We start from the raw sequence: 41359 nt of genomic DNA on the forward strand, positions 1-41359 counted from the left end.
GTTATCTGGGTCTGTTGAAGCATTCCAATCAAAATCTAATACATTATCTATACACAACAAATTATTTGTTGGATAGACCAATGTTGGAACTGTTGGGGCATTGTTTACAGCTGGTGGAGGTGTATCTCCACCTCCGCCTCCGCAAGACCATATCAATGAACTTAATGCTAGGGTATATATTATTTTTTTCATCGTATTATTGTTTTAATATTTTCAAAGTTACAGGACTATTTAGCTGTACTTTTACAATATAAATTCCTGCTGGCTGATTTTCAAGATTTAATTGAACTTTACCATATAAAATTGGATATGTTTTTATTGAAATTAATTGAGATTGTATACTATATAATTCAATAATTACTTCTTTTTGTAATACGGGTAATGAAATTTCAAAAGCCCCATTACTCGGATTCGGGTAAGCTATTATTCCATCTAACAATTCTATTGCTTTTGAATAAACTCCTTCACAAGATTTAGCTGTTTTTACTTCAATTAAATCTCCATGTTTTATAGCAACATTAAATAGTGGAGAACTTGTTATAAAACTCTTTTCTCCATTTACATAAACAGTATAAGGAGCCGTTCCTGTTTTAATATTTATAGAAGCTTTGTTAAATACTATAGTTGCATCTGCTACAATTACTTCACCTGCTATAACCTCTACATCAAAACATTGTACAAATGTTTCTCCCGTAATAGAAATACAAACCGTATAAATAGCTGGAGGTAAATCTGTAGCTAAAACACCATTCGTATTGTTAAAGGTATAATTAACACCATTAATTGTTGTTGTATATGTATAAGATGCTGCTGCAGAAATTGAAATTTGTCCGTTATTTTTATTTGGACAAGTTTCACTGGTAACTTCTATACTAAAATTATTTGGCAGTAAGGTAAAACAACCTGAGGCATTTACCATTGCACCAGCTGTTGTTCCAGAACAAAGATCAACCGCATTGTCAACCCCATCATTATCTTCATCTCCAGTTGGTGTTGCATCACAAACATCTCCTTCTCCATCATTATCTGTATCTAATTGGTCTGAGTTTGCAGTATTTATACAGTTATCAATTGCATTATCAACTCCATCATTATCATTATCTCCTGTTGGTGTTGTATCACACACATCTCCTTCGCCATCATTATCTGTATCTAATTGATCTGGATTTGCTATAGTCAAACAATTGTCACAAACATCTCCAATGCCATCACCATCTGTATCTAATTGGTCTAAATTTGCTGTAGTTGGACAATTATCGCATCCATCAGGAATACCATCACCATCTGTATCTATTGCATCATCTGAACCTGGACAAACATCACAGCCATCTGGAATTCCATCGTTATCAGCATCAATTGCATCATCTGAACCTGGACAAACATCACAAACATCTCCAATACCATCACCATCTGTATCTAATTGATCTAAATTTGCTGTAGTTGGACAATTATCACATCCATCAGGAATTCCATCACCATCGGTATCTATTGTATCATCTGAACTCGGACAAACATCACATCCATCAGGAATTCCATCGTTATCAGCATCAATTGCATCATCTGAACCTGGACAAAGATCACATAAATCTCCTACACCATCTCCATCAGCATCAGCTTGATCTGCGTTTGCGAAAGTTGGACAATTATCAACACTATCAAGAATACCATCTCCATCGGTATCTGTATTTGACAAATCAATAGTTGAATATAATCTATATTCACCAGGGTTTAATGCAATTGACTCTGAAATATTTGTTACATTTTTAACGGTTCCAGTATAAAACTCATACCAAATTCCTGTTTGTGTAAATGGAGTAGTTATAGATTTATTGGTTACATCAAAATTTCCAATAATTACAACATCCATAGTTGCATCTCTTAAGACGATTGATTTTGTTAAACCACCAACGTTTAAGCTGTAATTATTTGTGTTAAAAACAGGCTGTTCTTTTTTAAATTGAATAAGTTTAGCCCAAGTGTCGTATATTTTTTTTCTGTTAGCATCATCAAAATATTCCCAATGAATTGGCTTTCTATCAACTCTTCCTGGATCATTAATACTAACATCATAACCAAGTTCTCCAAATTGCCATATCATTTTTGGTCCAGGAATAGTAAAGAAAAACACACCTGCTAATTCTTGTCTAGATAGTGCAATATTTAAATCTTTAACATCATAAGCAGGATTAGTACTATTACCATATGTTAGGTTTTTGTACATTAAGCGTTCTTCATCATGGCTTTCCATATAACCAACTACATTTGGGTTGTTCCAACTTCTATTTTGGTAGGAAATCCAAGAGATATCTGAGCCAGTGCTAAAACCCATCGTATTTTGATTGTAATTATAATTCATATTTCCCCAAAGCATAATACCATAGTTTGCTAAAACGGTTTCTTCTGAATTATCAGCTAAATGTTCAAAAATAACATATGGTTTGTTGGCTGGATTATTGCTCCAAACATGGTCTGCATAAGCTTCTAAAATATCAATTCTAGATTGATCATAGATCCCCCCCCAGCTATCAGTATCAACATAATGAGGAGTGTTTGAAAAACCTTTCGTAAAATCGAATCTAAAACCATCAATTTTATATTCATTCATCCAATAGGATAAAACATCATTAAAGAAAGAAGTTGTATAAGATGATTCATGGTTGAAATCATAACCCCATTGTGCATCGGGGTTTTCAAAGTTACTTTGTTCATTATACCATGGATTATCCGCAGCAGGTTTATTATCTATACTATTCCAATACATTTGAACCATTGGTGATTGACCAAATGAGTGATTAAAAACCACATCTGCCAATACTGCAATTCCTCTTTCGTGACAAGCATCAACAAAAGTTTTGAAAGCGTTTTTTGTTCCATAAGCTTTATCTAAAGCCATATATAGTGCAGGATTATAACCCCAACTATCAGCACCTTCAAACTCATTAATTGGCATTAATTCAATTGCATTTACACCTAAAGTTTCTAAATAATCTAAATGTGTTAATGCTTCTGTATATGAATCAGATTCCGTAAAATCTCTTAGGTGTAATTCGTAAATTATTAAATTATCCTGAGCTGGTTTTACAAAATCAGCTACATTCCAATTATAAGTAGGTTCGTTAATTAAGAAAGTTGATACATATCCTGTTGTTAAATTTGTAGGATAATCTTTAAGATTTGGGTAATTTGCATTACTAATGTATTGATCTGTCCAAGGGTCTAATATTTTTTCAGAATAAGGATCAGCAACTTTAATATCATAATCTATTAAATACTGGTAAGCATATTCAGTGTCAATATCTAAACCTGGAACCGTAAGCCAAAAATCTTCGCCATCTTTAAATAGTTGGTATGCTGCATTTAATGTCCAGTTGTTAAAATCACCTAAAATAAGCACATCTGTTTTTAGAGGTGCTTTTAATAGAAAAGTAACTGAATTGTCAGGATTTTTATTAATACCATATTTTAATCCTGTAGGTTGTGTAGCTGTTTGTGTAGCTGTTTTTACATAAACAGATATTGTTGTTTCTTTTGTTTCACCATTAGCAGTTGCAATGGCTTTTAAAGTTTGTGTTCCTGAAGCAGTTAAGGTATATGAAGTTGAAATTGTTGTATTGTTTATAGCTGTTTGTTGTGAAATATCGTTTACTAGAATTTGCAAATCAGCAATTATAGAAGATTCTGCAGTAATTGTTATTTCGTCGTTTAAGCTATAAGCACTTTGATCTGCAGGGCTTGTAAATGCTACATTTAAACCTGCTGCATAAATTGGCACAAAAATATCAGCTGATTGAGGAGATCCTGCAGAAGCTCTAAAAACTAAATTTAACTCACTTACAGTACCTGAAGTGACACCATAAAATGTTAAAACATCAGGAGTTATTAGTAATGTATATATATTAGAATTTGAACCATCTCTTGTAAGTTGTGGTTGTGTAGTATTAACACCCCAAGTTCCTATTACATTTTGCCATGGAACCCCATTTAAAGTGACACCAGTATGGGCATAAATAGTACCTGTGTAATTAAATAATGGAGTATTAGTAGCATCAAATGTTATTGTAATAGCATCATTAGCTGTTGGTATTGATGGGCTTGTTGTAACTTGCGAAAAAGCAAGTATAGGAAGCAAAAAAAGTAATATAAGTAGTTTTGTTTTCATGGGTATGTTTATTAAAGTACTAAATGCAATGAACCGGAATCATTAAATAAACCGGTTCATAGCAAAAAGTTAAAGTATTAAAATACTGGCTAGTTTATAGCTCTATTTTAATTAATTTTAAGAATTTGGAGTTATACTATAAGTATATGCTCTAGGGTTACTTAAATCTAGCACAACATGGTAGTTTCCATCCACTCCGTCAAAAGTAAGATCTCCTCCATTTTGTAGGTATCCATTACTATCAACATTTCCAAGGTCAAAACCATTATCCCATTCATTATTACCTCTAAATTTAAATGCACCTCCTCCAATTAAATCCATGTCTGCTGTAAGCGTTTTTGTTGCAGGATCATAAATTAAATCTGTATCTGTTGTCCAATCTCCTGGAGTAGCACTTCCAATAATTCCCCATAGAACTTCAGTTTCTGAATAAGTAAGTGCATCTGTATCTGCTTGTATAAAATAGTAACCAGCTGTTGCAGTACAGTTCACTTCATCTTGTTCTTTTAAAATACCAGTAAAAGAACTATCATCACCATAGTCAGGTCCAGCATTCCAATCGAAAATTCCTTCAGCATCTGGTCCAACAAATTTATGTTCACCATCTAGCCATACATACCCTTCATAATCTGTTGTAGAAAGTGTAGAAGCAGATAATTGTGGTGCAGTGCTAGGCGACCATCCTTGGTGATTTCCAGGGACTGCAAGTCTTGGCATATCTAAAATTTCTTCAAGAGTAAAAATAAATGTATTTAAATTCACATATATTTTATAGGTACCAGCTGCATAACCAGCAAGGTTTTGTTCACCATCTTCAATTAAATTACCGGCATTATCAGGATCTTCACCGAAATCTCCAGTATAATCAATATTGGTAGGTAAGAATTTAAATTCAGCTCCATCTGCAAGATCAAGCGTTAATTCGAATTCATTAAATCCAATGTTTGTCATAGCTAAAGCGTCAGCAGGAGACCATTGCGGATCTGTAATATTACCAACGATATAAAATTCTGTAAATTCTACTTTGTAAGGTGTTAATAATACAGAAATTGTTTGTGAAACTACACCGTTTGAAGATACTCTAATATCTATACCAGCTTCTGTATCACCTACTATTTCTAGTACATCTAACGCTAATGTATTTAATTCTTCAACTGTGAAATTAATAGAAGTAGCTTCTGTAGTTCCAATTACAAATGGTACTTCAAAATCGGTACCTAAAATGGCTGTTTCAACAGTATAGATAGCTCCAGTACCTTCTAGATCATTTGATGTCCAACTTATTGTTAAAGCTGGATTAGCAACATTTGTATCAATTAGAGAAATAGAAGAGCCATCAATTGGGCTGTTAATTGTGATACCTCCTTGTGGAGCTAATATCTCAAAGTTCTCATTTTCATCACAGGAAGTAATTCCTATGATAAAAAATGAAAGCATTAATAATTTATATATATATTTCATGGTTATAAGTTTAATTGTTTTTAACTAATGAATACGTATATTCTCTAGGATTACTTAAATCTAAAGTTACAGTATAGTTACCATCTGAAGGCACTCCAATATTTGCTCCACTTTTTTCTAAGGTTCCATCTGCCCCATTATCACCTAAATTTAGATCCCAACTATCATTTGCTCTAAATTTTATTCCATTATCAGGAGCATCTTGTTGTGTTAAGTCTATTGTAAGTTTAAGTGTTCTGGTTTCTGGATCGTAAATCATATCAGTGTCAGAATCCCATCCCGTTGGAGTTGCATTTCCAATAAGTCCCCAGCTAATAGGAGTCAAAGAATACGTTAATAAATCAGTATCAGCTTCTACAAAATAATAACCAGCAGGATCTGCAAGACAGTTAACTTCACCATCAGCAACGTCTTCAAGGTCTCCAGATATTACTCCAGTTTCCTCATCAGCAGTTGGTATAGCTCCTGCATTACCCCAATCTGTATTCCCCCAGAAAAAACCTCCAGTTTCATTAGGTGCTAAAAACTTAAATTCACCATCTAACCAAACATAGCCTTCATAATCAGTTTCTCCAAAACCTGAAGAAGCTAATAATTGAGCTGTTCCAGGATCCCAACCTTGGTGGTTTCCAGGAACTGCAATTTTTGGTAAATCTGTTGTAAAAGGTGTTACAAATATGATAACAACATCTGATATTTGAACTAAACTACCAGTTGTTCCAACAGTTGAAACTATTCTTATATCCATTTCACCTTCAACAAAAGGAGACAAGCCTGCACTTACTGCAATACTGTTTAATTCTCCAATATTCCAAGTTACATATCTGTTTACTGTTGAAGCAGCTAAAAAAGGTTCTGCAAAATCAGTTCCTGTAAGTGCTACTTCTACATTGTAAGTAATTTCTGTAGGTGTACCATAACTAGATGAAGTCCAATTAATGGTTAATGCAGGATTTAATTGACTTTCTTCAGGGTTTAGTACAATTGTTGTACCCTGAGCAGGTTCTGTTATTACCCCACTTCCCTGTGGAGCTAAGGTTAATTGCACTGTATCTTCATTATCACAAGAGGCTATTGTAACCAAAAGGATTGATAGAAACAGTACTTTAAATATATTTTTCATAATCTTATATAATTAAATGTTGATTAATATCCAGTGTTTTGAGTTAAGTTAGGATTTGCTGCTAAGCTTTCGCTTGGCATAGGGTAAACTGCCATATGATTAGATATTGCTATTCCATTTGAACCATTTCCTTTCCAAGCCCAATTATAATTTCCACCAGTATAAAGTCCAAAACGAACTAAATCTTGTCTCCTGTGAGCTTCCCAATGTAATTCTCTAGAACGTTCATCTATTAAAAATGACAATGTTAAATCATTTAAAGAAATAAGAGAAGCATGTGCTCTATCTCTAACGTCATTTACATAATTTAAAGCATCACCATTAGCTACACCATCTCTTCTTATAATTGCTTCAGCATACATTAAATATACATCTGCTAACCTAAATAAAGGAAAGTCTGTATCAACATATGTAGGATCAGAACCTGCAGCACCAGTTGAGGTTCTATTGCTAAATTTAGTAAGAATATAACCTGAATCTTTATCTGCTATCTCTACAACTTCAATATCTCTACCTGCAGTAATTAGCGTATTTCTATCATCATTGCCTTGGTCAATAAATTTTTCAGCAAATTGTTTACGCACTCTTAATGCACCACCCCAGCCTTGAGCTCCTAAATCATCTTGATTTTTTTCAATACTTCCAACTTCACCATTAATAATTACAGTTGTTGGACCGTAGTTTTGAGTTACAACACCATCAGAAACTAAAGGAAATATAATTTCATTTAATCCAGCTTCATTGGAATTATTATCTGCCATAAAATTTAAAAGATAATTTGATGCTAATTCATAACCGCCACCAAAAATTTTGTTACAGTTATCAATACATTTCGTATAATAATTTTCACCATCTACAGGATCGTTTTCAACTCCAATATAAACTTTAGCATTTAAGTATATTTTTGCTAAAATCATCCAAGCAACAGCTTTATCAGCTCTTGCATATTGGTTTGTTCTTGGAGCTTTTAAATCACCTTCAATGTCTGTTAATTCAGATTTAATAAAATTGAATAATTGTGCTCTGTCATATTGTGGAGCTTGGAATGTTCCTACAGGATCCGCTTCAGTAACAAATGCCGCTTTTCCAAATAAATCCATTAAGTGATAGTAAGATAAAGCTCTTAACAATCTTGCTTCTGCTCTATAAGCAACTATTTCGCTTCCAACAGTACTTGTGTGACCTCTTTCAGCTAATTTCTCATCAGTTGATTCTCTTAAGAAGTCATTTGCTAGTGCTACAGAAAACATAGCTCTACCATACATACCTCTAAAAATTGGGTTAGCAGGAGTCCAAATATTACGTTGAATTTCTTTAGTTCCTGGGTCATTTTCATAAGACCATAAAGCTTCATCAGCTGCTAAATCTTGTAAGTACCAAAGTACACGTCCATATTGACTAGTACCAGCATCAATACCAGCAATATTAGATGAGCCAGATCCACTTGTTCCAGTAAGTGATAAGTTACCATAAACACCTGCTAATGCTTGTTCGTATGAACCTGCATTGTTGTAGAAATCCTCAGAAAGGAATTCATCGTCATCCGTTGGAAGTACATTTAAATCATCAGTACAAGCACTAAAGAAAAATATAATTCCTAACAGAAAATAAATTTTATTTAAATATTTTGTTATCATTTTCGTTTCGTTTAAAATTTAATATTAGCACCTACTAAAAATGTTCTAGGTCTTGGATATGTTGTGTTATCTATTCCTCCAAAAACTTCAGGGTCTAAACCACTATAATTTGTAATAGTAAATACATTTTGTACACCAGTCCACAAACGAATACTTGAAGTATCGTGGTTGTTAAAACCATTAAAGGTATACCCTAATGTTACATTGTCCATTTTTAAGAATGAAGCATTTTCAATGTAAATATCAGAAATAATAACATCTGAAGTATTGTAAAAATTAGTTTCTAATACAGAACTAGGAACATTTGTTAATACTGCAGCTTGTTGTAAACCATTGTATTGTGCTCTTGAAGAGTTCACGTTGTTGTACATGTAGTTTCCAATACTTGCTCTTAAATTGAAAGAAAAATCAAAATCTTTATAATTTAAATTAGATTGGAATCCCATATTTATATCTGCATCTCTTTTCTTATAAATATAACGGTCACTATCGTTGATAATACCATCTTGATTTAAATCAGCGTATGCTCCTTCAATTGGGCTACCATTAACATCATATAATTGTTTGTAAACATAAAATGAATATGGTGCATACCCTTGGCTGTGTAATTGAACAGTACCTCCAGTTCCACCACCAATACCACCAACACGAATATCTTGCTCTAAAGCTAATTCGTCAATTTTAGTTTGGTTAAATGACATATTGTAATTAACATCTAATTTTAAGTCTTCTTTATCAATAATGTCTGTTCCAATAGAGAATTCAATACCTTTTGAGGTGAATTTTCCAATATTTTGAAAACCCGAGTTACTAAAATTCGATCCATCTGAAATGGCAACTTCAGCTAAAAGATCATTAGATTCTTTTAAATAAACTTCAAGTGTACCAGATACTTTATTATTGAAAAGACCATAATCTAAACCAACATTATATGTTGTAGTTTCTTCCCATTTTAAATCTTCAATTCTAGTTTGTGGAATAGCTACGTTAATAGGTGAGTTTCCAAAAATGTATTGAGAAACAGATGATCCTATCACAGTTCTACCAAGATATAAGTAACTTGGTCCAATATCTTGCTGTCCAGTAATACCCCAGCCTAATCTTAATTTAAGATTGGAAATAGTATTAGAATCTTTTAAGAAATCTTCTTCACTTACTTTCCAAGCTAAAGCTGCAGCAGGGAAATTACCCCATCTATTATCTTTACTAAATCTTGATGTTCCGTCCCTTCTGTAAGATAATGTAAGTAAATATTTATCCATAAATGAAACATTTGTTCTTCCGAATAAACCTATTAATACAATATCAGCTAGTGTATTTATATCAGATTCTCTATCTGGATCCATTAAATTACCAGTATTAAAATCTACTCCTTCAAATTTTTGATAAGAATAACCTGCAGTAACTTCAATATTTACATTTTCTAATTCTTTATTATAGGTTAAATAACCATCTAATAAAGAATTTACTCTTTCACTTGTATATTCTGATCTTGAACCTAAAAATGGACTACCTACTGAAAGTCTAAAACCATTAATACTTTCATCAGAAAGTTGGTTAAATCCTTCACCTTCAGATCTGTCATATCCAATATTTAATACGGCTCTTAAATCAGGAAAGAAATGTAACTTGTAATCTAATTCTACATTTCCATAAAAACGTTGTACTTCTCCTTTGTTTTCTCTTTGTAATAAACTAGCTAATGGATTTCTTGTTCCATTTACAGGTTCTCCATTATTATGATGTTCAAAGAAACCTCCAAAAGGAGAATCGGCATCATATACTGGTTGTGTTGGGTCAAATTCTAAAGCTGCACCTTCTACACCATCCGCAAAACGATTAAACTCATAGTTTAAACTTGCATTTACGTTCACTTTTAAATGATCATCAAAAAATTTAGGATTTAAAGCCAATGATGAAGAAATTCTTTCAAATTTAGAAGTTTTTCTAATACCAGGTTGTTGTGTATGTCCAAAAGAGAAACGGGTAGGTATTTTTTTAAAAATCTGACCGCTTAAAGATATAGATTGATCAATGGAAATTGCCTCTTGGTAAATTTCATCTTGCCAATTTGTATTTGCAGTTCCTAACTGATCAACATCATTAGGTCTAATATCCGCAATTAAAGCACGATATTCATCACCCGAGAAAACATCAATTTTATTAGAAAGTGTGCTTAAAGCAGCTTTCACATTGTATTCAGCTTTAAAAGTTGATTTTCCCTTTTTAGTTGAAATAATAATTACCCCATTTGATGCTCTAGAACCATAAATAGCAGTTGCAGATGCATCTTTTAAAATAGAGAATGATTCAATATCATTTGGATTTATAGAAGCTAAAATACCTCTAGACCCTCCACTACTTGCAGCAAGTGGCATACCATCTAATACAATTAAAGGATCATTTGAAGCTCCTAAAGAAGATCCTCCACGAATTCTTATCGCAGAACCACCACCTGGAGTACCATCAGTAGTCACGCTAACACCTGCAACACGACCTGTAATTAGGTTTGCAGGAGAAACAATGTTACCTTCATTAAAATCCTTTTCGGTAATTGCGGCTACTGAACCAGTAGCATCTTTAATTGTTGTTGTACCATAACCAATTAGCACAATTTCATCTAATGTTTCTGTATCTTGATCCAATGCTACATTAATAGTAGCTTTAGCACCTACAGTTACTTCCAGGGTAGTAAACCCAATATAAGAAAATACAAGCACATCGCCCTGTTTTAAGTTTTCAAGGATATAATTCCCATCAAAATCAGTTGCGGTACCTTTTGCAGTTCCTTTAATAATAATACCAACTCCCGGTAATTCACTTCCGGTGGCTTTTTCTGTTACCTTACCAGTTACGGTTTGTTGCGCGAACAAACTAAGTGGTAAAAATACGATAACAGTCAATAGAAAAAGTTTGAAATTTTTCATCTATTTTAAGTTAATTAATAATTAAGTTTTTAAATAATTTGTACTATTTTTATTACATTTCACAGTGTGAAGTTAAGAAGTTAACACAGATTTAACACTATTTCAAATGTTACGCAAACGTTTTCGTGTTTATAACTTTTTCACTCTAACGTTAGAGTTGATTCATTTTTTTTCTCACTAAATTGTTAATTTTTATTAAAATAGCACTTTTTAAGGTTAAATTTGAATAAGAAGCAAATAATCTTACACTTTAAAATAGTGTATAGTTTCCTTATTAATTTTATATTTGTACCTAATCGATTAACAAATCTATATGAAACCAAGAATAACTCTTAAAAATATTGCTAAAGAATTTGGAGTATCTATTTCAACGGTTTCAAAAGCGTTAAAAGACAGCCACGAGATTAGTGAGGAAACAAGAGGAAAAATAAAAGCTTTTGCCGATTATTATAATTATAAACCAAATAGTTTAGCGTTACAACTGCGCAATCAAAAAACATCTGTAATTGGTGTTATAATTCCTGAGATTGTTCATCACTTTTTTTCAACAGTTATTAATGGGATTGAACAATATGCAAATGAAAAAGGCTATAACGTAATGGTTTGTTTGTCTAATGAATCATATGAAAAAGAAGTATCAAACTTTACGGTTCTTACAAATGGAAGTGTTGATGGTTTAATTGTTTCAGTTGCCAGAGAGACTCAAGAAAATCAAATATATAAGCACTTTGATGCACTTATTAAAGATGATTTTCCTTTGGTGTTATTTGATAGAATAATTGATGAAATTGATTGTGATAAAGTTATAATTGATGACATTGGAGGGGCTTTTAAAGCAACAAATCATTTAGTTGAAATAGGAGCAAAACGTATAGCATTAATAACTACACAAGACTATATTACTGTAGGATCATTAAGAAAAGAAGGATATTTAAAAGCCTTAGTAAGTAATGGTATTGGTATTGATGAGAGTTTGATTTACAAAATTGACGACACTAAGGATTTACACGAACAAATAGGCAAAATTATTAATGTTAAAAATCCACCAGATGCTATTTTAGCTGTAAATGAAATTTATGCAGCAATTGCTTTAAAAGCTTCTAAAGCTAAAGGGCTTTCAATACCAGATGATATTGCAATTATTGGTTTTACTAGTGGGTTAATTTCTGAATTTACGTATCCTCCTTTAACTTCTGTAGAACAACATGGTGATTTAATGGGTAGGCAAGCTGCAGAATTATTAATTAATAGAATTGAGAGTAAAGGACCTAACGATTTTCAAAAGGTTGTAATTTCTACAGGTTTAAAAATTAGAAAGTCTACTTTATCAGTTAATTAAGTTTTTTTAAATAATGTAGAGTAAATTTTAATTTCAATATTATTTAGCAGTAAATTTTTTTTATTAGAACTCAAAGGTTGTAGTCGTATATTTATTATATTTAACCTTAAATCTTCTTCTTAAAAAACTTAAAACTAAAAATTAAATTATATATTTGCTTCGTAAAAGAAATTTTACAGTACTATTTTCACACACTTCACACCAAACAATTAAAGCAATAAAGCTTTGTATTGTTAATTATTAATTTTTACATATATGGAAAAACGGAAACTAGGTTTCTGGGATATCTGGAACATGAGTTTTGGTTTCTTGGGAATTCAATTTGGATTTGCCTTGCAAGGTGGATTTATGTCTAGAATATTTCAAACACTTGGAGCTGAAAAAGATGCAATTCCAATGTTATGGATTGCAGCACCTTTAACGGGGTTATTAGTACAACCTATTATTGGTTATATGAGTGACAAAACTTGGAGTCCAAAATGGGGTAGACGTAGGCCTTATTTTTTAATTGGAGCCATATTAAGTTCAATAGCACTTTTTATAGTTCCGCATTCTCCAATATTATGGGTAGCAGCAGGCTTACTATGGATTTTAGACGCTTCTATTAATATTTCAATGGAACCTTTTAGAGCTTTAGTTGCAGATAAATTGCCGCAATCTCAAAGGTCTTATGGATTTGTTGTTCAAACTTTAATTATTGGTATTGGTACCTGGATAGCTAGTAATTTACCTTGGATGGTATCTCAGCTAGGTGTTAGTAATTCAGCAGAATCTGGAGTGATACCAATGTCTGTAAAAGTTGCTTTTGGTATTGGTGCATTTGTTTTTTTAACGAGTGTTTTATTTACAGTTTTTACAACTAAAGAGTATCCTCCTGAAGATATGGAGGAGTTTGAGAAAGAAAAACTAAAAAAGAATCGATTTGTAAAAGATATTTTAGAAAATATTGGAAACATGCCTTCTACTATGAAAAAATTGGGAGTAATTCAGTTTTTTAGTTGGTTCGCTTTTTTCACCATGTGGAGTTTAGCAAACCCTGCATTAACTGAACACGTTTTTAAAACACCTGCACCTATTGAATCTTCTTATGATATGGCTAATTCAGAACAAGCTTTAGCTTTTGATATTGCAAATACATCATTTCAAGAATCATCAAATTCTGTAGGTTCTGCAATGGGTGTTTATGGCTTATCTTCAATGGTTTTTGCATTGTTACTTACGTTTTATACCTCAAAAAGAAATATCAACAGAAAGTTTGTGCATATGGGATCACTATTTTTAGGTGGACTAGGATTTTTATTAATGTATTACTCAAGTCCCGAGAATTTAAAGTATTGTTTTGTACTTATTGGTTTTGCCTGGGGTAGTATTTTATCTATGCCTTATGCTATGTTGTCGAGCGCTGTAGATCCAAAGAAAATGGGTGTTATTATGGGGATTTTTAACATGTTTATTGTAATTCCTCAAATTATAGCATCAGTTGGTGGTATTAATTTTATCTCAGGATTATTAGGTAATGAAGCGATTAATGCAATGACAGTAGCAGGGATTAGTTTAATTATTGCAGGTTTATGTAATTTTTTAATTACAGACAAAAATGCAATTTCATATCAATCAGAGAAAGTATAAAGAATGAAAAAAGAGATAGGTTTTATATTTGATTTAGATGGTGTTATAGTTGACACAGCAAAATATCATTTTTTGGCTTGGAGAAATTTAGCAAACTCTTTAGGATTTGATTTTACGGAAGAGCAAAATGAATTGTTAAAAGGTGTTAGCCGTGTAAAATCACTAGAAATTTTATTAAACATAGGGAAGGTTGAAATTTCTGAAGAAGAAAAACAAAAATATTTACTTCAAAAAAATACAGAGTATTTGGGCTATGTAAATAAAATGACTGATGAAGAAATTTTGCCTGGAATTAATGAGTTATTAAATTATTTAGATTCCAAGGGTATAAAATATGCTTTGGGATCCGCAAGTAAAAATGCACCATTAATTTTAGAGAAAGTTGGGTTGATAAAGAGGTTTGCAGCTATTGTTGATGGGAATGATGTTTCAAAAGCTAAACCAGATCCAGAAGTATTTTTAATTGGTGCACAAAAACTTCAGATGAAACCAGAAAACTGTATTGTGGTTGAAGATGCTATTGCTGGTGTTGAAGCTGCAAATGCTGCAAAAATGATAAGTATAGGAATTGGTGATGCCGAATTACTAAAGGAAGCTACGTATGTATTAAAAGATACTAGCGGCTTTACAGTTGATTTTTTAAAAAATCTAATTAATTAGAAAAAGATGAATAAGAATTATATAGTTCCAAATGAATGGTCAATTATTGAAGAAGTTTTTGAAGCTGAAAATGTAAAAGCCTCTGAAAGTCTATTTAGCATTGGAAATGGAGCAATGGGCCAACGTGCCAATTTTGAAGAAGATTATTCTGGTGAAACATTGCAAGGTAGTTATATTGGAGGTGTTTATTACCCAGATAAAACAAGAGTTGGATGGTGGAAAAATGGATATCCCGAGTATTTTGCGAAGGTTTTGAATGCACCAAATTGGATTGGTATTCATGTACAAATTAACAACACTAATTTAGATTTAAACTTGTGTAAAGTATCTAACTTTAGAAGAGAGTTAAACATGAAAGAAGGGTGGTTAAGTCGCTCTTTTAACGCTACACTTCAAACAGGAGAAGAAATTCAAGTTACAGCCCAACGATTTATTAGTGTTGAATTGAATGAGATTGGAGCTATAAAATATACTGTGAAAGCAGTAAATTTCTCAGGAGAAATTACTTTTTCACCATATTTAGATGCTGGTATTGTAAATGAAGATTCTAACTATGATGAATATTTTTGGGAAACATTAAAATTAGTTGAAGCTGAAAAGAATGGCTGTATTTATGCTAAAACGTTAAAAACAGAATTCCATGTGGCAACAGCTATGGAAATTTTATTAGAGTTAAACAATAAAAAAATTAAGGTATCACAGGAAACTAAAGTTGAAGAAAAATCCATAACATATACTTATAAAATCAATGTATTAGAAGGTGATACCGCTACAATTTATAAGTTTGGAAGTTACGTAAGTTCCTTAAATTATAATAATGATGAATTGATTGATGCTTCTCTTCAAAATGTAAAAGAGGCTAGTTTAATGGGGTTTAATGATTTGTTAAAACTTCAAAAACAATCTTGGGAAGAAATTTGGAGTACATCAGATATTATTATTGAAGGCGATGTAAAAGCACAACAAGGAATCAGATTTAATATTTTTCAACTGAATCAAACCTATATGGGAACGGATGCTCGTTTAAATATTGGGCCAAAAGGTTTTACTGGTGAAAAATATGGAGGAAGTACCTATTGGGATACTGAAGCTTATTGTATTCCTTTTTATATGGGAACAAAAGATTCAGATGTTGCTAAAAACTTGTTATTATATCGTTACAATCAGTTAGATAAAGCTATTGAAAATGCCGAGAAATTAGGGTTTAAAAACGGCGCTGCTTTGTATCCAATGGTAACTATGAATGGTGAAGAATGCCATAACGAATGGGAAATTACTTTTGAAGAAATTCATAGAAATGGAGCTATGATTTATGGAATTTATAACTACGTAAATTATACCCAAGATTTTGAATACATTCCAAAATATGGATTAGAAGTTATAATTGCTGTTGCTCGTTTTTGGCATCAAAGAGCTAATTTTTCAAAAGCAAAAAACCAATATGTAATTCTAGGAGTTACAGGGCCAAATGAATATGAAAATAATGTAAATAATAATTTTTATACAAATTATTTGGCAAAATGGTGTATAGAATATGCGGTTGATTGTATAAATAAAGTAAAAGAGCAGTTTGAAGATGATTTTAACCGAGTTATGGTTAAAACAAAATTGACTAAAACAGAAACTGATAAATGGATGAATGTTGCAGATAATATGTATTTTCCATTTAGTGAAGAACACAAGGTTTATTTACAACAAGATAACTTTTTAGATAAAGAATTAATTCCAGTAAGTGAATTACCAAAATCTGAAAGACCAATTAATCAAAAATGGTCTTGGGATCGTATTTTACGTTCTTGTTATATAAAACAAGCTGATGTTTTACAAGGAATGTATTTATTTGAAAGTAAATTCAGTAAAGAAGAATTAGAACGTCATTTCGATTTTTATGAGCCATTAACAGTTCATGAATCCTCATTGTCACCTTGTGTGCATTCAATTTTAGCAGCTTCTATTGATAGAATACCTAAAGCTTATGAACAATATGTGCGTACATCTCGTTTAGATTTAGATGATTACAATCATGAAGTTGATGAAGGTTGTCATATTACAAGTATGGCAGGAACTTGGATGTCTATTGTACAAGGTTTTGGAGGTATGCGTGTGAATGAAAGTGGAAATTTATCTTTCAACCCACAAATACCTGAGCAATGGAAATCGTATTCATTTACAATCAATTTTAGAGGAAGTACTATTAAGGTTTACAAGAGTCAAACTGAATGTAAATTCTTTAATGAATCTGAAAAAGAGATTAAAATGTTTGTTAATAGTCAAGAAGTTTTAATACCTTCAAATGAATCAGTTGTAATTTAATTCAAAAATATATATATAATGAAAATTAATCGCTTACTTCTACTTTTGTTTTTTGTTTGCTTAACAACCTATGCTCAAAAAATTGATAGAGTTGAACCACCAAACTGGTGGGTTGGAATGAATAATAATGAAGTTGAATTATTAATTCATGGGGCAAATATTTCAAGTTATTCCCCTTCAATAAATAATGAAGCTATTGATTTAAAGCTAGTTAAAAGAACAGAAAACAAGAACTATCTTTTTTTAACAGTAGATATTTCAAAAGCTGAAGAGGGAAAATTTAAAATTGATTTTTCAAAAAAAGGGAAGCGAAATAGTTTTAGTGTAGATTATGAATTAAAAGCACGAAAAAAAGACTCCAAACATCGTGAAGGTTTTAATAGTTCTGATGCTATTTATTTAATTACTCCAGATCGTTTTGCAAATGCAGATACTTCAAACGACATTGTTAAAGGTTTAAAAGAGCAAGGCATCAATAGAAAAGATGATTATGCGCGTCATGGTGGGGATATCAAAGGAATTACCAATCATTTAGATTATATTTCTGACATGGGGTTTACCGCAATTTGGCCAACTCCTGTTTTAACCAATGATATGAAACAAAGTTCGTATCACGGATATGCAATGACAGATTTATATAAGACAGATCCAAGATTTGGAACTTTGGATGAATATATTGAATTAGCTACAAAATCAAAAGAAAAAGGCATTAAGTTGGTAATGGATATGGTTGAAAATCATATTGGAAGCGGGCATTGGTGGATGCAAGATTTACCAACAAATGATTGGGTGAATTATCAGAAAGAGTTTTTAGAAGGTAATATTATTACAACAAACCATAGAAGAACTACAAATCAAGATAGCTATGCTTCAAAAAAAGATAAAGCTTTAATGAGCGAAGGTTGGTTTGTTTCTTCAATGCCAGATTTAAATCAGCGTAATCCATTATTAGCAACCTATTTAATTCAAAATAGCATTTGGTGGATTGAGACATTGGACTTAGGTGGTGTTCGTCAAGATACATATCCTTATCCAGATAAAGAATTTATGGCTAATTGGGCAGGAGCAATTATGAGCGAATATCCAAATATGAGTATTGTAGGAGAGGAATGGAGTTTGAATCCACTATTAGTTGGTTATTGGCAAGATGGTAAAAAAAATAAAGATGGCTATAAATCAAATTTAAGTTCAACCATGGATTTTCCAATGCAAAAGAATATTGTTGACGCTTTAAATGAAGAAGAAAGTTGGGATAAAGGATTGGTAAAAATATATGAAGGTTTAGCTAATGATTTTTCATATGCAAATCCGAGTAAAATTATGATTTTTCCAGACAATCATGATATGAGTAGAATTTTTACGCAATTAAATGAAGATGTTGTAAAAACTAAAATGGCTTTAGGGTATTTGTTAGCATTGCCAAGAATTTCACAAGTGTATTATGGAACTGAAATTTTAATTAGCGATGCCGCTAAACCTGGAGATCACGGTTTAATTAGAACCGATTTCCCTGGAGGATGGGCTAATGATAAAGTAAATGCATTTACTGGAGAAGGACTGGGAAAAGATCAATTAGATATGCAATCATTTTTGAAGAAAGTATTAAATTATCGTAAAAATAGTGATGCTATACATTCAGGGAAAACAATTCATTTTGCGCCTGAAAAAGGTGTCTATGTTTTATTCAGAATTTTAAATGAAGAAGTTGTAACTATTATTTTAAATAAAAATGAATTTCCAATTAATTTAGATTTAAATAGATTTGAAGAAATTGGTTTGAATGGAAAACAAGTTAGAAATATTATTTCAAATGATGAGTTTACTTGGCAAGAATCTATAAAATTAAATTCAAAAGGAGTTGTGATTTTAACCACTAAAAAGTAAATAATGAAAGCCTTCAAAAGTATCTTAGCTATTACATTTGTTTTAGTTTTTATTTCTTGTAAAGAGAAACAACAAGTTGTAAATGACGTTATTAATATAGAAATTTCAGATTACTCAGGAAATTTATCTTTAGGAACTATAAAACGAATTGATAGTTTTCCTTCAAAATATGTAAGACCTAGAACTGTTGATATTTGGCTGCCAAATAATTATTCCAAAAACGAAAAATATGCAGTTTTGTATATGCACGATGGGCAAATGCTATTTGATGCTGAAAGCACATGGAATAAACAAGAATGGAAAGTAGATGAAATTGTTGGTGGTTTAATTGATTCAGCTAAAATTAAAGACTGTATCGTTGTTGCAATGTGGAATCATTCAGATATCAGACATACTGAATATTATCCTCAAAAGCCATTTGATTTACTACCTAAAAAATTTAAAGATTCAATTTTTGAAACTGCAACAAAACAATTTGGAACAGCATTTAAAGGGATTCAATCAGATAACTATTTAAAGTTTATAGTTGAAGAAGTAAAACCATTTATTGATGCTAATTTTTCAACACTTACAACTCCTGAAGATACTTTTATAGCAGGATCAAGTATGGGTGGATTAATATCCATGTATGCATTGTGTGAATATCCGGAAATATTTGGTGGTGCAGCCTGTTTATCAACGCATTGGGTTGGGTTTATGCCACAAGAAAACAGTCCAGTTCCAGCAACATTTTTTAGTTATTTAGCACAAAATTTACCTTCGCCTAAAAACCATAAAATATATTTTGATTATGGTACAAACACGTTAGATGAATATTATTTACCATTTCAGCAAGGGTTAGAAGAGGTTTTAAAATTAAAAGGTTACAACGAATTAAATTCAAAAAACTTAAAATTTGAAGGTCACGACCATTCTGAAAATTCTTGGAATCTACGATTTCAAATTCCTGTTCAATTTTTATTAAATAATTAATAAATGAAATTTTTTAAACTACAAATATTATTTTTTGTTTTACTGGGCTCGTTTTTAAATGCTCAAAATACAGATAGAATTTACCAAAGCATAAGTGCTAAAAATACATATATTGAAATAAAAACGAATGATGGTCTATACCAAATAAAACCATATTCTACTACAATTGTGGAAACGTCTTTTATTCCAAACGACGAAGTTTTTAATGCAAATTCTCACGCTGTTGTTTTAAAACCTACTGAAGCTAAATTTAAAGTTTTAGAAAACGAAAATGAAATCAAATTAAACACTTTAGGAATTTCAGTTACTATTACCAAAGCACCATTTCAAATTTCATATTCGTATAAAAACAAGTTCTTAATTTCTGAGCGAAAAGGATATATTAAAAATGAAGATAATGAGGTGTTAGATTTTAACTTAACTTCTGAAGAGGTTTTATATGGTGGGGGTGCTCGTGCTTTAGGGATGAACAGAAGAGGGAACAGATTACAATTGTACAATAAAGCGCATTATGGTTATGAAACGCATTCAGAATTAATGAATTTTACCATTCCATTAGTGTATTCTTCAAATTTATATGCTGTTCATTTTGATAACGCACCAATTGGTTACTTAGATTTAGATAGTAAAAAAGACAATTCATTGCAATACGAAACTATTTCAGGTAGAAAAACATATCAGGTTGTTGCTGGAGATTCTTGGAAAGATTTAGTTTCACAATACACAAATTTAACAGGAAAACAACCAATGATTCCTCGTTGGGCTTTGGGTAATTTTTCAAGTAGATTTGGATATCATTCTCAAAAAGAAGTTATAAATACCATTGATAAATTTTTGGAGGAAGAAATTCCAGTTGATGCCATAATTTTAGATTTATTTTGGTTTGGAAAAGAAATGAAAGGAACTATGGGAAATTTCGAATTTGAGAAAGATTCGTTCCCAAATCCTAAAAAAATGATTTCAGATTTAAAGGAGAAAGGAGTTAAAACCATTTTAATTTCGGAACCTTTTATTTTAACAACTTCAAAAAGATGGGATGAAGCTGTTGAAAAAGATGTTTTAGGGAAAACCAACCAAGGAGCGCCTTATAAATATGATTTTTATTTTGGAAATACGGGAATTGTAGATATTTTTAAACCAGAAGGAAAACAATGGTTTTGGGATATTTATAAAAAGTTTAATAATTATGGAGTTGCAGGTTGGTGGGGAGATTTAGGTGAGCCAGAAGTTCATCCTTCTGATTTATTACACGCAACAGGAACGGCTGATGAGGTTCATAATATTTATGGACATAATTGGGCTAAATTAGTTTTTGAAGGTTACCAAAAAGACTTTCCAAATCAGCGTCCGTTTATTTTAATGCGTGCAGGTTATTCAGGATCACAATATTATGGGTTAATTCCGTGGTCGGGAGATGTGAATAGAACTTGGGGAGGATTACAATCTCAAATGGAAATAGCTTTGCAAATGGGAATGCAAGGTTTAGGGTATATGCATTCCGATTTAGGTGGTTTTGCTGGTGATAATTTAGATAATGAATTATATACGCGTTGGTTACAATACGGAGTTTTTCAACCAATTTTTAGACCTCACGCACAGGAAGAAGTTCCTTCTGAACCTGTTTTTAGAGAACCTAAAACAAAAGCTTTAGCCAAAAAATCTATAGAATTACGTTACAGTTTGTTGCCATATAATTATACACTTTCTTTTGAAAACAGCCAAAAAGGAATAGCATTAATGCGCCCATTATTTTTTGAACAACCTTCAAATTCAATGTTGTTAAATTATGATAAAACCTATTTATGGGGAGAACATTTTTTAATAAGTCCCGTTGTAGAACAAGGAACTAATGAACAAGAAGTTTACTTCCCGTCAAATTCTAATTGGTTTAATTTTTATACGGATGAAAAAGTTGAAGGAGGACAAACAAAAGTGATTCAATTAAATGAAGAAAGTATTCCTACATATGTTCGTGGTGGTGCTTTTATTCCTATGATTCAGTCAATTCAAAATACTTCAACTTATAATTTAAAAGAGTTTGATTTACATTTTTATTTTGATAAAAGTGTAGCGGGAGGTAAAGATAAATTGTACAATGATGACGGTGAAACTCCAAATGCTTTTGAAAAAGGAATGTATGAGATTTTCAATTTTGAAAGTGAATTTAAAAAGAACTGTTTAACTATTGAAATTGAAACAGAATTAGGGAATAATTTTAATTTTTCTTCAAAAGAAATTAATTTAATAGTTCATAATATTTCAAAAAAGCCTAAAAAAGTGAAAGGTTATAAATTTACTTGGAATGCTGAAAATAACACGTTGGTAATTCCAGTTTTAATTAATAATTCAAAAGAAAAATCAATAAAAATTAAATTCTAAATAGTAATGAGAAAATTTATTTATATCATAATTTTATTTCTTGTAGTACTAAGTTGTAAAGATAAAAATCAGGATAAAAAGGAAATAGCAAAAAAACAAGATGTACCTTTTGTTTGGGAAAATGCAAATGTATATTTTATGTTAACTGATAGATTTAAGAATGGAGATACTTCAAACGATGTTAATTTTAATAGAACACTAGAAGTTTCAAAATTAAGAGGTTTTGAGGGAGGAGATTTAAAAGGTGTTATTCAAAAAATTGAAGAAGGTTATTTTAACGAATTAGGAATTAATGCTATTTGGATGACTCCAATTGTTGAACAAATTCACGGAGCTGTTGATGAAGGAACTGGTGCAACTTATGGTTTTCATGGTTATTGGACAAAAGACTGGACAAGCTTAGATCCTAATTTTGGAACAAAAGAAGATTTAAAAGAATTAGTTGAAGTAGCACATAAAAATGGAATTAGAATTGTATTGGATGCTGTTATTAATCATACGGGTCCAGTTACAGAAATCGACCCAGTTTATGGTGATGATTGGGTGAGAACGGGTCCGCAGTGTAATTATCAGGACTATGAATCAACTGTTACCTGCACATTAGTTAAAAACTTACCTGATGTAAAAACTGAAAGTGTAGAAAATGTTGAATTGCCAAAACAGCTAATTGAAAAATGGAAAGCAGAAGGACGTTATGAGCAAGAAGTGAAAGAATTGGATGAATTCTTCGCAAGAACGGGATATCCAAGAGCTCCAAAATATTATATAATGAAATGGTTAACCGATTATATTACTGAATTTGGAATTGATGGTTACCGAGCAGATACTGTAAAGCATACTGAAGAGGATGTTTGGCAAGATTTCCGTACAGAATGTGATTATGCGTTTACCGAGTTTAAAAAAGTAAATCCAGATAAAGTTTTGGATACCAACGATTTTTATTTAGTTGGTGAAATTTATAATTATGGAATCTCAGGAGGAAAATTCTTTGATTTTGGAGATAGAAAAGTGAATTATTTTGACAACTCATTTAGAAGTTTAATCAATTTTGAATTTAAATGGAATGCTGCTCAAAACTCCTATGAAGAATTATTTTCGAGGTATTCTAGTATTTTAAATGACCAATTAAAAGGGTATGGAACTATGAATTATGTAAGCTCACATGATGATGGCGAACCATTTGATAAAGAAAGAACAAAACCATTTGAATCTGCTACAAAATTACTATTGTGCCCGGGGACTTCTCAAGTTTATTATGGTGATGAATCTGCACGAACTTTAATTGTTGAAGGAGCCGTTGGAGATGCTAATTTACGTTCAAATATGAATTGGGATGAGATTGAGAATAATGATAAAACAAAGGAAATTTTAACACATTGGCAAAAATTAGGGAAATTCAGAAGTAACCACCCAAGTGTTGGGGCAGGAGTTCATAAAATGATAAGTGAGGCGCCTTATGTTTTTGAAAGAACTTTTTTGCAAAATAATTTTAGCGATTCAGTTGTTGTTGGTTTAGAATTAAATGAAGGTGAAAGAGAGTTAAATGTAAGTTCAGTTTTTTCAGATGGAACCGTTTTAAATGAATTCTATTCAGGAGTTGAGGTAAAAGTTAAAGATGGAATGGTGACTGTAAATTCTCCATTTTCAATTGTATTATTAGAAAAGAAAAATTAAGATGAAATTAGTTAAGTTTAGTTTAATTATTGTTTGTTTTTTAGCAATTTCTTGTTCAAAGAAAGAAGAAAATCAAACAATTTTAAGTTCACCAGATTCGAATATTAAAGTTGAATTTAGTTTGAACTTAAATGGAGAACCAATATATCAAGTGGCGTATAAAAATGAGGAAGTTATAAAAACATCAACATTAGGTTTTGATTTAAAAGATGCTCCTTCATTAAAAGGAAATTTTGAAATTATAAGTGCCGTACCAAGTAGTTTTAACGAAACTTGGGAAATGCCTTGGGGAGAACAAATTGAAGTTGTAAATAATTACAATGAACTGAAGGTTGAACTTCAAGAAGCTTCAGAATTAAAAAGAAAACTAACTATAGTTTTTAAAGTATATAATGATGGTATTGGTTTTAGATATGAATTTCCAGAACAAGAAAATTTAAAAGAAGTTTTTATTACTGATGAAAACACACAGTTTAATTTAACAGGAGATCATAAAGTATGGTGGATTCCTGGAGATTGGGATATTTATGAACATTTGTACAATACAACAAAGTTTAGTGAAATTGATGCAAAGTCAAAAGCTGGACATAAAAATTTAGCACAAACTTCAATTCCAGAAAACGCTGTAAATACACCTGTTACAATGAAAACAAAAAGTGGTTTGCACTTGAGTTTTCATGAAGCAAGTTTGGTTGATTATTCAGGTATGACTTTAAAGGTAGATACCAATAATTTATCCATGACAAGTGAGTTGGTTGGTTCTGATAACACAGATTATAAAGTGAAAAGAACTGTGCCTTTTGAAACTCCTTGGAGAACAATTCAAATATCAGAAAAAGCAGGAGATTTGATAGCATCTAAGTTGATTGTTAACTTAAACGAACCAAATAAATTAGAAGATATATCTTGGTTTAAACCAACAAAATATACAGGTATTTGGTGGGAAATGCATTTAGGAAAATCTTCCTGGGATATGGCTTCTGGCAAACATGGAGCAACTACTGAAAATGCAAAAGCATTTATAGACTTTTCAGCAAAAAATAATATTGGAGCTGTTTTGGTTGAAGGTTGGAATACCGGTTGGGAACATTGGATTGGTTTTGAAGATAGAGAAGGCGTGTTTGATTTTGTAACTCCATATTCAGATTACGATTTAAAAGAAGTGGTGCGTTATGGAAAAGAAAAAGGAGTGGAAATTATTATGCACCATGAAACATCAGCAGCAACACAAACTTATGAAAAACAACAAGATACTGCTTATGCGTTAATGCAAAGTTTGGGAATTCACGCTGTAAAAACAGGTTATGTTGGAAAAATTTTACCTAAAGGAGAATATCATCACGGACAATATATGGTAAATCAATATAACAATGCGGTCATAAAAGCGGCGAAATATCAAGTGGCAATTAATGCGCATGAACCTATTAAAGCAACTGGATTGCGAAGAACGTATCCTAATACTATTTCTAGAGAAGGATTAAGGGGGCAAGAATTCAATGCTTGGTCTTCTGATGGAGGAAATCCACCAGAACATTTACCAATTGTTGCATTTACTAGAATGTTGGCGGGTCCAATAGATTATACACCGGGAATTTTTGATATTAAATTTGATAAATGGAAAAAAGACAATCAGGTAAATACAACCATTGCTCAACAATTAGCTTTATATGTAGTTATTTATAGCCCGGTTCAAATGGCTGCAGATTTAATTGAAAATTATGAAGGAAATCCTGCGCTTCAGTTTATAAAAGATGTAGGTGTAGATTGGCAACAAACAAAAGTTTTGAATGGAGAAATTGGAGATTTTGTAACAATTGCTAGAAAAGAAAAAAATTCAGAGAATTGGTTTATTGGTGGAATCACAGATGAAAATGAAAGAGAAATGGAGTTAGCATTCGATTTTTTAAATGCCGATGATGTTTATGAAGCAATTATTTATGAAGATGCAGAAGATGCAGATTGGGATAAAAATCCGACAAGTTTAAATATTAGAAAATTGGAAATTACAAATACATCAAAAGAGTTGTTAAAATTAGCGAAAGGTGGTGGTTTTGCAATTAGCTTAATTAAAAAATAAATAAAATGAAAAAAACACTTATTGGCAGTTTTGTAAGTCTATTTATTATTTTTGCCGCTTGTAATCAAAATAAAAAAGTAGCGAAAGAGACTATGGAAATTAAAAAAAATCATAAAGAAGTTGTATATCAGGTTTTTACACGTTTATTTGGAAATACAAATACCACAAATAAACCTTGGGGAACTATTGAAGAAAATGGCGTTGGAAAATTCAATGATTTTACTGATAAGGCGCTTCAAGAAATAAAAGATTTAGGTGTTACTTATATTTGGTATACAGGTGTGCCGCATCATGATGTGATTAGAGATTATACCGAATTTGGTATTTCAAACGATGATCCCGATGTAGTGAAGGGCCGAGCAGGTTCTCCATACGCTGTGAAAGATTATTACAATGTAAATCCTGATTTAGCTGTTGACCCTTCAAAAAGATTGGAAGAGTTTGAAGCTTTGATTGCAAGAACACATAAGATAGGAATGAAAGTAATTATTGATATTGTGCCCAATCACGTAGCAAGGAATTACCAAGGAAAAACAAATCCAGAAGGTGTTGAAGATTTTGGTGCAAATGACAATAAAAATGTAGAATACGATAAAAATAATAACTTCTATTATATTCCAGGTCAGGATTTTGTAGTCCCTAACTGGCAAAATAATTACCAACCTTTAGGTGGAGAAGTAAATGTGCTTTCAGATAGTAAATTTGAAGAAAAACCTGCAAAATGGACAGGTAATGGATCTCGTTTAGCACAACCAAATGTTAATGATTGGTATGAAACTGTTAAAATTAATTATGGGGTTAGTCCTGATGGAAGAAAAGATTTTTCTGATTTGCCTGAAGGTTTTGAAAATGAAGATTACAAAGCTCATTATGAGTTTTGGAAAGATAAAACAGTTCCAAGTTCATGGAAAAAATTTAGAGATATTGCATTGTATTGGATAGACAAAGGTGTTGACGGTTTTCGTTATGATATGGCTGAAATGGTGCCCGTAGAATTTTGGAGCTATATGAATTCAGCTATTAAAATGAAAAATCCGGATGCTTTTCTTTTAGCAGAAGTTTACAATCCAGCTTTATACCGTGATTATATTTTTAAAGGAAAAATGGATTATTTGTATGATAAAGTTGCATTATACGATTCTATAAAACACATTATGCAAGGTCACGGTTGGACAGATCATTTAGTTGGAGTTCAAAATGAAATGGCTGATATTGAGCACAACATGTTACATTTTTTGGAAAACCATGACGAACAACGTATTGCAAGTGCTGAATTTGCAAATTCAGCAGAAAAAGGAAAACCAGCAATGGTAGTTTCAGCAACTATAAGTACTTCACCTACCATGATATATTTTGGTCAGGAAGTTGGTGAACCTGGTAATGAAAATGCAGGTTTTGGATCTTCAACGCGTACTTCAATTTTTGATTATGTAGGTGTGCCACATCATCAACGTTGGATGAATGAAGGAAAGTTTGATGGAGGTCAGTTATCTGAAAATGAAAGTAGTTTACGAGACTTCTACAAACGCTTACTTAATTTTAGCATTCATAGCAGTGCTTTAATGGGAGATTATAAGGAGATCCATTATTATAATAAAGAAAATACAGAAAATTATAATCATCGTGTTTTTTCATTTGTAAGATGGTCAGCTGAAGAAAAACTAATTATTATTTCTAATTTTGATGATAATAGAGCGTATGATTTTGATTTAAAAATTCCTGAAGATATTATTTCTACTTGGAATTTAACAGATGGTACTTATCAGTTGACAGAACAATTATATGGAGAATTGTCTTCAAATTTAACAGTTGAAAATGGAAAAGGTATTATAAAATTAAAATTAGAACCATTAGCTTCTCTTATTTTAAAAGTGGTCAATTAGAAATAATTTTATAAACGCTTTAATTGTATTTGTAAATGAATTAATAGTAAAGAATCAATTTTCTTCATTATAAAATATTTATTCATTAAATTTGTTTTAATAAATTGATAATAGGTTATTTAATTAAAAAAAAGAGTTCTTATTTTGAACTCTTTTTTAAAGACCGATAGCGAAATCGTTATAGTTAATATTGGCTAATTTTATAGGAAAAAAATTGATTTAAGAGTAATTTTGAGCAATATTTTTACCCTATGAATGAACCAATTGAAAAGATAGCAGTTTTAACATCTGGAGGTGATGCTCCTGGAATGAATGCAGCAATAAGAGCTGTTGTTAGAGCTTGTGCTTATTATAATGTTGAATGTGTAGGTGTTTATAGAGGATATCAAGGATTAATTGAAGGAGATTTTGAAACTTTAAATGCTCGTCACGTAAGTAATATTATAAATAAAGGAGGAACGATTTTGAAATCGGCTCGTTCTTTAGAGTTTAAAACTGAAGAAGGTAGAGCAAAAGCCTATAAAAATCTAAAGAAACATGGTATTGGAGCACTGGTTCTTATTGGAGGAGATGGTACATTTACAGGTGGACTAAAATTTATTGAAGAGTATAACTTTCCCCTTGTAGGTATTCCTGGAACTATTGATAATGATATTTACGGTACAGATAATACCATAGGATATGATACGGCTTTAAATACTGTAGTTGAGGTTATTGATAAAATACGTGACACAGCAAGTTCTCATAACCGATTGTTTTTTATTGAAGTAATGGGGCGTGATGCAGGCTTTATTGCATTAAATTCAGGGATTGGAGCAGGAGCTGAAGAAATACTAATTCCTGAAAAAAACTTAGGATTAGATAGATTGGTTGATTCTTTGAATAAAAGTAGAGCAAATGGAAAAACATCTAGCATTGTAGTGGTTTCTGAAGGTGATAAAATTGGGAAAAGCGTTTTCGAATTGGCAGATTATATTACAGAAAACTTTCCAATTTATGATATAAGAGTATCCGTGTTAGGTCATATGCAGCGTGGAGGCTCACCAAGTTGTTATGATAGAGTATTGGCAAGCAGATTAGGAGTTGCTGCTGTAGAAGCTTTGTTAGATAGAACAACTGGGGTTATGGTAGGAATTACAAATAATCAAATATCAAAAGTTGAATTGGATAAGGCTATTAAAATGAATAATGATATAAATGAGGAATTGCTTAGAGTAGCTGAAATAACATCAATATAAAATAGAATAATAATTACAAATATTAAAAATAAATAGAATGGCAAAAGTTAAAATAGGAATTAACGGATTTGGTAGAATTGGAAGAATTGCTTTTAGAGTAGCAGCAACAAGACCAAATGTAGAAGTAGTAGGTATTAATGATTTGTTAGATGTTGAACATTTAGCTTATTTATTAAAATACGATTCAGTACACGGAAAATTTGACGGAACTGTTGAAGTAGCTAATGGAAACTTAGTTGTAAACGGGAAAGAAATTAGAATTACTGCTGAACGTAATCCTGAAGATTTAAAATGGGATGCTGTAGGTGCTGAAATTGTACTTGATTGTACTGGAATTTTCACAAGCCTTGAAGGTGCTCAAAAACACATTACTGCAGGAGCTAAAAAAGTTGCAATTTCTGCACCTTCTGCTGATGCACCAATGTTTGTAATGGGTGTAAACCATAAAAAAATTACAGCAGCTAATACAATTGTATCAAATGCATCTTGTACAACTAACTGTTTAGCTCCTTTAGCTAAAGTAATTAACGATAACTTTGGTATTATTGAAGGTTTAATGACTACGGTACACGCAACAACTGCAACTCAATTAACTGTTGATGGTCCTTCAAGAAAAGACTGGAGAGGTGGTAGAAGTGCTTTAACAAACATAATTCCTTCTTCAACTGGTGCTGCAAAAGCTGTTGGAAAAGTTATTCCTGAATTAAATGGTTTGTTAACTGGAATGTCTTTCAGAATACCAACTGCTGATGTTTCTGTTGTTGATTTAACAGTGAGAACAAAAAAAGCTGCTACTTGGGCTGAAGTTAAGGCTGCATTAAAACATGCTTCTGAAAACGAATTAAAAGGTGTTTTAGGATATACTGATGAAGCTGTTGTTTCTCAAGATTTCGTTTCTGAGCCAAGAACAAGTGTTTTTGATGCTGAAGCAAGTATTGCTTTAAATGATAATTTCTTTAAATTAGTATCTTGGTATGATAATGAGTTTGGTTATTCAACAAAATTAGTTGACTTAGCTGAATATATTTATTCAGTAAAATAATACAAATTTAATTCACAAAAAATGGTTTTAATTGCAGATGGAGGTTCAACCAAAGCTGATTGGATTTTAATAGATAAAACTGGAAAACAAATTTTTAAGACGAGAACAGAAGGTTTGAATCCTGAAATATTGAGTGAAAGTTTATTAAAAAATAGAATTCAAGAAAACCAATATTTAATGAGTTGCAAAGAAAATGTAACGCATGTTTATTTTTATGGTGCAGGTTGTGGAACTGAAAGGCTAACATCGTTTTTAAAATCTACATTTGAATCATTTTTTGTGAATGCTAAAGTTGTTGTAAAAGAAGATACTTATGCAGCAGTATATGCAGTAACTTCTGAACCTGGAATTGTATGTATTTTAGGTACTGGATCAAATAGCTGTTATTTTGATGGTGAAAATGTTGATGCTAGAGTGCCTTCATTAGGTTATATTTTAATGGATGAAGCTAGTGGAAACTATTTTGGGAAAAAATTGATACGTGATTATTACTATCATAAAATGCCAAAAGATATTGCCAAAAAATTTGAAGAGCAATATAATTTAGATGCAGATACCATTAAAAAGAATATTTATAAAGAAGAAAATCCAAATGCATATTTAGCTCATTTTGCAGAATTTATTTTTAGAAATAAACGTAATTGTTATTTCAATAAAGTGCTACACAAAGGAGTGAAAGATTTCTTTAAAAATAGAATATTACCATTTCCGGAATCAGAACAAGTACCTATTCATTTCGTAGGTTCAATAGCTTATTTTGCACAAGACATTATTAATGATGTAGCAAGATATCATATGATTAAAATTGGTAATATTGTGAGAAGACCCATTGATGGTTTAATTGAATATCATAGAGAACAGTTAAAGCTAGAACAAGTCTAAAATACGTTCTAAAGCCATACCACGAGAACCTTTGATTAGAATTGTGGAATTTTCAATACTTAAATTTTTGTTTGAAGTTTTAAAACCTTCAAAACTATCATAAATAAAAGCATTTTTTACATGAGTTGTAGAAAATGCTTTTCCTATTAAAAAAACCTTTTGAAAATTAAATGAGGTAGCTAATTCAGCAATTTTTTGATGCTCATTTTTACTCTCATTCCCTAATTCAAACATATCACCTAAAATTACTACTTTGTTAGTATTATGTAATTCATTAAAATTTTCAAGTGCTGCTTGCATACTACTTGGGTTCGCATTGTAAGCATCTAAAATAATTTTAGAAGTCCCTTTTTCTATAATTTGAGAGCGGTTGTTTGTAGGAATATAACTTTCAATGGCATTTTTGATTTGTTCTTCAGACACTTTAAAATAATTTCCAATGGTAATTGCTGCCGCAATATTATTGAAATTGTATTTCCCAATTAATTTACTTTCGATAATTGTATTTCTAAACTGAACTTTAACAAAAGGATTTGCTTCAATAAATTGTATAGAATTTTTATTAAATGTAATTGAATGAATTCCTGTGGATTGTTTTACTTGTAGTGCATCATCAGAATTAATAAAAGCAATTCCATTATTATTTCTCAAAAAATTATAAAGTTCAGACTTTCCTTCAATAATTCCTTCAACACTTCCAAACCCCTCTAAATGTGCTTTTCCAAAATTTGTAATATAACCATAATTAGGTGCTGCAATTTTACATAAAGAATCAATTTCTTTTAAATGATTTGCACCCATTTCAACAATCCCAATTTCAGTAGTTGGTGTCATAGTTAAAAGTGTAAGAGGTACACCAATATGATTGTTTAAATTACCAAAAGTAGCAGTTGTCTTATATTTTTCACTTAAAACAGCATTAATTAATTCTTTAGTAGTTGTTTTACCGTTGCTACCACTTAAAGAAATAATTGGAATATTGAGTTTTTGTCTATGGAAATTAGCTAATTTTTGTAGGGTTTTTAAAACATTATCTACTAGAATTGTGTTTTGATGAGTATTGAATTCCTCTTCATCAATAATTGCGTAATTAGCACCATTATTTAAAGCTTCAACGGCAAATTTATTTCCATTAAAGTTTTCACCTTTTAAAGCAAAATAAATACTTCCTTTTCTAATCTTCCTAGTGTCAGTATCTACTAAATATGTTTCAGTATATAACTTGTAAAGCTGTTCAATATTCATTGTTTAAATATAAAAAAACCTCACTGAATTTTCAATGAGGTTTTATATTATTATTAATTATTAACTAATATCTAATTTTTGTTGTTGTTGGTTTTCTTCTTTTAGATGTCATAGTGCCTAATCTATCTGTAGCACAACGAAAACCAATATAGTTAGTAGCCATATACTCAGGTAAATATCTTCTTTGAGCAGGATCTAACCAGTATTCTCTATCTTTCCAAGAACCACCCTTATAAACACGAGATTTATCACTAATTAAAGTCGTTCTTTTTTTAGTATCATATTGTTGCATTAATAAACCACTTTCACCTATAACTCTAGGTTTTATTGGTGAATTATACATCCTTGGTTTTGTCTCTAATTCATCTTCATTTTTTGCATATAATTTTGTTGAGCCCAAATCTCCATCTTTAGCATCTACATTATAAGCTTTTTCATAGTTGTTTCTCATATAAGCATCTCTGTTACTAATTGGGATGTATTTAATACTTCCTGGTAACGTTTTTGGTATTATTTTACCATTGTCTAAAGTGTCATATTCAACAGAAGTATCATCAACCATCACAACTTTACCTTCAGAATCAATCATCTTTTTAGTAAAAATATTACCTCTAAAATAATTAAAATCGTTAGCATCATTATCCACAATTGGTCTGTAAACATCTGCTACCCATTCAGCAACATTTCCAGACATGTCATAAAGCCCAAATGCATTGGCATCATATTGTTTTACACGATTTGTAATATCAGCACCATCATTACTCCAACCAGGAACACCACTGTAATCTCCTTTTCCTTGTTTAAAGTTGGCTAATTGATCTCCTTGTACTCTTTTATTTTTGTTACGAGTATAATTACTATCCCATGCATATTTCTTTCTACCTCTAATGTTATTATATTCTCTTTTTTCTACAATTGCTTTTGCAGCATATTCCCATTCAGATTCAGTTGGTAATCTAAATTTTGGAGCTAAAATTCCGTCAGAAACTTTTACTTGCCTTCCTGTAAATGAACCTTTGCTAGGTTTAGGGTCTCCTTTTTTTCTTTTAGCATTAGATGGTAACCCTTTATTATAAATAGTTGAATCTCCATCAAAAAGCGCATAAGGATTTTCTAAATAGGTATCTGTATTAAAGTTATTTTGGCCTCTTACTTCAAGTGAATCACTTTCAAAAAGAGGATTTAAAATGCCTTTATCCATTAATATTTTTTCATTAACTCTATCACTTCTCCATTTGCAATATTGTGTTGCTTGTATCCAACTTACACCAACAACCGGATAATCTGCATAAGATGGATGTCTTAAATAATTTTCGGTTAATAACTCATTAAAGCCTAAAACATCTCTCCAAACCAACGTATCTGGAACAGCTGATAGATAAATATTTTTATAATTCTCATCACTAGGAGGGAAAACTTTTTCCATCCATTCTAAATAAAATACATACTCTGAATTTGTAACTTCAGACTCATCTAAGTAAAATGAACGCACTTGTTGCTTTACCGGTGTTGTATTCCAATCAAACAAAACATCATCTTGTACATGACCCATTGTGAAAGCACCTCCTTCAATTAAAACCATTCCTGGAGGAGATATTTGACCTCGGTAATTTGTGTTTGAGGAAAACCCTGCGGCGGCTTTATCTTTTGAATCCCAGCCTGTTAAAACTGACTTGTCTCTTGAAGTTCTATTGTGGCAGCTAACAAATAATAAGGTTGAAAGGGCAACTATTAAAATTCTTGATACATTAAATAAATTTTTCATTTTCATTTTAACTTATAGGGTTTAATGTCTCGCAATTTACACTAAATAAATTTTTTTACAAGAAATTATTTTAATTAAATATTTTATTATGTTTTTGTAACGATTGTTTTTGTTCTTTATTATATGTAATGTTGTATTATTATAAAAACAACCTTCAAAATTAACTGTTATTTATTCTATGAATAAGTTAAAGAAAAACCTTTTAATACTATTTTGTATAGTTGGAAATTTGCTTTTTTCTCAACAAAATGAAACTAAAAATTTTAAGCTAAGATGGATTGATAACGTTGACTTTAGCATAAATAAAAATCTTACTGTAAAAGCGAGTTTAGTGGAGGGTAATTTTATTGATCAGAATTTAAATCCTTCTTTTTCTGAAATATGGGAAGTTGCAAATGGAGTTGAACTTAACAATTATTCAATTAAAAATATTGTTTTTGAAACTTTAACTAAAAATAGCATTAATTTATTGAATACTAATTTCATAGCTACAACGCTAAATTCTGAATTTAATATTGTAAAATCTCGAAACAAAACTTTTGCAGTTTTAAACTTAATTCCCTTTTTAAAAGAGGGTCCAATCGTAAAGAAAATTGTTTCGTTTGATTTGGAATATAATTTAGTAGTATCTAAAACAAATAGCTACACAAAAAATTCGGATGTTAAAAACTCGGTATTAGCTTCAGGTGATTGGTATAAATTTGCTGTTGATACAACAGGAGTTTATAAAATTGATAAAACTTTTTTACAAAATTTAGGTATTGATGTGAATTCAATAAACCCTAAAAACATAAAAATATATGGAAATGGTGGGCAAATGCTTCCATTTAAAAATGGTGACTTCAGATTTGATGGATTACAAGAAAATGCTATTTACGTAAAAGGTGAAGGTGATAACAGCTTTGATAATAATGACTATGTGCTGTTTTATGCAAAAGGACCTCATAATTGGAAAAATATTGAAAGTAGTAATTTAAATGAGGTTGAACATCAATTCAATATTTTTTCAGATGAATCTTATTATTTTATTACTATTGCTGATTCTCAGGGGAAAAGAATTTCAGATAAAACACAAATTTCTGCTTCTGCAAATCAACAAATAACAACATTTCATGACTATACTTTTTTCGAAAAAGATGAGGTGAACATGTTTGCGGTTGGTCAACAATGGTTTGGTGATAATTATAGTATAGAAAATGTTCATGAGTATTCTATACCTTTTAGAAATACAGATGCTTCTGAAAATATAATTGTAAGAGTTAGAGGTGTAGCTGAATCATCAGTTGCATCACAAATGCAAGTTGAAGTTAATAACCAATCTTTATTTACTATTAATTTGCCTGCTAATGGAGGATTAACAAAAGCTGTAGCAAATAAAAATAGCGGAGCATTGCAACTTTCAGGAAATTCAGTAGCTATTAAAATTTCGTATAATAATAATGGGAATCCTTCAGCAAAAGCATATTTGGATTATATTGAAGTTTTAGGAAAGAAAAAATTAATAGCCTTAGAAAAACAATTTTCTTTTCGAAATTTTGATATCACAAATGTATCAGGTGTTTTTGAATATGTTATTGAAAATTCATCAAATATAAATTGGGTTTGGGATGTAACAGATGCTCAGAATTCTAAAAATATTATAAATGAAGCTGTAGGTTCTAATTTTACATTTAAAATTAATGGAGGAGCGTTTAAAGAATTTATAGTTGTAAATGAAAGTGATTTTTATACCCCTAAAATTATAGAAAATGCTAAAATATCAAATCAAAACTTACATAACTTAATAGATATTGACTACGTAATTATTACACAAGATTTTTTAACAGATCAGGCACAACGTTTGGCTAATTACCACATTCAAAACTCTAATTTAAATGTTCAGGTTGTCTCATTAAATAAAATATATAACGAATTTTCTTCAGGCTCAAAAGATATTACTGGGATTAGAGATTTTGTAAAATATTTGTATGATAATGCAACAACAAATCAGCTAAAATACGTGTGCTTGTTTGGTGATGCATCTTATGATTATAAAGATAGAATAGGAGGAAATAATAATATAGTTCCAGTTTTTGAAGCATTTGATAGTTTTAATTTAGCAACATCTTATGTTACAGATGATTTTTATGGAATGATGGATGCTAATGAAGGTGAAATGAATTCTTTTGAGAGGCAAGATGTTGTTACAGGAAGAATCCCAGTTTCAGACATTTTACAAGCTGAACAAGTGGTTGATAAAATTTTGAATTACTACAATCCAAAATCATTCGGAGATTGGCGTACTCAAATTACATTAGTTGCAGATGATATTGATGCGGCTGGAGAGGAAATATTGCAAATTGAAATGGAGAAAATTGCAGATACTATTTCAGTAAATCAACCTATTTTTAACCTCAAAAAAGTATATATGGATGCATATACACAGCAAACTTCTTCCGGAGGGAATAGGTATCCAACTGTAAATACTGAAATATCAAATCAAGTAGAAAAAGGAACTGTTTTAGTTGATTATTTTGGACATGGAGGTGAAGATGGTTGGGCGGCTGAACGAATTTTAGAAGTTTCAGATATTCAAAATTGGAAAAATGACTTTAAACTTCCCTTATTTATTACGGTAACTTGTGAATTTACTCGATTTGACAATCCGTTAAGAAAAACAGCAGGAGAATTTTTATTCTGGAATGAAAACGGAGGAGCAGCATCATTAATAACAACTACAAGAGAAGTTTTTATCAGTGTTGGAGAGGCTTTAAATGAACGTCTTATAAAACCATTGTTAAATTTTAATAATGAAAATTATTCAATTGCAGAATCTTTAATGAATGTTAAGAATCAATTTTCTACATCACAACGTTATTTTGTGTATTCCATAGGAGATCCAGCAATGAAACTTAGCTTGCCAAGCCCAACAATTAAAATAACTAAAATGAATGGTGTTAATATAACACAGTCATTAGACACGATAAAAGCGTTGTCTTATGTTAAATTTGATGGAGAAGTTGCTAATTCAACAGGACAAATATTAAACGATTTTGAAGGTGAATTAGACGTTACAGTTTACGATAAATCTATAAATAAAACTACATTAGACAACGATAATAAAAATATTACCATGCAGTTTGATGCTATTGAAAGTAAAATATTTAAAGGAAGATCAAAAGTTGAAGCTGGAAAATTTAGTTTTGATTTTGTTGCGCCAAGAGATATAAAAGTGGCTTATGGAAAGGGAAAATTGAGTTTTTACGCTTCAAATAATAGCATAGATAAAGCAGGATATAATTTTGATGTAACCATAGGTGGTATTAATACCAATGCGCCTGAAGATAATATGGGTCCATTAGTGCAATTATATATGAACGATTTAAATTTTGTTGATGGAGGCACTACCAATGAATCACCTTTGTTTATTGCCGTATTAGAAGATGAAAGCGGTATTAATACTTCAATCACAGCAGTAGATCACGACATAGTTGCCATTTTAGATGGAGATCAGGCAAATCCAATACTTTTAAACGACTTCTATCAAACGGAATTAAATGATTATAAAAAGGGAAAAGTAAACTACCAATTTAGAAATCTTTCAACGGGAATGCATACCTTAACTTTAAAAGTTTGGGATACTTACAATAATTTATCAGAAACAACGTTTTCTTTTTTTATAGTTGATGACAGTGATTTAATTTTAAGCAATGTGCTTAATTATCCAAATCCTTTTATTAATTATACAGAGTTTTGGTTCAATCATAATAAACCAAATGAGTTATTAAATGTTCAAGTACAAATTTTCACTGTGTCAGGTAAATTAGTGAAGACAATTAATGAAACAGTACAATCTGAAGGGAATTTATCAAGAACAATAGCTTGGAATGGTTTAGATGATTTTGGATCAAAAATAGGAAAAGGAGTTTATATTTATAAATTAAAAGTTAAGTCGCTTAATTCCAGTGCAAAAGCAGAAAAAATAGAAAAATTAGTAATACTTCAATAATAAATTAAGATATTTGTTCAGTTAAATTAACCAAATTAATGAGAAAATTAACCACATTAGTACTTATTTTTTTAGTAGCATTTTCAAAAATAAATGCTCAAGAAACACAAAACACAATTACTACCGCAGCTCCATTTTTATTAATAGCACCCGATGCTAGAGCTGGAGGAATGGGAGATATAGGTGTAGCAACATCACCTGATGCAAACTCGCAGCATTGGAATGCTTCAAAATTTGCATTCATGCCTTCGCAATTCGCTATTGGTATAGTTTATACACCTTGGTTACGTGAACTAACTAATGATGTTTTTTTAGGAGGATTTTCATTTGCCAATAAAATAGATGATAGAAGTGCGTGGGCAACAAGTTTAAAATATTTTAATTTAGGTCAAATAGATTTAACTGATATTAATGGAGCTCCTGAAGGAACTGAAAAATTAAACGAATTTTCATTAGACGCTTCCTACTCTTTGAAACTTAGTGAAACATATGCAATGGGAGTTACAATGCGCTATATTCGTTCAGATTTAGGTATTGAATCAGCAAACTCAACAATTAAACCAGTAAGTACATTTGCTGTAGATATTTCTGGGTATTTTCAGTCAGAAGAAAAAAATTACGGTAACTTCAATGGTGTTTGGAGAGGTGGTTATAACATTTCTAACATAGGCCCAAAAGTATCTTATACTGATGACGGGCAAGATAATTATATACCAACTAATTTGAAAATTGGAGCTGGTTTCGATTTTATTTTAGATACTTATAATAAAGTAACAGTGAATTTAGAATTTAATAAATTATTAGTGCCTACACCAAGTATCTCATTAAATGAAGATGGAGAGTCAGCACCATATATCCAAGATGATGTTGGTTTTGTGAGTGGTATTTTTAGTTCTTTTGGAGATGCTCCAGGAGGATTTAGTGAAGAGCTTAAAGAAGTTACTTGGGCTTTAGGAGCAGAATATATGTATGATAATTCTTTTGCGATTAGAGCTGGTTATTTTAACGAAAGTGATTTAAAAGGAGCACGTAAATATTTTACAATTGGTTCAGGTTTTAAATTTAAAAGTTCAAAACTTGATATTTCATATTTATTTAATGCTTCAGATATTAACAATCCTTTAGAAAATACACTTCGTTTTTCGTTGGCATTTGATTTTGGACAATTATTTGAAATTAATTAAAGAACATAATAATTTTTAATGAAAAAAATTGAAATAAAAACTCAAATTATGGTGTTTGATTCTATTGAAGAACTGTCAAATACCGTAAAAGATTTAATGAATAAAGCTATAGAAGCCAAACAAAATGCATACGCACCTTATTCCAATTTTAAGGTTGGAGCAGCATTTTTATTAGAAGATGGAACAGTAGTAACTGGTAATAACCAAGAAAATGCAGCATACCCTTCTGGAATGTGTGCTGAACGTGTTGCTATTTGGAAAGTCTCATCAGAATATCCAAATCTTAAAATATCAAAATTAGCAATTACAGCAAGTTCTTCAACTCAATTAACCAAAGAACCTGTTGCTCCTTGTGGGGCTTGTAGACAAACTTTGTCTGAATATGAATTAAAGCAGAAAGATAAAATTGAAGTGTATTTTATGGGAGAAGTTGGTAAGGTTATTAAAACGAATTCTGTTTTAGACTTGCTGCCAATTGCCTTCGATAAATCTTTTTTGTAAGTAATTTATTTATGAAAAATGATATAAGGAATAAACAAGATATTTATTTGCTTGTGAAAGCGTTTTATGTAAGGTTAATGAATGATAAATTAGTATCTCATTTTTTTGAAGATTTTACGGATCCAATTCTTTTAGAAGAGCATTTACAAACCTTGGTAGATTTTTGGGATAATGTATTGTTTTATTCAGGTGGGTATCGTAAAAACGCAATGCTACCTCACCTAAAATTGCACCAAACAAAACCTTTCAATTCAGCACACTTTAAGTGTTGGTTATCAAACTTTAACCTAACAATTGACGACTTGTTTGAAGGTGAGATGGCGCATGCTGCAAAGACAAGAGCTTTGTCGATAGCCGTCGTAATGGAAATAAAAATTAATGAGTTAAAAAAATAAGGCTTATTAAATTTGAACACTAATTTTTTATAATGAAACTACAATCAATAATTACAGGTACAGGCAGCTATATTCCAAGAGTAATTAAGAAGAATTCAGATTTTTTAACAAGTCAATTTTTAAATGAAGACGGTTCCTCAATGGAATATGAAAATGAGGTTGTTATTGAGAAATTTAAAGCTATAACAGGAATTGAAGAAAGACGTTATGCTAATTTAGACTTAACATCATCAGATTTGGCATATTTTGCTGCTAAAAATGCTATTGAAGATGCAAATATTGATCCAGAAGAATTAGATTATATAATTTTAGCTCATAATTTTGGAGATGTTAAAAGTACCTCTATTCAGAGTGATATTTTACCAAGTTTAGCTTCAAGAGTTAAGCATAATTTAAAAATTAAGAATCCAAATTGTGTAGCCTACGACATATTATTTGGTTGTCCAGGGTGGATTCAAGGTGTTATACAAGCAGAAGCTTATATAAAATCTGGTTTAGCAAAAAAGTGTTTAGTAATAGGAACAGAAACTTTATCAAGAGTTTTAGATCCTTTTGATAGGGATTCAATGATATATTCAGATGGTGCAGGTGCTTGTATAGTTGAAGCGGTTGAAGGTAATTCCTCTTCGGGAATATTAAGTCATATAGCCCAAACAGATTCGTTAGATGAATGTTATTACTTGTTTTTCGGAAAATCATTTAATAAAAATGAAAATAATGATACTCGTTATATAAAAATGTATGGTCGTAAAATTTATGAATATGCATTAAATAATGTTCCCATTGCTATGAAAGCAGCACTAGATAAAAGTGGTATTGATATTTCAGATGTTAAAAAAATATTGATTCATCAGGCAAATGAAAAAATGGATGAAGCTATTATTAAACGTTTTTATCGCCTATATAAAACAAAGCTTCCTGAAGGTATAATGCCTATGAGTATTCATACATTAGGAAATAGTTCAGTAGCAACAGTTCCAACACTATTTGATTTGATTAAAA

25 protein-coding genes and 1 pseudogene are annotated in these 41359 nt (G+C 30.9%); 18 read left to right on the plus strand and 8 right to left on the minus strand.

The genetic code is table 11. From position 1 onward, the window contains the following. From ABY863_RS04045 to ABY863_RS04070, 6 genes and pseudogenes are all read right to left on the minus strand, one after another. A pseudogene (locus ABY863_RS04045) lies at positions 1–192 on the minus strand (hypothetical protein); the annotation flags it as partial. Positions 193–196: 4 nt separating this feature from the next. Beyond that, a complete protein-coding gene (locus ABY863_RS04050; RefSeq protein ID WP_372792983.1) occupies positions 197–4159 on the minus strand; it encodes a thrombospondin type 3 repeat-containing protein in 3963 nt (1320 codons plus the stop codon). Positions 4160–4276: 117 nt separating this feature from the next. Continuing rightward, positions 4277–5620: a SusE domain-containing protein gene (locus tag ABY863_RS04055; RefSeq protein WP_372792984.1), complete on the minus strand. Its 1344-nt coding sequence runs from the start codon at positions 5618–5620 to the stop codon at positions 4277–4279. A gap of 10 nt (positions 5621–5630) precedes the next feature. Beyond that, positions 5631–6743: a SusE domain-containing protein gene (locus ABY863_RS04060; RefSeq protein ID WP_372792985.1), complete on the minus strand. Its 1113-nt coding sequence runs from the start codon at positions 6741–6743 to the stop codon at positions 5631–5633. Positions 6744–6766: 23 nt separating this feature from the next. Further along, entirely contained in the window at positions 6767–8380 is a 1614-nt protein-coding gene (locus ABY863_RS04065; protein ID WP_372792986.1) for a RagB/SusD family nutrient uptake outer membrane protein, read from the minus strand. Between the two features lie 11 nt (positions 8381–8391). Beyond that, on the minus strand, positions 8392–11307 hold the full coding sequence (locus ABY863_RS04070) for a SusC/RagA family TonB-linked outer membrane protein (RefSeq protein ID WP_372792987.1): 2916 nt from the start codon (positions 11305–11307) through the stop codon (positions 8392–8394). Between the two features lie 313 nt (positions 11308–11620). Between ABY863_RS04070 and ABY863_RS04075 the strand changes: the two genes are divergently transcribed. The 13 genes from ABY863_RS04075 (at position 11621) to ABY863_RS04135 (ending at position 31279) form a co-directional block, all read left to right on the plus strand. After that, positions 11621–12646: a LacI family DNA-binding transcriptional regulator gene (locus tag ABY863_RS04075; RefSeq protein WP_372792988.1), complete on the plus strand. Its 1026-nt coding sequence runs from the start codon at positions 11621–11623 to the stop codon at positions 12644–12646. Positions 12647–12901: 255 nt separating this feature from the next. Beyond that, a complete protein-coding gene (locus ABY863_RS04080) occupies positions 12902–14275 on the plus strand; it encodes an MFS transporter (protein WP_372792989.1) in 1374 nt (457 codons plus the stop codon). 3 nt (positions 14276–14278) lie between these two features. Next, a complete protein-coding gene (gene pgmB, locus ABY863_RS04085) occupies positions 14279–14935 on the plus strand; it encodes a beta-phosphoglucomutase (RefSeq protein ID WP_372792990.1) in 657 nt (218 codons plus the stop codon). A 6-nt stretch (positions 14936–14941) separates the two neighbouring features. Then, positions 14942–17248: a family 65 glycosyl hydrolase domain-containing protein gene (locus ABY863_RS04090; protein WP_372792991.1), complete on the plus strand. Its 2307-nt coding sequence runs from the start codon at positions 14942–14944 to the stop codon at positions 17246–17248. Positions 17249–17266: 18 nt separating this feature from the next. After that, on the plus strand, positions 17267–19132 hold the full coding sequence (locus ABY863_RS04095) for a glycoside hydrolase family 13 protein (protein WP_372792992.1): 1866 nt from the start codon (positions 17267–17269) through the stop codon (positions 19130–19132). 3 nt (positions 19133–19135) lie between these two features. Beyond that, a complete protein-coding gene (locus ABY863_RS04100) occupies positions 19136–20104 on the plus strand; it encodes an alpha/beta hydrolase (RefSeq protein WP_372792993.1) in 969 nt (322 codons plus the stop codon). A 3-nt stretch (positions 20105–20107) separates the two neighbouring features. Beyond that, complete coding sequence (locus tag ABY863_RS04105; protein WP_372792994.1) at positions 20108–22483, plus strand: TIM-barrel domain-containing protein; 2376 nt, start codon at positions 20108–20110, stop codon at positions 22481–22483. A gap of 6 nt (positions 22484–22489) precedes the next feature. Next, positions 22490–24157 (plus strand): alpha-amylase family glycosyl hydrolase, encoded by a 1668-nt coding sequence (locus ABY863_RS04110; RefSeq protein ID WP_372792995.1) that lies wholly within the window; start codon positions 22490–22492, stop codon positions 24155–24157. A gap of 1 nt (position 24158) precedes the next feature. Beyond that, a complete protein-coding gene (locus ABY863_RS04115) occupies positions 24159–26234 on the plus strand; it encodes a glycoside hydrolase family 97 protein (RefSeq protein WP_372792996.1) in 2076 nt (691 codons plus the stop codon). A gap of 5 nt (positions 26235–26239) precedes the next feature. Beyond that, positions 26240–28117: an alpha-amylase family glycosyl hydrolase gene (locus tag ABY863_RS04120; RefSeq protein WP_372792997.1), complete on the plus strand. Its 1878-nt coding sequence runs from the start codon at positions 26240–26242 to the stop codon at positions 28115–28117. A 251-nt stretch (positions 28118–28368) separates the two neighbouring features. Continuing rightward, positions 28369–29355, plus strand: a complete 987-nt coding sequence (gene pfkA / locus ABY863_RS04125) for a 6-phosphofructokinase (RefSeq protein WP_372792998.1) — start codon at positions 28369–28371, stop codon at positions 29353–29355. Positions 29356–29392: 37 nt separating this feature from the next. Beyond that, entirely contained in the window at positions 29393–30397 is a 1005-nt protein-coding gene (gap, locus tag ABY863_RS04130; RefSeq protein WP_372792999.1) for a type I glyceraldehyde-3-phosphate dehydrogenase, read from the plus strand. Between the two features lie 21 nt (positions 30398–30418). Then, positions 30419–31279, plus strand: coding sequence for an N-acetylglucosamine kinase (locus ABY863_RS04135; protein ID WP_372793000.1), 861 nt, complete (start codon positions 30419–30421; stop codon positions 31277–31279). Here ABY863_RS04135 and murF read toward each other — a convergent pair. Then, positions 31265–32524 carry a UDP-N-acetylmuramoyl-tripeptide--D-alanyl-D-alanine ligase gene (murF, locus tag ABY863_RS04140; RefSeq protein ID WP_372793001.1) on the minus strand — a complete coding sequence of 420 codons (1260 nt, stop codon included), beginning with the start codon at positions 32522–32524 and terminating at the stop codon, positions 31265–31267. The genes ABY863_RS04135 and murF overlap by 15 nt on opposite strands. A 64-nt stretch (positions 32525–32588) precedes the next feature. Then, positions 32589–34289, minus strand: coding sequence for a gliding motility lipoprotein GldJ (gene gldJ, locus ABY863_RS04145; RefSeq protein WP_372793002.1), 1701 nt, complete (start codon positions 34287–34289; stop codon positions 32589–32591). A 178-nt stretch (positions 34290–34467) separates the two neighbouring features. Here gldJ and porU point away from each other — a divergent pair, with 178 nt between their 5' ends. The 5 genes from porU to ABY863_RS04170 form a co-directional block, all read left to right on the plus strand. After that, positions 34468–38277: a type IX secretion system sortase PorU gene (porU, locus tag ABY863_RS04150; RefSeq protein ID WP_372793003.1), complete on the plus strand. Its 3810-nt coding sequence runs from the start codon at positions 34468–34470 to the stop codon at positions 38275–38277. Between the two features lie 38 nt (positions 38278–38315). Further along, the gene (porV, locus tag ABY863_RS04155) at positions 38316–39461 is read left to right on the plus strand and encodes a type IX secretion system outer membrane channel protein PorV (protein WP_372793004.1); all 1146 of its coding nucleotides are present in this window, start codon (positions 38316–38318) and stop codon (positions 39459–39461) included. A gap of 18 nt (positions 39462–39479) precedes the next feature. Further along, positions 39480–39962: a cytidine deaminase gene (gene cdd / locus ABY863_RS04160; RefSeq protein ID WP_372793005.1), complete on the plus strand. Its 483-nt coding sequence runs from the start codon at positions 39480–39482 to the stop codon at positions 39960–39962. Between the two features lie 11 nt (positions 39963–39973). Next, a complete protein-coding gene (locus ABY863_RS04165; protein ID WP_372793006.1) occupies positions 39974–40357 on the plus strand; it encodes a group III truncated hemoglobin in 384 nt (127 codons plus the stop codon). Positions 40358–40389: 32 nt separating this feature from the next. Then, on the plus strand, positions 40390–41359 hold a 970-nt coding region (locus tag ABY863_RS04170), incomplete at its 3' end, for a 3-oxoacyl-ACP synthase III family protein (RefSeq protein WP_372793007.1).

The organism is Lutibacter sp. (assembly GCF_041562875.1).
Classification (GTDB): Bacteria; Bacteroidota; Bacteroidia; order Flavobacteriales; family Flavobacteriaceae; genus Lutibacter.

Bases quoted from the DNA above. Each gene is read 5' to 3' on its own strand.
- ABY863_RS04055 (WP_372792984.1), bottom strand. From the start codon at position 5,620: ATGAAATATATATATAAATTATTAATGCTTTCATTTTTTATCATAGGA.
- ABY863_RS04105 (WP_372792994.1), top strand. From the start codon at position 20,108: ATGAAATTTTTTAAACTACAAATATTATTTTTTGTTTTACTGGGCTCG.
- pfkA (WP_372792998.1), top strand. From the start codon at position 28,369: ATGAATGAACCAATTGAAAAGATAGCAGTTTTAACATCTGGAGGTGAT.
- murF (WP_372793001.1), bottom strand. From the start codon at position 32,524: ATGAATATTGAACAGCTTTACAAGTTATATACTGAAACATATTTAGTA.
- ABY863_RS04110 (WP_372792995.1), top strand. From the start codon at position 22,490: ATGAGAAAATTTATTTATATCATAATTTTATTTCTTGTAGTACTAAGT.
- ABY863_RS04075 (WP_372792988.1), top strand. From the start codon at position 11,621: ATGAAACCAAGAATAACTCTTAAAAATATTGCTAAAGAATTTGGAGTA.
- ABY863_RS04115 (WP_372792996.1), top strand. From the start codon at position 24,159: ATGAAATTAGTTAAGTTTAGTTTAATTATTGTTTGTTTTTTAGCAATT.
- pgmB (WP_372792990.1), top strand. From the start codon at position 14,279: ATGAAAAAAGAGATAGGTTTTATATTTGATTTAGATGGTGTTATAGTT.
- ABY863_RS04120 (WP_372792997.1), top strand. From the start codon at position 26,240: ATGAAAAAAACACTTATTGGCAGTTTTGTAAGTCTATTTATTATTTTT.
- ABY863_RS04065 (WP_372792986.1), bottom strand. From the start codon at position 8,380: ATGATAACAAAATATTTAAATAAAATTTATTTTCTGTTAGGAATTATA.
- gldJ (WP_372793002.1), bottom strand. From the start codon at position 34,289: ATGAAAAATTTATTTAATGTATCAAGAATTTTAATAGTTGCCCTTTCA.
- ABY863_RS04100 (WP_372792993.1), top strand. From the start codon at position 19,136: ATGAAAGCCTTCAAAAGTATCTTAGCTATTACATTTGTTTTAGTTTTT.
- ABY863_RS04135 (WP_372793000.1), top strand. From the start codon at position 30,419: ATGGTTTTAATTGCAGATGGAGGTTCAACCAAAGCTGATTGGATTTTA.
- ABY863_RS04070 (WP_372792987.1), bottom strand. From the start codon at position 11,307: ATGAAAAATTTCAAACTTTTTCTATTGACTGTTATCGTATTTTTACCA.
- ABY863_RS04060 (WP_372792985.1), bottom strand. From the start codon at position 6,743: ATGAAAAATATATTTAAAGTACTGTTTCTATCAATCCTTTTGGTTACA.
- ABY863_RS04050 (WP_372792983.1), bottom strand. From the start codon at position 4,159: ATGAAAACAAAACTACTTATATTACTTTTTTTGCTTCCTATACTTGCT.
- ABY863_RS04090 (WP_372792991.1), top strand. From the start codon at position 14,942: ATGAATAAGAATTATATAGTTCCAAATGAATGGTCAATTATTGAAGAA.
- ABY863_RS04080 (WP_372792989.1), top strand. From the start codon at position 12,902: ATGGAAAAACGGAAACTAGGTTTCTGGGATATCTGGAACATGAGTTTT.
- porU (WP_372793003.1), top strand. From the start codon at position 34,468: ATGAATAAGTTAAAGAAAAACCTTTTAATACTATTTTGTATAGTTGGA.
- porV (WP_372793004.1), top strand. From the start codon at position 38,316: ATGAGAAAATTAACCACATTAGTACTTATTTTTTTAGTAGCATTTTCA.
- gap (WP_372792999.1), top strand. From the start codon at position 29,393: ATGGCAAAAGTTAAAATAGGAATTAACGGATTTGGTAGAATTGGAAGA.
- ABY863_RS04095 (WP_372792992.1), top strand. From the start codon at position 17,267: ATGAAAATTAATCGCTTACTTCTACTTTTGTTTTTTGTTTGCTTAACA.
- ABY863_RS04165 (WP_372793006.1), top strand. From the start codon at position 39,974: ATGAAAAATGATATAAGGAATAAACAAGATATTTATTTGCTTGTGAAA.
- cdd (WP_372793005.1), top strand. From the start codon at position 39,480: ATGAAAAAAATTGAAATAAAAACTCAAATTATGGTGTTTGATTCTATT.